This window comes from Azotobacter vinelandii CA (genome assembly GCF_000380335.1).
Lineage (GTDB): Bacteria > Pseudomonadota > Gammaproteobacteria > Pseudomonadales > Pseudomonadaceae > Azotobacter > Azotobacter vinelandii.
In genome coordinates this window covers 391,480-445,954 of the sequence record NC_021149.1, presented here as the reverse complement: position 1 = coordinate 445,954, position 54,475 = coordinate 391,480, and the positions used below count along the sequence as shown (strand labels likewise).

Here is a 54,475-nt window from a genome sequence, read left to right as displayed (position 1 = left end):
ACCTCGAGTCGGACCTCGACGTCAGCCTGTTTCAGCGCACCGGCAAGCGCCTGCTGCCGACCCTCGCCGCGCAGACCCTGTACACCCATGCGGTGCCGCTACTGGAAGGCCTGGAGCGCGCCCGCGACGCACTGCGCGCCTTCCGTGGGCAGGCGGCACGCAGCCTGGCGGTCGGTGTGCTACAAACGGTCAGCGCCAGCCTGGTGCCGCCGCTGCTGGAGCGTCTGCGCCAGGCCCAGCCGCACCTGGTGGTACAGCTCTACGAATTGTCCGGCACCGATATCGAACGACGCCTGCTGGCCGGTACCCTGGATATCGGCATCGGTTTTCTGCCGCCGCGTCAGCCCGGGCTGCACAGCCTGCCGTTGTACGAGGATGAATTGCAGCTGGTGATCCCGGAAAAGCATCCGCTCAAGGACTTCAAGAAGGTTTCCCTGGCCCAGGCGGCGGAGTTGCCGATGCTGCTGTTCGGCGAGGAATTCCGCGTGCGGCAGATCTGGCAGGAGCAGCTCGGCATGCTCGGCCGGCGTCCGCAGGTACAGGCCGAGCTGAACCACATGAACAGCATCCTCGACAGCCTGCCGCACACGACCCTGGCCACGGTGCTGCCGGGCTGTTCGCGGCCGCCGCACAGCCATCCGGGTCTGTTGTGGAAACCGCTCAGCGAACCGCGCATCCCCCTGAAGGTGGGACTGGTCTACCGCGATGCGCAGCGCCAGCAGGGCATGGTGAACCTGCTGCGCTCGCTGCTGGAGGGAATGCCCGGCCTCCATGAGGTCCGCGGCTGAGTCCAAAGCGCCGTTTCGCAGGCGCAAAAAAAGAAAACCCCGCAAAGCGGGGTCTTGCAGACTGATTCTGACATCCCTGACTACCTCCGCCATCCTGGCGGAACATCCCCGATCGTCCCTGAATCGTCCATGAGTCACATGGCGCATCCTGCGCGCATCGTCCCTGAACAATGCCATCCTGGCGATCGTCCCTGAGTTCCCCAATGCATCCTGCGCCAACCATCCCTGCGGCCTCACCCTCCCGGTGAATTCCCGACCCCATCCATGCCGGTCGATGCGCCTCCTGCGCGATCTCCCTATCATCCGCCATCCTGGCGGAACCTGCGACGCCGTCCGTGTTTTTCGATGCGCTTCCTGCGCGACGCCCTTGAGCAATAGACTAGGCATCCCCCCATCGACTAAACAGTGGCGATCGCCATCACACCATGTAAGCCTTTGCCTATATCCCCTGCCGGACCGATCCGTCTCTTCGGCCGAGCCCGAAAGCCCTGGCACACAGGATGCTTCGCCTCGGCACGGAACATCGGGAGCCCCGGTCGGCAACGCCGACATCCGGCTCGCCATCGCGGGACGGCGGCGCCCCGGCTACGGCAAGGGTGCGGCGACAGGATAGAATGCCGCCTCCCTGTCCGGAGCCGTGCATGTTTCACGTCATCCTCTTCCAACCGGAAATCCCACCGAACACCGGCAATATCATCAGGCTCTGCGCCAACACCGGCTGCAGCCTGCATCTGATCGATCCGCTGGGCTTCGAACTGGACGACAAGCGCCTGCGCCGCGCCGGCCTGGACTACCACGAATATGCCACCCTCAAGCGCCACGCCGACCTGCCCTCCTGCCTGGAGAGCCTCGGTCGGCCGCGCCTGTTCGCCTTCACCACCAAGGGATCGCAGCCCTATCACAGCGTGGCCTACCGGCGCGGCGACGCCTTCCTGTTCGGGCCGGAAAGCCGTGGGCTACCGCAGGAAGTCCGCGAGAGCCTGCCGCCGGAGCAGCGCCTGCGCCTGCCGATGCGCTCCGCCTGTCGCAGCCTGAACCTGTCGAACACGGTGGCGGTGGCGGTCTACGAGGCCTGGCGCCAGCTCGATTTCGCGATGGACTGAGCGGAAACGAAAAAGCGCCCCGCAGGGCGCTTTTCTCGGCAGGGCTGCGACCTTACTGCACCGTACCCGATGCCTGGCCCTCGGCCTGCATCCGCGCCAGTTCCTGGGCGTAGAGCACGTCGAAATTCACCGGCGCCAGCATCAGGGCCGGGAAGGAGCCACGCACGACCAGATTGTCCAGCGCCTCGCGGGCATAGGGGAAGAGCAGACTCGGGCAGAAGGCGCCCAGGGTGTGACCCATGGCTTCGGCGTCCAGGCCCTTGATCAGGAAGATGCCGGCCTGCTGCACCTCGGCGATGAAGGCCACTTCCTCGCCGGTCTTCACGGTGACCGAAAGGCTCAGCACCACTTCGTAGAAGTCGCCGCCGTCGAGCGCTTTCTGCCTGGTGTTCAGGTCCAGTTGGACACTCGGCTTCCAGTCCTGGCGGAAGATCTCCGGCGCCTTCGGTGCCTCGAAGGAAAGGTCGCGCACATAGATGCGCTGCAGGGAGAATTGGGCGTTCTGGCCGTCTTGTGCGGCGCCGTTGCTAGCTTGTTCAGTCATGGCAGAGCCTTGTCGATTTGCGGATTCAATCCTCGAGCAGCGCGTCCAGGCGGCCCGCGCGCTCCAGGGCATGGAGATCGTCACACCCACCCACGTGGGTATCGCCGATCCAGATTTGCGGAACCGAGGTGCGTCCGGCCTTGCGGGTCATCTCGGCGCGCAGCTCCGGTTTGCCGTCGACACCGATCTCCCGGTAGGCGACGCCTTTCCTGTCCAGCAGTTGCTTGGCCCGTATGCAGTAGGGGCACCAGGCGCTGGTATAGATGACGATGTGCGGCATGGCTCCCTCACTTGACCACGGGCAGGTTGTCCCCGCGCCAGGTGCTCATCCCGCCGGCCAGCCTGGCCACGTCGAAGCCGGCCTTCTGCAGGTCGCGGCAGACGGTTCCGGCGTGCTGGCCCATGGCGTCGACCACAATGAGGGTCTTGCTCCTGAACTTTTCCAGTTCGGCGATGCGGCCGGTCAGTTTGTCGTAGGGAATATTGAGTGCATCGACGATGTGCCCGCCGGAGAACTCCTTGTGGGCACGCACATCCAGCACCATGCCCTGACCACCGTTGAGCAGCGAGGTCAGCTCGCCGCTGCTGAGGCTGCGACCGCCGCGACGCAGCTCGGTCACCAGCAGCAGAACCAGCAGGACCAGCAGGAGGCCGACGAGGATATAGTGGTTGGAAGCGAATTCGATCAGCTTGGGGACCATCGGGAAGTTCCAGAACGGTAAAATCCCGGCAGTATACACAGCCCCCCGGACCGGCTGAACCCGCCAGCGCGGCGGCAGTCAATGGCAATGACGCTGCGCTTCGCGAAGCAGTAGACTGCCGCCCTTCGCACGCCTCGGGCTGCCGGGCACCCACCTCACCGCAATCAGAGTCGGAACCATGACTGCCACCCCCAAACCACTGGTTCTCATCATCCTCGATGGCTTCGGTCACAGTGACAGCCCTGCCTACAACGCCATTCACGCCGCCCGCACCCCGGTCTACGACCGCCTGCTCGCCACCTGCCCCCACGGCCTGATCTCCGGCTCCGGCATGGACGTCGGCCTGCCCGACGGCCAGATGGGCAACTCCGAGGTCGGCCACATGAACCTCGGCGCCGGCCGCGTGCTCTACCAGGACTTCACCCGGGTGACCAAGGCCATCCAGGACGGCGAGTTCTTCGACAACCCGGCCATCTGCGCCGCCGTCGACCATGCCGTCGCCGCCGGCAAGGCGGTGCATATCCTCGGCCTGCTCTCCGAAGGCGGCGTGCACAGCCACCAGGACCATATCGCCGCCATGGCCGAGCTGGCCGCGCGGCGCGGCGCCGAGAAGATCTACCTGCACGCCTTCCTCGACGGCCGCGACACCCCGCCCAGGAGCGCCCAGGGCCCCATCGAGGCGCTCGAAGCCACCTTCGAACGCCTCGGCAAGGGCCGCATCGCCACGCTGATCGGCCGCTACTTCGCGATGGACCGCGACAACCGCTGGGATCGTGTCGAACAGGCCTACCGGCTGATCGTCGACGGCAAGGCCGAATACGCCGCCGAAACCGCCGCGGCCGGCCTGCAGGCCGCCTACGCCCGCGACGAGAGCGACGAGTTCGTCAAGGCCACCGCCATCGGCGCGCCGGTGCGCGTGGAAGACGGCGACGCCGTGGTGTTCATGAACTTCCGCGCCGACCGCGCCCGCGAACTGAGCCGCACCTTCGTCGAGGCCGATTTCAAGGAGTTCGAGCGCCCGCACGTGCCGCGGCTGGCCGGCTTCGTCACCCTCACCCAGTATTCGGCGAGCATCCCGGCGCCCTGCGCCTTCCCGCCGACGGAACTGACCAACGTGCTCGGCGAGTACCTGGCGAACAACGGCAAGACCCAGTTGCGCATCGCCGAGACCGAGAAGTACGCCCACGTCACCTTCTTCTTCTCTGGCGGCCGCGAGGAGCCGTTCGCGGGCGAGGAACGCATCCTGATCCCCTCGCCGCAGGTCGCCACCTACGACCTCAAGCCGGAGATGAGCGCGCCGGAAGTCACCGAGCGCATGGTCGAGGCCATCGAAAACCGGCGCTACGACGTGATCATCGCCAACTACGCCAACGGCGACATGGTCGGCCACACCGGGGTATTCGAGGCGGCGGTCAAGGCAGTGGAATGCCTGGACGCCAGCCTCGGGCGCATCGTCGCGGCGCTGGAGAAGGTCGGCGGCGAGGCGCTGATCACCGCCGACCACGGCAACGTCGAGCAGATGCGCGACGAAAGCACCGGCCAGGCGCACACCGCGCACACCTGCGAGCCGGTGCCCTTCATCTACGTGGGCAAGCGCGCGCTGCGCATCCGCGCGGGCGGTGTGCTGGCCGACGTGGCGCCGACCATGCTGAAGCTGCTCGACCTGCCGCAGCCGCGGGAAATGACCGGCCGGCCGCTGGTCGAGCCGGCCTGAGGCGGCAAGACGCGGGCAGGTCCCGGGCCTGTCCGCCGGCCGTCCGGAGTCATTGCTGCGGCTTGCAGCCGGACGACACATTTTTAGGCATACTTATGCCGATCCACTCTCTCGACGCCGCACGCCCATGTCCCGCATCCTTCCCCCGCTGATCCTCGCCCTCGCGCTCAGCCCGGCATTCGCCGACGAGCGCAGCGAAACCCTCGAGCAACTGGAGCGGGCCCGCCAGGACATCGCCACGCTGAAGAAGCTGCAGGAGCAGTTGAACCGGGAAAGGAGCGGCGTGCAGCAGGAGCTGGGCAAGACCGAACGGGAGATGGGCGACCTGGAAAACCGGGTACGCGAGCTGCAGAACGAACTGGACGGGCGCGAACGGGAGATCCGTCGTCTCGACCGGGAAAAGCAGACGCTGCAAGAGACCCGCGACGAACAGCAGCGGCTGATCGCCGTGCAGACCCGCGCCACCTACCAGAGCGGTCGCCAGGAATACCTCAAGCTGCTGCTCAACCAGCAGCGGCCGGAGTTGCTGTCGCGTACCCTGGCCTATTACGGCTACTTCGACCAGGCGCGCCAGAGGCAGCTCGAAGCCCTCGACGCGACCCTGCGCCAGTTGGCCGCGGTCGAGCAGGACCTCGCCACCCAGCGGACTCGGCTCAGCGAGCGCAAGAGCGAGCTGGAAGAGCGCCGCGAGCGGCTCGCCGCCCTGCGCCAGGAGCGTCGCCGGATGCTGGTCCGCCTGAACCGGGAATACGCCAGCGGCGCCCGGAAACTCGAGGCCCGCGAGGAAGAGCGGGCCGAACTCGGCCGGGTGTTGCGGCGCATCGAGGAAGCCCTCGCCCGCCAGGCCCGCGAGGCCGAGGAGGCGCGCCAGCGCGCCCTCGCCGAACAGCGCCGCCAGCAGGAGCAGGAAAGGCAGCGCCAGCGCGCCAGCGCGCCCGCCGGCGAGGCCCCGCTCCTGTCCGGCCGGGGAACGGTTCCCGACGGCCCCTTCGCCCGTGCGCGCGGCAGCCTGCCCTGGCCGGTCGATGGCCGTCTGCTGGTGCCCTATGGCTCGCCACGCAGCGAAGATGCCCGCACTCGCTGGGACGGTGTCCTGATCAGCGCCAATGCCGGCACTCCGGTACGCGCCATCCATGCCGGGCGCGTGGTCTTCGCCGACTGGCTGCGCGGCTCGGGCCTGCTGGTCATTCTCGACCACGGCAATGGCTACCTGAGCCTCTACGGGCATAATGAGAGTTTGTTGAAAAGCGCCGGCGACATGGTCAAGGCCGGCGAACCGATCGCGACGGTCGGTACCAGTGGCGGGCAGGACATGCCTGCGCTTTACTTCGCCATCCGCCAGCAGGGCCACCCGAGCGATCCCGCCCTGTGGTGCCGCGCGCAGGGATAGCGCCGCTTTCACTCGAGGAGTCCGTTTTCATGCCGTACCTGCCCCGCCCCCTGTCGCTGGCCCTGGTCGCCGCCCTGGCGCTCGGCGCTCCCCTCCTGCGCGCCGAGGAGGCGCCCGCGCCAGCCGCCGAGACGCGAGGCAAGCCCCTCCTGCCCCTCGAAGAGCTGCGCACCTTCGCCGAGGTCATGGACCGCATCAAGGCCGCCTATGTCGAGCCGGTGGACGACAAGACCCTGCTGGAAAACGCCATCAAGGGCATGATCAGCAATCTCGATCCGCACTCGGCCTACCTCGAGCCCGAGGAATTCCTCGACCTGCAGGAGAGCACCAGCGGCGAGTTCGGCGGTCTCGGCGTCGAGGTCGGCATGGAGGACGACCAGCTCAAGGTGGTCGCGCCGATCGACGACACGCCGGCGGCCAAGGCCGGCATCGAGGCCGGCGACCTGATCGTCCGGATCGACGGCCAGCCGACCAAGGGCATGTCCATGCTCGAAGCCGTGGACAAGATGCGCGGCAAGCCCGGCAGCAAGATCGAGCTGACCCTGGTGCGCGAGGGCGGCAGGCCGTTCGATGTCAGCCTGACCAGGGCGGTGATCAAGGTCAAGAGCGTGAAGAGCCAGTCGCTCGAGTCCGGCTACGGCTACCTGCGCATCACCCAGTTCCAGGTCAACAGCGGCGAGGAAGTCGGCAAGGCGCTGGCGCGCCTGAAGCAGGAGAACGGCGGACAGAAGCTGAAGGGCCTGGTGCTGGACCTGCGCAACAACCCCGGCGGCGTGCTGCAGTCGGCCGTCGAGGTGACCGACCATTTCCTCACCAAGGGCCTGATCGTCTACACCAAGGGCCGCATCGCCAACTCCGAACTGCGCTTCTCCGCCGACCCGGCCGACGCCAGCGAAGGCGTGCCGATGGTGACGCTGATCAACGGCGGCAGCGCCTCGGCCGCGGAGATCGTCGCCGGCGCCCTGCAGGATCACAAGCGGGCGGTGCTGATGGGCACCGACAGCTTCGGCAAGGGCTCGGTGCAGACCGTGCTGCCGCTGAACAACGACCGCGCCCTGAAGCTGACCACCGCTCTCTACTTCACCCCCAACGGCCGTTCGATCCAGGCTCAGGGCATAGTGCCGGACATCGTGGTGGAGCGCGCCAAGCTGACCCAGGACGCCCAGCAGGAACACCTGCGCGAGGCCGATCTGGCCGGCCACCTGGGCAACGGCAACGGCGGGCCGGACAAGCCCAGCGGCAAGGCCGGGCAGGAAGGCAAGGCGCGTCCGCAGGACGACGACTACCAGTTGAGCCAGGCGCTCAACCTGCTCAAGGGCCTCAACCTGACCCGCGGACTGCAGCGGTAACAGGCCGGCGTCGAACGGGAGGAAGGCGCCTGCGCCCTCCTCGCCGATGTCAGCGCACCACTATGCCGCGACCGGCCAGGTAGGCCTTGGCCTCCGGCACCGTGTACTCGCCGAAGTGAAAGATGCTCGCCGCCAGCACCGCATCGGCCTTGCCCTCGAGGATGCCGGCCGCCAGGTGTTCGAGGTTGCCGACGCCGCCCGAGGCGATCACCGGGATGCCCACCGCCTCGCTGATGGCGCGGGTCACGCCCAGGTCGAAACCGCTCTTCATGCCGTCCTGGTCCATGCTGGTCAGCAGGATCTCGCCGGCGCCGTAGTCTTCCATCTTCTTCGCCCAGGCCACCGCGTCCAGCCCGGTGGGCTTGCGTCCGCCGTGGGTGAAGATTTCCCAGCGCGGCGCTTCGCCCGGCCCCGACACCTTCTTGGCGTCGATGGCGACCACGATGCACTGCGAGCCGAAGCGCCCGGCGGCCTCGCCGACGAACTCCGGGTTGAACACCGCGGCGGTGTTGATCGATACCTTGTCGGCACCGGCGTTCAGCAGGTTGCGGATATCCTGCACGGTGCGCACGCCGCCCCCGACGGTCAGCGGGATGAACACCTGGCTGGCCATGCGCTCGACGGTGTGCAGGGTGGTGTCGCGCCCCTCGTGGCTGGCGGTGATGTCGAGGAAGGTGATCTCGTCGGCGCCCTGCTCGTCGTAGCGCTGGGCGATCTCGACGGGGTCTCCGGCGTCGCGGATGTTCTCGAACCTGACGCCCTTGACCACGCGGCCGTTGTCCACGTCGAGGCAAGGGATGATGCGTTTGGCAAGGGCCATGGTGGTGTCCTCTCTGGGTAGGGTGGACAACGCTCTGCTTGTCCCCCGTCATTCGATGGAAAACGCTGCGCGGTTTTCCACCCTACGCGTTGTCAGCCCTTGAAGCCGTCGCACAGCGCCTGGGCTTCGGCCACGTCCAGGGTACCCTCGTAGATGGCGCGGCCGGTGATGGCGCCGACGATCCCCGGAGCGCGAGCATCCAGCAGCTTGCGGATGTCGCCGAGGTCGTGGATGCCGCCGGAGGCGATCACCGGGATGCGCGTGGCGGCGGCCAGGGCGGCGGTGGCCTCGACATTGCAGCCCTGCATCATGCCGTCCTTGGCGATATCCGTATAGACGATGGCGGACACGCCGTCGGCCTCGAAGCGCCTGGCCAGGTCGACGACCTGCACGCTGCTGACCTCGGCCCAGCCGTCGGTGGCGACGAAGCCGTCCCTGGCATCCAGGCCGACGATCACCTTGCCGGGAAAGGCTCGGCAGGCTTCGCCGACGAACTCCGGCTGCTTGACCGCCTTGGTGCCGATGATCACGTAGCCGACGCCCGCCTTCACGTAGTGCTCGATGGTCTCCAGCGAACGTATGCCGCCGCCGATCTGGATCGGCAGGTCCGGGTAGCGCCGGGCGATGGCGGTGACCACTTCGCCGTTGATCGGCTGGCCCTCGAAGGCGCCGTTGAGGTCGACCAGGTGCAGGCGGCGGCAGCCGGCTTCGACCCATCTGGCGGCCATGGCCACCGGGTCGTCGGAGAACACCGTGGAATCGTCCATGCGGCCCTGGCGCAGGCGCACGCAGGCGCCGTCCTTGAGGTCGATTGCGGGAATGATCAGCATCGGTTGAACCTGCTCAAGTCTCGGAATTCGAAAGGGTCAGCTCTTCTCGAGCGCCCACAAGTCGCTTTCGATGCTCTCGAACCTGTCCTTCAGGTGCGCCTGCACATCGAAGATCGCCTTGTTGTAGTAGTGGGGAGCGATTTCCCGGCCGAACAGATCCAGCAACTCCTGCACTTCGAACGAGCCCAGCTCGAGTTCGAAGCGATCGGCCAGGAAACGCTTGAGAATCAGCAACGCGGCCTGCTCCTGCGCGGCATCCAGGGAGAGAGCCGGGGTCTTGATCCGGCCCATCTACCAGCGCCCGTCCCAGGCGGCGAAGTTCTGCAGCAGTTGCAGGCCGTGGGTGTGGCTCTTTTCCGGGTGGAACTGCACGGCGAAGCGCGAGCCCTCGGCCAGCGCGGCGGCGAAGTCGACCCCGTAGTGGCCGCGACCGACCACCTGGCGCGGATTGCCGGCCTCGATGTAGTAGCTGTGCACGAAATAGAAGCGGCCACGGTCCGGGATGTTGTGCCAGAGCGGATGGTCGACGCTCTGCGCGACCTCGTTCCAGCCCATGTGCGGCACCTTGAGGTGCTCGCCGCCCTCGACCAGGTCCTTGCCGAAGAAGCGCACCCGGCCGGGGAACAGGCCGATGCAGTCGACCCCGCCGTTCTCCTCGCTGTGCTCCAGCAACGCCTGCATGCCGACGCAGATGCCGAGGAACGGCCGGTCGGCGCTCACCTCGCGGACCAGGGCGTCGAAGCCCAGGCGACGGATCTCGGCCATGCAGTCGCGGATCGCGCCGACACCGGGAAACACCACCCGGTCGGCCTCGCGGATCACTTGGGCGTCGCTGGTGATCAGCACCCTGCCGGCGCCGACGTGCTCCAGCGCCTTGGCCACCGAGTGCAGGTTGCCCATGCCATAGTCGATCACGGCTACCGTCTGCATCACAGGCACCCCTTGGTGGAGGGCGTCTGCCCGACCATGCGCGGGTCGGGCTCGACGGCCATGCGCAGGGCGCGGCCGAAGGCCTTGAACACCGTCTCGATCTGGTGATGGGTATTGCTGCCGCGCAGGTTGTCGATATGCAGGGTCACCTGGGCGTGATTGACGAAGCCCTGGAAGAACTCCTGGAACAGGTCCACGTCGAAGCTGCCGACCCGCGCGCGGGTGTAGGGCACCTGCATCGACAGGCCCGGGCGGCCGGAAAAGTCCACCACCACCCTCGACAGCGCCTCGTCCAGCGGCACGTAGGAATGGCCGTAGCGGACGATGCCCTTCTTGTCGCCGATGGCCCTGGCGAAGGCCTGGCCGAGCGTGATGCCGACATCTTCCACGGTATGGTGGTCGTCGATGTGCAGGTCGCCCTGGCACTCGATATCCAGGTCGATCAGGCCGTGGCGGGCGATCTGGTCGAGCATGTGCTCGAAAAAGGGCACGCCGGTGGCGAACCGGGTCTTGCCGGTGCCGTCCAGGTTGACCGAGACCTTGATCCGGGTCTCCAGGGTGTTGCGCTCGACGCAAGCCGTACGTTCGGCCATCCACAGCTCCGCTAGTCGTGGGACGAAAGGGCGTCATTATAGGCGCAAACCCCGGAACCGGATAAGCCGTCCAGCCCGCCAGTGGCCGTTTGCTCCGGCTCGACTCGAAGTACCCCGCCCAGCTTCGCGGTAGCGGGCCGATCCGCACGATGCCTCGCCCCACCGCGTCCCACGCAACAGATCCCCGGATCGCTCGCGCAGGCAGCCGCATTTCCGGGCCACAGGGCACCGAACAGCGTCGGTCGCGCCGCTGCGCGCCATGCCCGGCGCACCCAAAAAAGAACCCCCGCCGGTGTGGCGGGGGTTCGGTGTTCCGATCTGTCGATCGTCGCGGGAATCAGCGGCCGTTATAGGCGAAGGCTTCGGCGGTTTCCGGGGTCCAGCCGTAGGGACGTGGGCGGTTGCCGTGGATCACGACCTTATCGCCTTCGGCGAAGACGTAGTTCGGCGAGCGGTATTCCTTCAGTTCGCCGCTGTCGGTACGCACCAGGTAGATGCGCTCGCTGGCACCCAGGGCCTTCTGGCCGGAACCACCGAACAGCGCGCCGAGGCCCGCGCCGATCAGCGCACCGATCGGACCGCCGACGGAGCCGGCCATCATGCCACTCATGCCGCCCGTGGCCTGTCCGGAAGTCTCGCTCGTCACTTCCCGGACGATTTCCGCGGCGTTGACAGTACCGACGGTGAGCATGCCGATGGTCAGAGCCAGCATTCCGAATTTTTTCATGGCGGTTCCCCCAGAGCGAGACGAGCGGTCGTTACCAGTCGATTCAATCGAGACGAGATGTGGCGCCGTTATCGCCGTTGTTTCGTCTCCCTTGGGACAGAAGCTACCGCTTTCATTGACATGAATCAATAAAACGATCGCCTTCTTATGCTTAAGGAGGGGGAGGCCCCATGGGCCGGCAAACGATTCCTCCAGGCTGCGTGCTTCCACATCGCGCAGGGTCCGCGCCAACGACGCCCCGGAGATATTGGGCAGCGCCCGCCAGGCCCCACCTGTACGGCACTGGCCGCCCGGCCAGTAGTCGAGGCGTGCGCAGCGGCGTGCGGAGCCACTTCCCGGTAAACAGGGGTATGACCTGGCGCGGCGCGCAATTGAGCATGGGCTTGCGGGTGGCGGCCCGTGCCGGACAGTCCAAGTCGGCGGACTCCTCTCGATCCGCTCCCGAATGCAGCATCGACGTAAAAAGCTCTTTCATTTCTATAAGAATTTGGGAAATACTAAGCCGGGTTTCAAAGTATAGATGCCCTAAAAAATTTGCGTCCTAAAACAATTACTCTCCGAGGCAAATTCTAAATGAATAAAATGATGGTTAAGACTGCTCTCTGTGGCGCCCTATTACTTTGCTCTTCTGCTCCTTTAATAGCAGCAGATACCAATACCCCTAATGTGGAGGCCAAAGTAGGCTTTAGAATTTTTACCAAGGTCAACCGCCCCAGCCAAGAGCTGGTCGAAAGTTTCCGCGATCTGCCTGTGTCCAATATTTCTGATATGGTCAGTCGCACCAGGGTTGTGGATGCCCGCATCAAAAAAGTCAGTGAAAACAACCTACTGGGTGTGGCTTTCACGGTAAAAACCCGGCCGGACGATAACCTCATGGCCCATAAAGCCATACAAATGGCCCAACCCGGCGACATTATTGTGATTGATGCCCGGGGTGATTTAAACAACGCCATTATTGGCGAGCAGATGGTGCGCACCGCTATTCAGCGCAAACTGGGGGGCATTATTGTAGATGGGGCTGTCCGCGATTATGAATATCTAGCCGAACAAACGGATATTCCGGTTTATGCTGCCGGTGTAACTCCTGCCGGCCCCTATAAAGATGGCCCCGGTGAAATTAATACTCCAGTCAATATTGGCGGTATCGTTGTCAGACCCGGAGATATTTTAATTGGTGATGATGATGGCATTGTTGTTATTGAGCCCGCCACCGCCAAACAAGTAGCCGAACAATCGAAAAAGAAAAACGACGCCGAAGCCAGTGCCATCAGTAAGATTGTTAAAGGTGAACAGGATCACTCTTGGATTGACCGTAATCTGCAAGAAAAATCCGTGCAGATTATTGATGACTACTACCAATAAATCTTTTGTGCCTTGTTTGGATTCAGTCTTTATCTAAAAGGCACTCAATAAAATAACTAACAGCAATATCACTTGATACGAGGGCAGTGTGAGCAAAGCTAACACTGCCCTTTAAGCTCATCCGTGTTGAGCGTGAGCTATCAAGGCTTTCATTTCTTTTATAAAGGCAGGGCGAGGCTTCGGCCGGGACATTGGCGCTGCGGCCCTTGCGCCCCCCTTTTCCAACATCGCTGGCGGCGCTGCCTACCCGGATTGACGTCGAGTCGATTACCAGCCCGATAAAGCCGTTTTCGCGCAGACACCGGCGCGAATATCGCGGATATCAGCCGAAGATAGCGTCCGATGTCGAGTACGCCAAACGCAGGCGGGGCCGGCGCGGGCGTTTCCTCGCCGAGAAGGAACAGGTGGTACCATGGCCGGGCTTGCTGGCGTTGATCGAGCCGTTCTACCCGGGACCGGCGATGGTCGGCCGCCCTATCCGCCGGAAACCATGCTGCGCATCCATCCATTGCAGAACTGGTTCGTCTTGAGCGATCCAGCAAACGACAAGGCCTTCGAAAACCATGCCCGTCCACGTCGAAACGCTCACCGCCGCCAGCCCCCAGGACCGCCTCGATCTGGCGAAGATCTACGCCGACGCTCCCGGCTGGCTGCTGGCCCCGCATGCCGATGCCGAACGCCTGATCGCCGCCGGGCTCGAACGCGGCACGCTGATCGCCGGCCGCTTCAACGACCGTCTGCTCGGCGCCGCCCTGCTGGAAAGGAACGATGATTGCTGGCGGCTGTCGCACCTCTGCGTGCGGCGGATCACCCGCGGCCGTGGTGTCGCCCGCCGCCTGCTCGACGAGGCCAGGCGCCTCGCCGAAGCGGCCGGCAAGCCCCTGCGCCTGGCCGGCCCCGTCGACCAGTTGGAAAGCCAGGCCCTGGCCGCCCGCAGCCAATTGCCGCTGGACCCCATCTGAGCTTGCCGCCGGCGCCCGGCCGCCGGGCGCGCATGGCTCGTGCCGGCACGATGGGCCGTTATACTCGGCGGCCAACTCCATCGCGAACCACCCACAAGGACTCCGCCCATGAAAACGCTCGGCAAAATCCTTGGCCTGCTCGTCCTCGGGCTGCTGCTGGTCGTAGTCGCCCTCGGCTTCGCCCTTACTCAGTTGTTCGATCCCAACGACTACAAGGACGAAATCCGCCAGCTCGCCCGCGACAAGGCCAATCTGGAACTGACCCTGAACGGCGACATCGGCTGGAGTCTCTTCCCCTGGCTGGGCCTGCAGTTGCAGCAGACCAGCGTGGCCAGCGCCCGCACCCCCGACCAGCCGTTCGCCGACCTGGACATGATCGGCCTGTCGGTACGAGTGCTGCCGCTGCTGCGCCGGGAGATCCAGATGAGCGACATCCGCGTCGACGGCCTCGAACTGCACCTGCGCCGCGACAAGCAGGGCCGCGGCAACTGGGAGGACATCGGCCGTCCGGCACGGACGGCCGGGCAGCCGGAGCCGGAGGCCACCGCCGGGACAGACACGGCACCGGCCGAAGCGCCCGCCGCGGCCGATGCGGCCGATGCGGGCAGCGCCCGGGCGCTGCGCCTGGACATCGACAGCCTGGCGCTGAACAACGCCCGGGTGGACTACCTGGACGAGCGCAGCGGCCAGAAATTCAGTGCCGAGAGCATCCAGCTCAACAGCGGCGCGATACGCCCGGACAGCGACATCCCCCTCAAGCTGACCGCCTTCTTCGGCAGCAACCAGCCGGTCATGCGCGCGCGCACCGATCTCGAGGGCGTGCTGCGCTTCGACTCCGCGCTCCAGCGCTTCCAGTTGGGCAACGCCCGGCTGTCCGGCGAAGCCTCGGGCGAACCGCTCAAGGGCAAGAGCCTGAACTTCGCCGCCCAGGGCGAGTTGCTCGCCGACCTGGCCGCCCAGGTGGCCGAATGGAACGGCCTGAAGCTCAGCGCCAACCAGTTGCGCGCCATCGGTGAACTGAAGGTGCGCGAGCTGGACAAGATCCCGCAACTGAGCGGCGGCCTGTCCATCGCCCAGTTCAACCCGCGCGAATTCCTCGCCGGCCTCGGCCAGGAGCTGCCGGCGACGGCCGATCCCGCCAGCCTGACCCGCCTCGAACTGACCACCCAGTTGGGTGGCTCGCCGAGCGCCGTGGCCTTCGACAAGCTCGACCTGAAGCTGGACGACAGCCAGTTCACCGGCCGCATCGCCGTCGCCGACCTCGCCCGCCAGGCCCTGCGCGTACAGCTCAAGGGCGACAAGCTGGACCTCGACCGCTACCTGGCGCCGAAGAGCGAGAAGCGAGAGGCCGCCGGCGCCGCGCGCCAGGCCGAAGTCAAGGGCGCCGTGGCCAGCGCCATCCAGAACAGCGACACCCCGCTGCCCGATGCCCCCACCCAGCAGGCTTGGAGCGAAGACCCCGTGCTGCCGGTCGACACCCTGCGCAAACTGGACCTGCAGGCCAGCCTCGACATCGGCCAGTTGACCATCGAGCGCCTGCCGGTCGGCAACGCCCACCTGCAGGCCAGCGCCAAGGACGGCCTGCTGACCCTGCAGAGCCTGCGCGGCGAACTCTTCGGCGGCGGCTTCGAGACGCAGGCCCGCCTTGACGCCCGTCCGTCCACGCCCCTGCTGAGCCTGCAGCAGCGCCTCAGCCGGATTCCGGTGGAGAAATTCATCCGGACGGAAGGCAAGGAAACGCCTCCCATCAAGGGCCAGCTCGATCTGAACGCCGACCTGGAAACCCGCGGTAACAGCCAGAAGGCCTGGATCGAAGGACTCAACGGCACGGCCAGCTTCGCCCTCCACAAAGGCGTGCTGCCCGAAGCCAACCTCGAACAGCAGCTCTGCCTGGCCATCGCCACCCTCAACCGCAAGGGCCTGAACAATCCGCCCAAGGCCAAGGACACGCCCTTCGAGGAACTCAAGGGCAACCTGCGCTTCACCAACGGCGTCGCCAGCAACCCCGACCTCAAGGCGCGCATTCCCGGCCTGACGGTCAACGGCAACGGCGACCTGGACCTGCGCGTGCTCGGCATGAACTACCGCATCGGCGTGATCATTGAAGGCGACAGGCGCGCCATGCCCGATGCCGCCTGCCAGGTCAACGAGCGCTATGTCGGCCTGGAATGGCCGGTCCGCTGCCGCGGCCCGCTGGAACTGGGCGCCAAGGCCTGCCGCCTGGACCGCGACGGCCTGCGCCAGATCGCCGCCAAGCTGGCCGGCGAGAAGCTCAACGAGAAGCTCGAAGAAAAACTCGGCGACAAGGTCAGCCCGGAACTCAAGGATGCGCTGAAGGGGCTGTTCAACCGATGACTCCCGAGCAATTCGGCAGCGCCGTGCTCGCCTGGTACGACGACCACGGCCGCAAGGACCTGCCCTGGCAGCGGGACATCACCCCCTACCGGGTATGGGTCTCGGAAATCATGCTGCAGCAGACCCAGGTCGCCACCGTGCTCGGTTACTACGAGCGTTTCATGGCCGCCCTGCCGACGGTGCAGACCCTGGCCGCGGCACCCGAGGACGAGGTGCTGCACCTGTGGACCGGACTCGGCTACTACAGCCGCGCGCGCAACCTGCACAAGACCGCGAAGATCCTGGTCGCCGAGCATGCCGGCGAATTCCCCCGCTCGGTGGAGGCCCTCGCCGAACTGCCCGGAATCGGCCGCTCCACCGCCGGCGCCATCGCCAGCATCGGCATGGGGCTGCGCGCGCCGATCCTCGACGGCAACGTCAAGCGCGTGCTGGCCCGCTACCTGGCCGAGGACGGCCATCCCGGCGAGCCCAGGGCGGCGAAGCGCCTGTGGGAAGCCGCCGAACGCTTCACCCCCGAGGCACGGGTCAACCACTACACCCAGGCGATGATGGACCTCGGCGCCACCCTCTGCACCCGTACGCGCCCGAGCTGCCTGCTCTGCCCGCTGGCGAGCGGCTGCCGTGCCCACCTGCTCGGCCGCGAGACCGACTACCCGACGCCCAGGCCGCGCCGGGAACTGCCGCGCAAGCGCACCCTGATGCCGCTGCTGGCCAGCCGCGACGGCGCCATCCTGCTCTACCGGCGCCCGTCCAGCGGGCTCTGGGGCGGGCTCTGGAGCCTGCCGGAACTGGACGACCTGGCCGCCCTCGAAACCCTCGCCGCCCGCCATGCCCTGCGTCTCGGCGAGCGCCGCGCGCTGCCGGGCCTGACCCACACCTTCAGCCATTTCCAGTTGGCCATCGAACCCTGGCTGGTCACGGTGGAAAGCGCCGGCCCCGCCGTGGCCGAGGCCGACTGGCTCTGGTATAACCTCGCCGCGCCGCCGCGCCTGGGCCTCGCCGCCCCGGTGAAGAAGCTGCTCAAACGCGCCCAGGGCGAACTGCAGCCCCCGGCGGACCGGCCGATTTCGAGGAGAAGCCCATGACCCGCACCGTGCATTGCCGCAAGTACAAAGAGGAACTGCCCGGCCTCGACCGCCCGCCCTATCCGGGCCCCAAGGGCGAGGACATCTACAACAACGTTTCCAGGCAGGCCTGGGACGAATGGCAGAAGCACCAGACCATGCTGATCAACGAGCGCCGGCTGAACATGATGAACGCCGAGGACCGCAAGTTCCTGCAGGCGGAAATGGAGAAGTTCCTCTCCGGCGAGGAATACGCCCAGGCCGAGGGCTACGTGCAGCCGAAGGAGTGAAGCCCCGAGCCGCTCGCGGAGCCGCGCTAACCGCTTAAAAAAGCTAATTTTTTCGCCGGCCACAGTTGACGCTCCGGCGTCAAGAAGGTTTAATGCCGGCCGTTGTTGCCCAGGTAGCTCAGTTGGTAGAGCAGGGGATTGAAAATCCCCGTGTCGGCGGTTCGATTCCGTCCCTGGGCACCACTTCCCGCCAAGTGGTACTCCCACAGTCGCAACGCCCATTCGCCCAGGTAGCTCAGTTGGTAGAGCAGGGGATTGAAAATCCCCGTGTCGGCGGTTCGATTCCGTCCCTGGGCACCATATTCAACGAAGGCCCCTGTACATGGCGTACGGGGGCCTTCGTGCTTTCGGGCTCCCCACCCGGAGCGGGCCGCTCTCTCCCCCGTTCATCCCCGACTCCGGGCCAGTGTCGGCCAGCCGACAGACAGGCGCGGGCCGCTTCGCTATCGTCCTTCCGGAATTGCCTCGTCCGCGGCCGAGCCGCCGACCCGAGAGGAGCCTTACGTTGATAATCCACTGTCACTGCCGGACCCGCCAGGCCAGGGAAAGACCGGCGCCCCCCGTGGCACAGGAGTGATGCCGATGTCCAAGACCATCTTCACCGTGGCCGAGAAGTGCGTCGCCTGCAAATCGTGCGAAATCGCCTGCGCGGTCGAACACTCCCGGTCGAAAACCCTGGCCGGCGCCATCCTCGAGACGCCGCCGCCGCAGCGGCGGATCAACGTGGAAGGCGTCGGCGCCTACAGCTACCCGTCGCGCTGCCAGCATTGCAGCGATGCCGCCTGCGTCACCGCCTGCCCGACCGGGGCGATGCAGCGCGACGGCTGTGACGCGGTGTTTTCCGATGCCGACAAGTGCATCGGTTGCTGGATGTGCGTGGTCGTCTGCCCCTTCGGCGGGGTGAGCGCCGATCCGGTCGGCAAGAAGGCGCTGAAATGCGACCGCTGCCCCGAGCGCACGGCCAAGGGCGAGGCGCCGGCCTGCGTGGCGGCCTGCCCGACCGGCACCCTCCTCTATCTCACGCCGGAAGAATTCGCCGCGGAACGCCGCCAGGCGACGGCCAGGGCGGCCATCTGCGGCGGCCAGGCGGACGAACCCAACGGCATGGATATCCTGCGATCCCTGAAGAGAACCCACTGATATGGCCGACACCACGCTTCCCGTCATCGAAGGCGCCCTGCTCAAGGTCGCCCAGGACAAAGGTTTCGCCACCGCCCGCGACCGCCTGGAGGTCATGAGTCCGCAGTGCGGCTTCGGCGAACTGGGCACCTGCTGCCGCATCTGCTACATGGGCCCGTGCCGCATCGACCCCTTCGGCAACGGCCCGAAGACCGGCGTGTGCGGCCTGACCCCCGACGCCATGGTCGCCCGCAACCTGCTGCGCGACACCGTGGGCGGCACCGCCTCGCACGTCGGCCATGCCCGCCACGTGCTGCTGACCCTGCGCGACGCGCTGAACGGCAAGGCGCCCTACCAGATCAAGGGCGTATCCAAGGTGATGGCCCTGGCCAAGACCTTCGGCGTACCGACCGAGGGGCGCGAGGTCAACGACATCTGCCGCGACCTGGTGAACATCGCCCTGGAGGACTTCGGCCGCCAGGACGAGTTGCCCAACAACTGGATCAGCAAGCGCGCGCCGGCCGAGGAACAGGCGCTGTGGAGCGACCTGGGGCTGATGTACTCCAACCCGCACAACGAGATCGAGACGGCGATGCACGCCACCTCGATGGGCAACGACGCCGATCCGGTCTCACTGATGCTGCGCGTGCTGAAGATGAGCCTGATCGACGGCTGGACCGGCCTGACCCTGTGCGTCGACCTGCAGGACATCCTGTTCGGCGTGCCGGAGATCGCGGTGACCGAGGCCGCCGTCGGCGTGCTCGAAGAGAACAGCGTCAACGTCGCTGCCCACGGCCACAACCCGGTGCTCTCGGAAAAGATCCTCGAATGGGCCGAGAAACTGGAGGGCGACGCCATCGCCGCCGGCGCCGAGCGCATCAACGTGGTCGGCGTGTGCTGCACCGGCAACGAGCTGAGCATGCGCCACGGCGTCAAGCTGGCGGCGCACAACTCGCAGACCGAACTGATCCTCGCCACCGGCGCGGTCGACGCCATGGTGGTGGACATCCAGTGCATCTGGCCGCAGCTCGCGCAGGTCGCCAAGTGCTTCGACACGGCGTTCATCACCACCGATGCGATGGTGCGGATTCCCGATGCCATCCACATTCCCTTCGAGCCGCACCACGCCGACGAGAGCGCCCGCGAGATCGTGCAGAAGGCCATCGACGCCTTCCGCCGCCGGCGCGGCAAGCCGGTCGACATTCCCCGGCACAAGAGCACGGCGGTGGCCGGCCTGTCGGTGGAAGCCATCGTCGACCTGCTCGCCAAGCTGGATGCCGAGGACCCGCTCAAGCCGGTGATCGACAACGTGGCCAACGGCAACATCTTCGGCTTCGTCGGAGTGGTCGGCTGCTCGAGCATCAAGTTCCGCGACAACGCCATGACCGAGGAGATGGTCAAGCATCTGCTGCGCCAGAACGTGCTGGTGCTGACCACCGGCTGCACCGCGCACATCTGCGCCCAGGACGGCCTGATGACCAGCGAGGCCACCTACCGCTACTGCGGCGACGGTCTCAAGGCGGTGCTCGAGGTGCTGGGCAAGGCCGCCGGCCTCGACGGCCCGCTGCCGCCGGTCTGGCACATGGGCGCCTGCGTCGACAATTCGCGCATCGTCGACCTGATGGTGGCCCTGGCCGAGCGCCTCGGCGTCAAGGTCGGGCAGTTGCCCGCGGTGGGCTCGGCGCCGGAGCTGGTGCAGGAGAAGGCCGTGTCCATCGGCGGTTCCTTCCTGGCGCTCGGCGTGTCCTGCCACATCGCTCCGGCGCCGCGCATCCTCGGCGGCCCGATGGTCACCAAGCTGCTCACCGAGGACCTGCAGGAACTGACCGGCGCCGTGGTGCGGGTGGAGCTGGAGCCCAAGGGCGCCGCCGACTGGATGATCGCGCACATCGCCGGAAAACGCGCGGCGCTGGGGATCTGACGGGGGCGACATGAAGATCGTCATCATCGGCAACGGACCGGCGGCGATCTCCGCCGCCGAGACCCTCCGAGCCCGGGACCGGGGCTGCGAGATCGTCATGCTCTCCCGGGAAAGGGTGCCCTTCTACTCGCCCTGTCCGCTGGCCGAGTACGTGGAAGGCAGCGTCTCCCGGGAACGGCTGTTCCTGCGCGATGCGGATTTCTACGCCCGCAACGCCATCGACATCCGCTACGGCAGCCCGGTGCGACGGATCGAGCCATCGGCCCGCCGGGTCTGGAGCGGGGACGAGGCGGTCGCCTACGACCGCCTGCTGATCGCCTCCGGCTCGCGGGCCTTCGTCCCGCCGATCCCCGGCCTGGCCGGCGCCAGGGGCGTGTTCGAACTGAAGACCCTGGACGATGCCGAGGGTATCCTGCGGCGGCTCGCGGTCGCCCGCCGCGCGGTGGTCGTCGGCTCCGGCTTCATCGGCCTGGAGGCCACACAGGCGCTGGTCCGCCACGGGCTCGAAGTGACCCTGCTGGAGGCCCGCGAGCATGTGCTGCCGGCCATGCTGGACAGCGAAATGGCCGCCCTCGTCGAGCGGCGGCTGGTCGAGCACGGCGTACGGGTGCGCACCGGTTGCGCCGTCGAGCGCGTCCTCGAAGGCGCGGACGGCGTGCGCGCGGTGATCGCCGACGGCGACGAGATCCCCTGCGAACTGCTCGTCTGCGCCGCCGGGGTACGCGCCGACCTGTCGATCCTCGAAGGCAGCGGCATCGCCAGCGAGCGGGGCATCCTGGTCGATGCGCGGATGCGCACCAACGTCGAGCACATCTTCGCCGCCGGCGACATCATCGAACGCCCGGACGCGCCGGAAAAAAACCGGGTCGCGCCCAACTGGCCGAACGCGGTTTCCAGCGGGCGGATCGCGGCATGCAACATGCTGGGTATCGACAGGCGCCATCCGGGACTGGAAGCGGTCAACGTCGTGCGCGTCTTCGACATGCCCATCGCCTCGTTCGGCGTGCAGACGGGCGAAACCTGCCTGCGCTGGCAGGACGGCGCGGGTGCGGTGCGCAAGGTCCTGCTCGAGTCGGGCCGGGTGGCCGGCGGTCAGTTGATCGGCGAGATCAATGGCGCCGGCGTGCTGCACGAGATGATGAAGAAAGGCACCGCCGTCGAGCGCTTCGGTACGCATCTGGTCCATCCCGGCTTCGGCTATATCCACACCATGGAACCCCTGAGGGCTGTCAAATGGGCCTGAAAATCGCCATCAGCGGCAAGGGCGGCGTCGGCAAGACGACGCTGACCTCCCTGCTCGCGCATCACTACGCCCGCCAGGGCCGCCGCGTCCTGGCCATCGACGCCGACCCCTCGCCCTGCCTGGGGCCGGCGCTGGGTTTTTCCGACACCGCCCTGCTCGATCTGCTGCCGATCTCCGAGATGGCCGAACTGATCGCCGAGCGCACCGGCAGCGATCCGCGCGGCGGCAGCGGCGGGATGTTCAAGCTCAACCCCAGGGTCGCGGACATCCCCGAGCGTTTCTCCGCGAAGCTCGGCGACATCCGCCTGCTGCTGCTCGGCGCCGTGCAGAAGGGCGGCTCGGGTTGCATCTGCCCGGCCAGCACCCTGCTCAAGCAACTGGTCAGGCACGTGCTGCTGGAGCGCGACGAGGTGGTCCTGCTCGACCTCTACGCCGGCGTCGAGCACCTCGGCCGCGGTACCGCCGAAGCCGTCGACGTCATGCTGGCGGTGGCCGAACCGACCAACCGCAGCATGCGCACCGTACGCCAGGTACAGGTGCTGGCCCGCGACATCGGCATCGACAGGCTGCTGCTGGTCGGCAACAAGGCAGCCGGCGCCGAGGACCGGGCGTTCTTCGAAGGCACGGCCGGCAGCCTGCCGCTGGCCGGCTGCCTGGAGATGTCGCCGGCGGCCATGACCGCCGACCGCTCCGGCGCGCCGCTGTACGAGCTGTCGCCCGAGTTGGCCCGGCAAGTCGCCGCCATCGCCGAGGCCATCGAGCGGCTGGCCCGATCCGGCGAACCGGCATAGCGCATAGATAAGAGGAGCGAACGACCATGTGCGAGAACTGCAACTGCGGCAGCGCATCCCCGTCCATCGGCCATGTCCATGCCGTGCCGGGACAGCTCATCGAACACGAGCACGAACACATCCATGCCGACGGCACGGTGCATACTCACCTCCATGTCCATCTGGCAGCGCACGGGCCGGGGGCCGTACACCACCACTCCCATGCCAACCTCCAGGGCCCGAAGCGCCCCATCGACGGACGGGACTGAGCCCGTCGGAACCGATCCAGGAACCATCGACATGAAGAAACGCCACCTCCTGCCCCTGCTCGTCCTGGCCTTCCTCCCGGCAGCCGCTTTCGCCCATCCCGGACACCAGGGGAACGGCCTGGTCGCCGGCCTGCTGCATCCCTTCGGCGGCGCCGACCACCTGCTGGCGATGCTGGCCATCGGCATCTGGGCCGCCCTGCAGCCGCGCACGCTGAAATTCGCCGTGCCGGCCGCCTTCCTAGCCGCCCTGCTCGGCGGTTTCCTGCTCGGCGCCAACGGCATCGGCCTGCCGCTGGTGGAAACCGGCATCGCCCTCTCGGTGCTGCTGCTCGGCCTGCTGATCGCCGCCACCGCACGCCTGCCGGCCGCAGCCTCTCTGGCCCTGGCCGCGCTCTTCGCCCTGTTCCATGGCCACGCCCACGGCGCCGAGGCCAGCGGCGATCCGGCCGCCTTCGCCGCTGGCTTCCTCGCCGCCAGCCTGGCCCTGCACCTGGCCGGCGGCCTGCTCGCCACCACCGTCCAGCGCCGCCTGCCCCTGCTGACCCGCGGCGTCGGCGCGCTCATCGCCGCCGGCGGCGCGCTGATGATGGTCTGAACGACGTATCCCGCATGTGGCCGGCCAACGGCTGCAAACGGTGGACGGCTACCCGCTGTAAGCCATCGCCTACAGCAGATCGGGCATTCTCCCGATATGCCCGGAGCGGCTACCAGAGTAGATTTGCTTCCACCGAGACGTCGAAGGAACGACGCAGGCCGACCAGGGATGGCGGCCAGGGAAAGTCGCAGGATAGCGACCTCCTCAGGACGAGGAACCAGGGATGCGGTTGAACGACGCGAAACGGCGAGGTTGATCACCTCGCCGTTTTCGCATGCGCCGGAAAAAGGCGGCCGCCGGGCATCGTCCCCATGCGGCGCGACAGCCTCGCATGGCGGCGGCGTCCTCGCCGACGCCGACCTCTTCGGCTCGCGCCTCGCGAGACCGGCGGACCGACAGGAGGAGACGGAACATGGCTTTCTTCGCTCGACGTGCCGATGGATTCAGGCTCGAACGCATGCAGGCATCCAGGCAGTATGCCGATGGCGGTTTCGTGAACACCTACCCATCCAGCACAGGGCGCGAGCCCGCGGATCGGCCGACGCTGGTCGACTTCCTGTTTCGCGGCGAAGGCCGCACGCCGGAACGCCCACTCCCCGCCAGCGACCCGCGCGCCACCTGGAGGCGGCCGGTCGAAACCGGGCTGCGGGCCACCTGGCTCGGCCATTCGACCGTATTGCTGGAAATCGACGGCCAGCGAATCCTGACCGATCCGGTGTGGGGAATGCGCGCCTCGCCGTTGCCGTTCGCCGGCCCCAGGCGCTTCCAGCCGGTGCCGGTCGACATCGACGCCTTGCCGCCGCTCGACGCGGTGCTGATCTCGCACGACCACTACGACCATCTGGACTATCCCAGCATCCGGGCGCTGGCCGCGCGGCGGGTGCCCTTCGTCACCTCGCTCGGCGTCGGAGTGCACCTGGAAGCCTGGGGCGTGCCGGCCGGGCGCATCGTCGAGCTCGACTGGTGGGAACACAGCGTGCTGCCGGGCGGCCTGACGATCAGCGCCGCGCCGTCGCATCACTTCTCGGGACGCGGGCTGCGCGATCGCAACGCGACGCTCTGGTCGTCGTTCGCCCTGCGCGGCGAACGCCATGCCGTGTTCTTCAGTGGCGATACCGGGCTCTCGCCGGCCTTCGCCGAGATCGGCCGGCGGCTCGGTCCCTTCGATCTGGTGATGATCGAGGTCGGCGCCTTCCATCCGTCCTGGGGAAATGTGCACCTGGGGCCGGACAACGCCCTGCGGGCCTGGGCGCAACTGGGCAGCGGACGTTTCCTGCCGGTGCACTGGGGCACTTTCAACCTGGCGATGCATCCCTGGGCCCAGCCGGCGGACGTGCTGCTGGCGAAAGCGCCGGAGGGGCTGCTGATGCCTCGCCTGGGCGAACCGGTCGAGCCGGCCCGGCTCGAAACGCCGGAACCGTGGTGGCGCGAACCGACGGCCGCCCCGCGGGAGTCCGGGTTCCCGGTCCTTCCCGTGAAGGACATCTGAGGCTCGCGCCAGCCAGGAGCGGACGCGGGAACGCTGGGCGAACCCGGCGGCGACGGAAGCGTCCGCTCCGGCGGAGGCGGACGGTGGCAGAACCTACAGCGGCCGCTCCTTGCCCTCGCGCTCCCGCTGGGCGAACTCGCTGCTCGGATCGGCGGGCTTCTTCGGCTTGATCAGGCTGAAGTCGATCAGGTTCTTCGGCTGCTGCGGATTGCCGATCAGCAGGGGGCGCCGCTTGAAGTCGGCGCTCACCAGGCTCTTGTCCGGCTCGAACCCGTCGAAGCGCAGGCCGGCCAGGTCCGCCCAGGTGTGGATGAAGTGCGAACTGCTGTAGGGGCGGTGCAGCGCGGTGGCGAAGTCGCGCGGTTGCTGCGCCCGCCACTTCGGCGAGTTCCACAGGATGAAGGGCACGGTGTACATCGGGCTGGTCGGCGCGCCTTCGTTGCGGCCCAGCACCTCGGGGTCGGGTGCGTCGAACACCGCCTCGCCGTGGTCGGCCAGGTACAGCAGAAAGCCGTTGGGGTCGGTGGCGCGGAAGCGCTCGATCAGCGAGGACACCACGTGGTCGTTGTACAGCACGGCATTGTCGTAGCTGTTGTAGGTCGGCAACTGGTCGTCGGTGACGCTGTCCGGCACGCCGGTGCGGTCGGTGAAGCGCTCGAACTCCTGCGGATAGCGGTACTGGTAACGCATGTGGGTGCCCAGCAGGTGCACCACCACGAACTTGCGCGGCGCGTCGTCGGCCAGCACCCTGGAAAACGGTTCGAGCACGCCGCCGTCGTACTGGCGGGCGTTCTGGTCGCGGTTGTTGTTCAGGTAGAACTGCTCGTCCGCCTGCTCGGAGAAGGTGGTGAGCATGGTGTTGCGCTTGGTGATGGTCTGCTGGTTGGTGATCCAGTAGGTCTTGTAGCCGGCCTGTTTCATCACGCTGACCAGCGACGGCGTGGTCAGGTACAGGTCCGGGTGCTCTTGGTCGGCGAAGGTCAGCACCTGCTGCAGCGCCTCGATGGTGTAGGGACGCGGGGTGACCACATTGTCGAACACCTGCAGTTCGTCGCGCAGCCGGTCGAGGTTGGGCGTGGTCGGCCGCGGATAGCCGTAGAGGCTCAGGCGCTGGCGGTTGGTCGACTCGCCGATGACCAGCACCAGGGTCACGGGCTGCCCGGCGTGGACGTCGGCCAGGTTCTTCAGCGGCGGAATCCGTTCGCTGCTGGCCAGCAAGGCTTCCATGTTGGCCAGTTGCTGCAGGTAATGGCGGTAGCCGATCACCAGTTGCCAGGGCGAGGCCGCCTCGATGCGCTTCTCGAAGTCGTCCAGCGCCACCTGGAACTCCTCGTGCTTGAGGAGCTGGCGCACGCCCTGGTAGCCGACCGAGGTGGTGAACAGCAGCAGGCTGGCGAGCAGCGCCGCCCGGCGCGGCAGGTACACCGGACGCACCTTGCGCCACAGCAGCCAGCCGCCCAGGCCGTAGGCGACGACGACCAGCACGATGCTCCAGGAGAAGTAATGTCCCAGGTACTCGCTCGCCTCGTTCACGTTCGACTCGAACATGATGAAGATGACGCTCTGCGAGAACTCCTGGCCGTACACCAGGAAATAGGCGAAGCCGGCCAGCGAGCACAGCCAGAGCAGAGCGCCGATCGCGCCCGCCAGCAACCGGGTGCGGCCGGGAAACAGCAACGGCGGGATCAGCCACAGGACGCTGGCCAGCAGGGCCTGGCGGGAACCGGTGGAGCCGGCGATGCCCGAGGCCCAGATCAGCGCCTGGGTCACCCCGGAGAAATACCAGAAGAACAGGAACATCCAGCCCAGCCCGGCCCAGTCGATGCCGCCGCGCCCGGCGGGTGCGGATTTCGTCGTCGCCATGAAGTTCCTCGATCGCTGCGTGCGGATGCCGGGCTCGCCCGGCCTTGGCGAGGACTATGCCGCAGCGGCGGTGAAAACTTCGTCAAACTGAAATATGGCCGGATGCCATGAATTTCCGTCGCAAGTGACGGGCCGCCCGGCGACCTCAGGAACGCGCCGGCGCTTTCGCCGCCAGGCGGACGAGTTCGTCGAGAAGGCGTGCGGCGAGCCCGTCCAGGGCAGCGGCGACCGCGCCGCTCAAGGGCGCGCCGGGCGTGAAGCGGCTGCCCTCCAGCGCATAGACGACCACCCGCGGCGGCGCCAGGCCGAGGGTGCGGGCCAGTCCCAGCGCCTCGGCCAGGCCGAAGCCATGGCTGGAAGTGAGCGAAATATCCCGAAACAGACCGTCCGCGCCCGGATCGAGACGACGGATGCGCCCTGGCTCGCCTTGCGGCGCCGAGGCATCGACGCAGACCAGCGCTTCCAGATCGCGCCATGTCTCGATCTGCCCCAGCAGGTCGCCATCGCACAGCCGCAACGCAACGCCCGCCGGTAGCCGGCCACGCAACCGGGCGGCGACCGCCGGGCCGGCGCCGTCGTCGCCGCGCTCCGGGTTGCCCAACGCGAGCAGCACTATCCGAGCGTTCATGCGCGGTGCACGGACAGCTTGAGAAAGTGGGTCGCGCAGGAGATGCAGGGGTCGTGGTTGCGGATGCTCAGCTCGCAGCGCCGACGGATGACCTCCTCCGGCTGGTCGAGCAGCGACGTGGCGACCGCCTCCAGGTCCGCCTCGATGCTCGGCTGGTTCTGCGCGGTGGGCGGGACGATGCGCGCGGCCTCGACGGAACCGTCGGCGGACAGTTCATAACGGTGCCAGAGGGTGCCGCGCGGCGCCTCGGTGCAGCCAAAACCTGTCGCGGCGCGTGGCTCCAGCGGCACGCAGGCCATGTCCGGCGGCCGGTAGGCGGCGATGATGGCCAGCGCCTCCTCGCAGGCGTAGAGGATTTCCAGGGCGCGCACGACGATGCTCTGGAACGGATTGCGGCACAGCGGACCGAGGCCGACCTCGCCGGCGAGCGCCCGGATATGTTCCGGCAATCGGTCGAAGTTCAGCGCGTAGCGCGCCAACGGCCCGACCAGATAGGCGCCACGGCGCTTGAGATGCGAGTGCAGCGCCGTCGAGTGCGGCACTTGGCGCTCCTCGAACTCCGTCTCGTAATCGGCGATGTCGATATCGAGGCCGCGGCTGGATACCAGCCGTCCCTCGTTGAGCGGGTATTCGTGCGGATGGCGCAGGGCGACGAACTCGTAGTCCCGTTCGATGTGCGGAAAGGGAAAGCCCGCCACCCAGCGCACCAGCCCGACGGCGATGTCGCGGGCCCGATCCAGTTCCTCGGCCAGCGGCGCCAGCTCGGCGCGGCTCGGCACGCGGTAGAAGCCGCCGACCCGGACGTTGACCGGGTGGATCTCGCGCCCGCCGAGCAGGCGGATTATCGAGTTGCCGGCCTTCTTCAGCGCCAGGGCGTCGCGCACCCGGTCGCCGTGCCCGGCCGCCATGCGGATCGCGTCCGGATAGCCGAGAAAGTCCGGGGCGTGCAGCATCACCACATGCAGCGCGTGGCTTTCGATCCACTCGCCGCAGTAGAGCAACCGGCGCAGCGCGCGCAATTGCCCCTCGACCCGCACGCCGAAGGCGTTTTCCAGGGCGTGCACCGCGCTCATCTGGTAGGCCACCGGGCAGATGCCACAGATCCGCGCCACCATGTCCGCCACCTCGGCATGGCCGCGCCCGCGCAGGAAGGCCTCGAAGAAGCGCGGCGGCTCGAAGATGCCGAGCCGCGCCGCGACGACCCGGTCGCCTTCGATGTGCAGGTCGAGGGAGCCCTCGCCCTCGACGCGGGCCATGTAGTCGACCCGAATCCGCTTAGTCGTCATGGGCCTCGCCCTCCTCGCGGAACGCCGGCGCCCAGGCATTGAAGCTGTGGAAGGCGCGGCGGATGTCGCGCGACGCGACGCCCATGGCGCTCCACTGGCGCGCCAGCATGGCGGTGTCGGGGGTTTCCATCGGCCCGTAGCAGCCGTAGCAGCCGCGCCGGCAGCCCGGACAGAGCGCGCCGCAGCCGGCCTGGGTCACCGGCCCCAGGCAGGGCGTGCCCTGCACCATCACGCAGAGGTTGCCGCGCCGCTTGCACTCGATGCACACGCTGTAGGTGGGGATCGCCGGCTTGCGCCCGGCGAGGAAAGCCGCGATCACCTCCAGGAGCTGCACCTTGTTGATCGGGCAGCCGCGCAACTCGAAGTCCACCGGCACGTGGGCGGCGATCGGCGTCGAGGTGGCCAGAGTCTCGATGTAGCGCGGCGAGGCGTAGACGACCGCGAGATAGTCGTTCACGTCGGCGAAGTTGCGCAGCGCCTGGATGCCTCCGGCGGTGGCGCAGGCGCCGATGGTGACGAGGAGCTTCGATTGCCGGCGCACCTCGCGGATGCGCTCGGCGTCATGGGCCGTGGTGACCGAGCCCTCCACCAGCGAGAGGTCGTAGGGGCCGTCCTCCATGGCGCTGGAGGCCTCGGCGAAGTAGGCGATCTCCACGGCCCCGGCGAGCGACAGCAACTCGTCCTCGCAGTCGAGCAACGACAGTTGACAGCCGTCGCAGGAGGCGAACTTCCAGACCGCCAGGCGTGGCTTGGTGCGCATGTCAGATCTCCGGCACGGCGAGGATGCCGCCGATGCGATCGAGGCCCAGCACCGGCCCGTCCTTGCAGACGAAGAACGGCCCGAACTGGCAGTGGCCGCACTGGCCGACGGCGCACTTCATGTTGCGCTCCATGGACAGGTGGATGCGCCCGGGCCCGATCCCGGCGGCGAGCAGGGCATTGGCGGCGAAGCGCATCATCACCTCCGGCCCGCAGACCAGCGCCAGCGTCCGGGCGGGGTCGAGGCCGGCATGCGGGATCAGCGCCGGCACCACGCCGACATGGCCGTGCCAGTCGGCGTCGGCATGGTCGACGGTCAGCAGCACTTCCAGGTCCGGACGCCTGCGCCAATGCTCCAGTTCGCGCCGGTAGAGGATGTCCTCGGGGCTGCGGCTGCCGACCATGATCAGCACCCGGCCGTAGCGTTCGCGCCGGGCGAGGATCGCGTAGAGCGCCGGGCGCAGCGGCGCGAGGCCGAGCCCGCCGGCGACCAGCAGCAGGTCCGCGCCCTCGGCCCCGGTCAGCGGCCAGCCGCGGCCGAAGGGGCCGCGTACGCCGACGCTCGCACCGACTTCCAGCCGGGTCAGCGCGCCGCTGACCGCGCCGACGTTGCGCACCGTGTGCACGAAGGTCGTGCCGCGCTCGGCGTCGCCGCTCAGGCTGATGGCCACCTCGCCGACGCCGAACACGTAGAGCATGTTGAACTGGCCGGGCGCGAAGTCCGGACGGGCGCCGACCAGCGGAGCGAGCTCCAGGGTCACCGCGCCGACCAGCTCGCGGCGGCGCCGCTCGACCCGGTAGGGCTGCGGCAGGAAAGGATCTGGCGCAACCATCTCAATGCTTTCCATAGACATCGAGCAGTTGCAGGCGGGTGGCCTGCAGCCGCTCGACCAGGATCGGCAGGAAGCGCTTCATCATCTCGTAGCCGAGATGGTGGTCCGCCTCGCATTTGCCACGCAGGCAGGCGGCGTCGATGCCGATCGCCCGGGTCGGCTCCACCGCGCGGGCGGCGAGGCGCCAGCGGTATGGCGGCAGCAGCCAGGACGCACCGACGATCTCGCCCGCGCCGAGGGTGGCGAAGACCACCGGCGGCCGTCCCGGCTCGACCAGTTCCAAGGCCACCTTGCCATGGCGGATGAGGAAGAACTCGTCGGCCGGATCGCCCTCGCGGAACAGGTACTGCCCGGCGGCGAAGCGCAGGTTGCGCGCGCAGCCGGCGACCAGCCGGCCGTGCCCGGCCTCGAATCCGGCGAAGAAGGGATGCCGGCCGAGGATTTCCTCGAGGCTATCCATGGTCCCCTCCCTGGATATGCGGTGTGGCGCGGATGGCCGCCGCCTCTTCGGTAATATCGATGCCCACCGGGCACCAGGTGATGCAGCGCCCGCAGCCGACGCAACCGGAACTGCCGAACTGGTCGAACCAGGTGGCCAGCTTGTGGGTCATCCACTGGCGGTAGCGGCCCTTGTCGGTCTGCCGCACGCTGCCGCCGTGGATGTAGGAGAAGTCCAGGGTGAAGCAGGAGTCCCACAGCCGCACCCGCTCGGCGGAGCCGCCCGACAGGTCGCTGTGATCCTCCAGCGTGGTGCAGAAGCAGGTCGGACAGACCATGGTGCAGTTGGCGCAGGCCAGGCAGCGTTCGGCGACCTCGTCCCAGCGCGGATGCTCCGGATTGCTCTCCAGGAGCTCCTGCAGGCCGGCGGTTTCCAGGCTGCGGCCCATGCGACCGGCAGTGCGTGCGACGACCGACGCGGCCGCGGCCCGGTCGGGCTCGGTGGCCGTTCGCCGAGGCAGGCCGGCCAGCAGTTCCTCGCCCGCCGCGCTGCCGACCTCGACCAGGAATTCGTGGCGGCTCGCGTCGAGCAGCTCGGTCAGCGCCAGATCGAAGGCACCCTCGGCCCTGGGCCCGGTGCCCATGGACACGCAGAAGCAGGTGTCGCCGGCCTCGGAGCAGTTCAGCGCAACGATGAAGGCGTCGCGCCGCCGGCGCTCGTAGGCGTCATCGCGGCAGTCGTCCGCGCAGAACACCCGGTCCTGGATGGCGATGGCCCTGAGATCGCAGGCACGCACACCGAGAAAGGCGTACCGGGGCGCCGTCTCGACGGCGCTGCTGAACAGCATGCCGTCCTCGCCCTGGCGCACCCGCCAGAGGGTTTCGACCGGCGGATGCAGGAAGCGCTTCCACGCCTGCGGCACGGCGGCGAAGCCGAACAGCGCCTGGTCGGCACGCCGCTCCAGGCGATACCGGCCGGGCGCCTGACGGTCGGTCCAGCCGGCCGGCAGGTCGGCCACCCCGGAAATCTCGTCGTAGACGATCGCCGCGTCGCGCACGACCGGTCCGCACACCCGGAAGCCGCGGGCGGCGAGGGCTTCGATCAGGGCCTGCAGGCCGTCGCGGTCGAGAACGGCGGCGGTCGCGGTCGGCAGAGCATCCATTTCTCCCGCCTCCTCGTGGTATCCGGGTCGGCGCCTTTCGCCCCGGCTGGCTAGCGTTTCTCCTGGCCGGGCTTGAGCCCGCCGCAGTCGCCGTCCACCCAGCGGGCATGGGACTCCATGTGGGTGACGCCCTTGCCGGTGGCGACGATGTTCACCACCGTGGTGAACTCGCGCTCGCTGACGAAGCGGGTCTCGCCCTCGCCCTGGGAGTCCGGGCAGTGGAAGCGGAACCGCCAGAGCTGGTCGCTGCGTTCGGTCACTTCCTGCTCGCAGCCGGGGCGGTCGTTCTGGAACGGCAACGCCTGGGCCCTGACCTGCTCCTCGCTCAGACAGGCGCGTACCCCCTTGTCGCCCATCTCGACGCCCTGCCGGGCCAGCATCTCCTCCATCGACTTGCGTTGCTCGGGCGGCAGCTTCTGCATCTGCGCCCGGATCTCCTGCATGTCGGGCAGCGGCTTGCCGCCCGCCACCACGCCCCTGGAGTCGAACTCCCAGAGACCGGGGAGAATGTCCAGCGCCTGCGCCGGCAGCGCGGACACCGCCAGGGCGGTCGTGAGCAACAAGAATAGCGGGGATTTCATGAAAGACTCCTGTTCGAAGGATGTGGCGGCTTCAAAGCGCGTGCCGCTCGGCCTCGGCCAGGGGCATGACGGTGACGCTCACCTCCGGATCGTGGCTGCCGCCGCCGAGAATCACCCCGCGCAGCGGCGAAACGTCGGCGAAGTCGCGGCCCCAGGCCAGGGTGATGTGTTCCAGGGCCGGGCGCATGTTGTTGGTCGGGTCGAAGTCGACCCAGCCCTGGCGCGGACAGTAGACCGAGATCCAGGCATGCGAGGCGTCGGCGCCGATCAGCCGCGGCTGGCCGGGCGGCGGCGTGGTCAGCAGGTAGCCGCTGACGTAGCGCGCCGCCAGGCCGCGCGAGCGCAGGCAGGCGAGCATCAGGTGGGCGAAGTCCTGGCAGACCCCGCGACGCTCCTCGAGCACCTGCGCCAGAGGCGTGGCCACCTGGGTGGCGGAGGCATCGAAGGTGAACTCCCCGAAGATCTTTTCCATCAGCGCCTGCACCGCCAGCAGCAGCGGCCGCCCGGCGACGAAGCAGTCGTCGGCGTAGGCGGCGAAGTTCTGTTCGAGCAGCACATAGGGCGAGTCGAAGCGAAAGCGCGCCGCCTCCAGTTGCTCGGCGCCCAGCGGCCGGCCGCTGTAGGCCAGGTCCAGGCAGACCCGTTCCCAGGCCGGCGAATCGTCCAGTTCGAAGGCCGGGCGCGGCAGCACCTCCACCTGCAGCCGGGCGCGCACCTCCAGTTCGTGGTGCGGGCACTCGAAGGCCAGGCGGGTCAGCGGGTTGCCGAAGGCGTCGAGGTCGTCGATCCGCCAGGTCGGCGGCGGGCCGATGTGCAGCTCGCGACTGCGGCAGCGCTGCCAGGGACAGTCGCGCGGCCACAGGTGGGCCAGTTGCTTGGCCAGGGAGACCGGCGCCGAGTAGCGATAGTGGGTGGCGTGGACGATGCGGTAATGGGCAGAGGTCATCGCGACTGGGTCCGTTGGCTGGCGTCGACGTGAACGAAGAAGCGCAGGCCGAGGTGGTCGGAAAGCCGTCCCGTCTCCGCGGCGACCTCGCACAGCAGATCGGCCAGTTCGTTCGGCGCGGCGGAATTGTCGAGGTGGGCGAAGGGGTTGAACTCCAGACGCCCGAGGTCGAAGGCGGCCAGGCGGTCGTGCAGGGCCTGCAGGTCCACTTCCAGGGCCATCCCGAAGCTCTCGCCGAGGCGGCGCAGCGAGCTGCGCAGCACGTGCAACTGGTAGAGCACGGCATGCGGGTTCTGTTCGTCGAGCAGGAGCAGGTCGAGCACCGGGATCAGTTGCGCGGTGGCCAGGTAGCGGGTGCGGTAGGTGATGCCGCTGTTGCCCAGTTCGAGCAGCCAGGCCAGCGCCGACTGGTCGTGCACGGCCTGGCCGCGCAGGAAGCCGGCGATGCTCTCGGCGAGAAACTGCAGGCGCTCGATACGGCAACCGATCAACAGGAACAGCCAGCCGTGGTCGCGGGTCATGTCGTCGAGGACGAAACCGGCGAGGGCCGCCATGGACACCAGTTGGCTGTCGAGGAAGTCGAGCAGTTCGCCCAGGTCCGCCTGTTCGTTCTCCAGGCACTGCGCCGCCCGCTGCAATTCCAGCAGGGCCTGCCAGTTCTGCTGGGACAGCTTGCCGCGCACGCTGGCCGCGGCCATGTGCAGGTAGTGTAGGTTGTTACGCAGGCTGGACGGCCAGTCCTTGCCCAGCACGGCCCGGCGCAGCCGGCTTTCCAGGTCGCAGTCGCAGGTGGGCGGAGGCAGCAGGCCGAGGCCCTCGGCAACGGCCAGCGCGGCCTGCTGGGCCTGCGGATCGTTGCCGTTGTCGACGTAGCCGGCCAGCATGATGCGCAACAGGCGTGCGCCTTCCTCGCAGCGTTCGCTGTAGCGGCCGAACCAGTAGAGGTTCTCCACCACCCGCGACGGCAGGTAGGGGTCGCTGCGCACGATGTCGCCCACCCCCAGCGGACGCACCCATTGCCAGGGCTCGCTGGCGGCGTGACGTCCGCCGAGCACCCAGGTGTCCTTGCTCGCGCCGCCGCGCTGCATCGACAGCATCTCGGCATTGGCATGCGCGGCGACCCGGGTCAGGCCGCCGGGCATCACCCGGTAGCCGTCGGCGCTGGCCACGGCGAACACCCGCATGCCGATCGGCCGCGCCTCCAGCTTGCCGTGCTCGCCCTGCCAGACCGGCGCCCGCGACAACTGCGGGCGCTCCAGGCCGACATAGGCGTAGGGCCGCTGGCGCAGGCGCTCGGCCAGAGCCGCGCGCTGCCTGGCGTCCAGCTCGGGCCCGAACAGCGGATTGAAGTGGCGCGACGGATAGGCCGAGCGGATCAGCAGTTGCGGCAGCTTCTTCATCACTTCCTGCAGCACCGGCGGCTCGCCGCACCACCAACTGGCGATGGACGGCAACAGCAGTTCCTCGTCGAACAGCGCGCGGCTGATCGCCGGCAGGAAGCCCGGCAGCCCGGGAGACTCCAGCACGCCGCTGCCGAGGGCGTTGGCCACCAGCACCCGGCCGGCGCGGACCGCCTCGAGCAGGCCGGGCACGCCGAGGGCGGAGTCGGTGCGCAGTTCCAGCGGATCGCAGTAGTCGTCGTCGAGGCGGCGCAGCAGGGCGTGGACCCGCTTCAGGCCGCCCAGGGTCTTCAGGTAGACGGTGGCGTCGCGCACCGTCAGGTCGCTGCCCTCGACCAGCGGATAGCCCAGGTGGCGGGCCAGGTAGAGGTGCTCGAAATAACTCTCGTTGAAGCGCCCCGGGGTCAGCAGCACCACCAGCGGCGTCTCGCCGCCGGTCGGCGCCTCGCGCGCCAGGGTCTCGCGCAGGGTATGGAAATAGCCGGCCACGTACTGCACGCGCAGGTCGCGGTACAGGTCGGGGAAGGCGCGCGAGACGAACTGGCGGTTCTCCAGCGCGTAGCCGGCGCCGGAGGGCGCCTGGGTGCGGTCGGCGGTGACCCACCAGCGGCCGTCCGGCGCCCGCGCCAGGTCCACCGCGTAGACATGCAGCCAGGTGCCGCCCGGCGGCTCGATGCCTTGGCAGGGCCAGAGGAAATTGCTGTGGCCGAACACCAGGTCGGTGGGCAGCAGGCCCTCGGCGAGCAGCCGCTGCGGACCGTAGATGTCGGCCAGCACCGCGTTCAGCAGGGTCGCGCGCTGCGCCACGCCCTCGGCGAGCTGCCGCCACTCCTCGGCGGGAATGATGTTGGGCAGCAGGTCCAGCTCCCAGGGCCGGTCGGCACCGTCGGGATCGGCGTAGACGTTGTAGGTCACCCCGTTTTCCTGGATCTGCCGGGTCAGCAGGGCCTGGCGCTGGCGCAGTTGCGCCGGCGTGCAGCGGCGCAGGAGATCGAACATCGCGCGCCAGTGCGGACGAACCCTGCCGCTGGCGTCGAAGACTTCGTGGTAGGTCGCGCCGTCGCGCGGATGGTTGGCAAACAGATCGGACATGGGTGACTCGGAATCAGGGGATTGCGCCTTGCGCCTCCTCCCCGGCGGACGGCGCCGGGAAGGAAATCCGCGCGGATCGGTCCCTCCGGGCCGTCCTGCCCGGACGGGAGGACGCTCAGCAGCGGCGCAGGTCCAGGGTCATCGGCATCTCCCTGTTCTCGACCGGCTCGGCGGGCACCAGTTTGCCCGGTGTGTGGCCGATACGGAAGAAGCGCGACAGACGGCGGCTTTCCGCTTCGTAGGCGTTGACCGGCAGGGTCTCGTAGCTGAGCCCGCCCGGATGGCTGACATGGTACTGGCAACCGCCTAGGGAACGCTGCATCCAGGTATCCACCAAGTCGAACACCAGCGGCGCGTGCACGCCGATGGTCGGGTGCAGGCTGGAAGCCGGCTGCCAGGCGCGATAGCGCACGCCGCCGACGAACTCGCCGACCGTGCCGGTCGGGCGCAGCGGCACCGGCTGGCCGTTGCAGGTCAACACGTAGCGGTCCTGGGCCATGCCGCTCACGCTCACCTGCAGGCGCTCCAGGGAAGAGTCCACGTAGCGCGCGGTGCCGCCGACGGCGCCTTCCTCGCCCATCACATGCCAGGGCTCCAGCGCCTGACGCAGCTCCAGCGCCATGCCCTGCACGGCGAAGTCGCCGAGTTTCGGGAAGCGGAACTCGAAATGCGGGGCGAACCACTCCGGCCGCAACGGATAGCCGTGCCGGTCCATCTCGTAGAGCACGTCGTGGAAGTCCTGGGCGACGAAGTGCGGCAGCATGAAGCGGTCGTGCAGTTCGGTGCCCCAGCGCACCAGGCGCTGCGGCCGGTACGGCTCGTCCCAGAAGCGCGCGATCAAGGAGCGCAGCAGCACCTGCTGGGCCAGGCTCATCTGCGCGTGCGGCGGCATCTCGAAGGCGCGGAATTCGAGCAGGCCGAGGCGGCCGCTGGCGCTGTCCGGCGAATACAGCTTGTCGATGCAGAACTCGGCGCGGTGGGTGTTGCCGGTGATATCCACCAAGAGGTTGCGCAGCAGACGGTCGACCAGCCACGGCGGGCAGTCGGTGCCCGGCTCGGGCATCTGCCGGAAGGCGATCTCCAGTTCGTAGAGCGAGTCGTTGCGCGCCTCGTCCACCCGCGGCGCCTGCGAGGTCGGGCCGATGAACAGGCCGGAGAACAGGTAGGACAGCGACGGGTGGTTGTGCCAGTAGCCGATCAGGCTGCGCAACAGATCCGGCCGGCGCAGGAACGGCGAGTCGGCCGGGGTCGCGCCGCCGAGGACGAAGTGGTTGCCGCCGCCGGTGCCGACGTGGCGGCCATCGATCATGAACTTCTCGCTGGTCAGTCGCGACTGGCGCGCCGCCTCGTAGAGGAACTCGGTGCGCTCGACCAGTTCGTCCCAGTTCTCCGCCGGGTGGATGTTCACCTCGATCACGCCCGGATCGGGGGTGACGCGGAAATGCCGCAGGCGCGGGTCGGCCGGCGGCTCGTAGCCCTCCAGCAGCACCGGGCAGTCCAGCTCGCGGGACGTGGTCTCGATGGCCGCGACCAGCTCCAAATAGTCCTCCAGCCGCTCCAGCGGCGGCATGAAGAGGTACAGACGGCCGTTGCGCGGCTCGACGCAGAGCGCGGTGCGGACGATGCCGGCGGCCGACTCGAAGGGCGCCGGCGCCGTCGCCTGGCGCAAGCCTTCGCCCGTAGCGCCGAGGCTCCGCGGGGAAGCGCCGGAGCCCGGCCCTTCGCCCGTCGCGGCCGGCCGGGCGGGCGGCGTGCCGCGCAGTTGCCGGAGGATCTGCTGACGGCTCGGCAACGGCGGGAAGGACTGGTTGGGATCCGGCGCATGCACGTAGGGCTGATCCATGTCGCGGGCCCAGGGCAGCGAATCCAGCGGCAGGCGCCAGCCCAGGGGCGAATCGCCGGGGGTCAGCCGGCAGTATTCGTCGCGCAGGAACCAGGCGCCGGTCAGCCAGTGGCTGCCGTCGAGGCTGCGCATCAGCGGCAGGACGTGTCCGACCGCATGCTCCAGGCCCTGCCGGAAGACCCGGCGCAGACGCTCGCGCTCCAGTGGATCGGCCAGCCGCGCGTCCTCGGGGGTGACGTTCTCCGGCAGGCGACGTTCGCGCCAGAGGTAGTACAGCCAGTCCTCGTAGGCCGGGAAGAAATGCTCGCCGGAAATTCCGAGATAGCCGCAGAGGATGTCGAGGAAGCGCGCGCCCAACTGCGCGTCGGCCCCGTAGTGACGGGTCTCGTCGGCATACAGCGCCGGGTCCTGCCAGACCGGCTCGCCGTCCTTGCGCCAGAAGCAATTGAGCGACCAGCGCGGCAGTTGCTCGCCCGGATACCACTTGCCCTGGCCGAAGTGCGCCAGGCCCTGCGGCGCGTAATGCGCGCGCAGGCGATGGAACAGGTCGGCGGCCAGGCGGCGCTTGTTCGGCCCCATGGCCTCGGTGTTCCACTCGGGGTCGTCCGGGTAGTCGAGGGCGATGAAGGTCGGCTCGCCGCCCATGGTCAGGCGCACGTCGCCGCGCAGCAGGTCGGCGTCGACCCGGTGGCCGAGGTCGAGGATCGCCCGCCACTGTTCCTCGCTGTAGGGCCGGGTGACCCGCGGCGCCTCCCAGATACGCTCGATGCGCATGTCGTGGGAGAACTCGCATTCGCAGTCGTCGACCAGCCCGCTGATCGGCGCCGCCGAGGACGGCTCGGGGCTGCACGCCAGCGGGATGTGCCCCTCGCCGGCGAACAGCCCGGAGGTCGGGTCGAGGCCGATCCAGCCGGCGCCCGGCAGGTACACCTCGCACCAGGCGTGCAGGTCGGTGAAGTCCACCTCGGCGCCGCCGGGACCGTCGAGCGACTTCACGTCGGGCTTGAGCTGGATCAGGTAGCCGGAAACGAAGCGCGCCGCCAGGCCCAGGTGGCGCAGCAGTTGCACCAGCAGCCAGGCCGAGTCGCGGCAGGAGCCGGAGGCCTTCTCCAGGGTCTCCTCGGGGCTCTGCACGCCGGGCTCCAGGCGGATCAGGTAGCGCACGTCGCGCGCCACGCGCTGGTTCAGGTCGACCAGGAAATCGACGCTGCGGGTCGGCTTCCGCTCGATGCCGGCCAGATAGCGGGCGAACAGCGGCGTCGCCGGCAGCGTCACCCGGTAGGGCGCCAGCTCGCGCCGCTCGCCCTCGGTGTAATCGAAGGGAATGGTTTCGGCGTAGGGCTCGAGGAAGAAGTCAAAGGGGTTGAACACCGCCATCTCGGCGACCAGGTCGACCTCGACCTTCAGCTCGCGGGTCTTCTCCAGGAACACCAGACGCGCCAGGTAATTGCCCTGCGGGTCCTGCTGCCAGTTGATGAAATGCTCGCCCGGCGCCACCTTCAGCGCATACGAAAGGATGCGGGTGCGGCTATGCGGTGCCGGACGCAGCCGGACGATCTGCGGCCCCACGTTGACCAGCCGGTCGTAACGATAGTGGGTGACATGGTGCAAAGCGACATGGATCGACAAGGCGGGCCTCCTGCGTGGCCAGAGCGATGACAGTGCGGAAGATGTTAGCAACTAACATACCTACATCTTTATGTCAGCGCAGGGGACTTTACGCCCCCGTTTTGGATCTGCGAACGGCGAGGCGAAGCCTCATGCGAGCCAAAAGCGTGCATGGCTCCGCCTTCTGCCCGCCTGCCGGGAAACCGGCCGAATTCTAGCAGGCACCCCGCACCCCGCATCGGCGTCCCGACAAAGCCGCCCGCCTCCCGTGCCGTCCGCCGCAATCGTCCCGCTATAATCGCCGCCGCCCCAGCCGAACCACACCCACGAACCATGCCAGTTCCCCTTCCCCTCAGCGGCCCGCGACTGCTCGAGCGCTTCCGCGCCCTCGACGACTTCCTGCTCGAACATCAGGCGTTCTGGCGGCCACGGCCGTTCAACCTGCCGCGACTGCCCTGGGAAGAACGGCATCCCGAACTGGCCGCTTGGCTGCGCCGACGCTCTCTGGAAGACGCCGAGGCCGCCCACAACCATCCCGAGCGCCTGGATGCGCCCGCACCCTTCGCCATGCTGGCCGCCGCCTCGCTCGCCCTCGGCGAGACCGGCGAGTTGCCCGCCACGGCCGAGGATGCGGCCCCGGAGCGCTTCGCGGTCGACGTGCCGGGGCGCAAATGGCAGCAGATCCGCCACTTCGCCAGCCGCCTGCGGTTCGCCAGCCAGCCCCGCCACTGGCTCGACTGGTGCGCCGGCAAGGGCCACCTCGGCCGCGCCCTGGCCCACGACGGCACGCCCCTGACCTGCCTGGAACACGACGTCGAACTGGTCGCATCCGGCCAGGCGCTCAGCGACCGCCTGGAACTGGCGGCCCGGCACCGGCTGCAGGACGTGCTCGCCGACGATGCCGCCGCCCGGCTCGACGCCAGCCACACCCCGGTGGCGCTGCATGCCTGTGGCGAACTCCACACGCGCCTGCTGCAACTGGCCAGCGCCGTCGGCTGCCGGCAACTGGCGGTGGCGCCCTGCTGCTACAACCGTATCGACAGCGCCGATTACCGGCCGCTGTCCGATGCCGCCCGCGCCTCGCGGCTGCAACTGTCCCGCGACGACCTGCGCCTGCCGCTCAGCGAAACCGTCACCGCCAGCGCCAGGGCCCGGCGCCAGCGCGATCAGTCGATGGCCCGCCGCCTGGCCTTCGACCTGCTGCAGCGGGAATTGCGCGGCGTCGACGCCTACCTGCCGACCCCCTCGCTGCCCGTCGCCTGGCTGCAGAAAGACTTCGCCGACTACTGCCGCGACCTCGCCGCCCTCAAGGACCTCCCCGTTCCCGCGGCGCGCGACTGGCAGGCCCTGGAAGCCCGTGGCTGGCAGCGCCTGGCCGAAGTGCGCAACCTCGAACTGCCGCGCGCCCTGTTCCGCCGCCCTCTGGAACTCTGGCTGCTGCTCGACCGCGCCCTCTACCTGGAGGAACAGGGCTACCAGGTCCGCCTGGGCCGCTTCTGCCCCACCCAACTGACCCCGCGCAACCACCTGCTGCTGGCCGAACGGGTTACCCACATTACCTGTGGATAACTATGTTGATGATTTCCGGAAAACCCCACCCGAAGCCCACCGATAGTGCCATCCGGATCGCTGCGCGCTTTTCGACCTAAAGATGAAAAACCAATAAAAACAAGCGTTTGCAAAAGCGACCAAAAGTCGCACGATATGGCGGGCCAAGAGACTTGCCAAGCCCCGCCGATGTGAATAAACGCAACGGCAAAGCCCATCGACCCCGCACGGACGCAGCCAATCATTTACTCGGCAAATCAAAAGGCTATAATGGCCGCCCTTCCCCGCCGGTATAGCTCAGCAGGTAGAGCAACTGACTTGTAATCAGTAGGTCCCGGGTTCGATTCCTGGTGCCGGCACCAAGACTATGATTTCCAGTGTCTCCACATAACTCTGAAATCAACGCCAGACCCCGCCTAGAGCGGGGTTTGTTGTTTCTGGATGCGCACGAGTGCATCTGTACAGCTCCATCGTTTAGGGATACGCCGGTTCGATTTGGAAACGTACCCCCTATGGCGCGCACCGTTACCCCGCTGACAGACCCCAAATGCGAGGCTGCCAGGCCCCGAGACAAGGATTACAAGCTGTTCGATGGGCAGGGGCTTTACCTGCTGGTAAAGCCGCCCGGGGTGAAAACCTGGCGCTTGAAGTTCACCCGTCCCGATGGACGGGAAGGGCTGGCCACCTTCAGCAATTACCCGGCGCTTGGCCTGAAAGCCGCCCGCGAACGTCGCGCTGAAGCCCTGGAGTTGCTGACCTGCGGGCAAGACCCCACCGAGGCTGCCAAGGTCGCCAAGCTGGAAGCGGCGAACGCCCGCACCAACACATTCGAGGCGCTGGCGCGGGAATGGCACGCGGCCTGCTCCCGCAAGTGGTCGCCCGGCCATGCGGAAACCGTGCTGCGCCGCATGGAGCTTCACCTGTTCCCGACGCTTGGCGCTCGCCCCGTGGCCGACCTGAAAGCCTGCGACCTGCAGGGCCGCTCAAGGCCGCCGAGAAGCGCGATACCCTGGAGCTTGCCAGCCGCCTGCGCCAGCACATCACCGGCATCATGCGCGAGGCGGTAGAGGCCGGGCACATTGACAGCAATCCGGCCAACGACCTGCAAGGCGCGACAGCGACGGGGAAAGTCCAGCACCGCCCGGCGTTACCCCTGGAGCGCCTGCCCGAGCTGCCAGGGCGCATCGAGGCCGATGGCGGGCGCTCTCTCACCCACCTGGCCATACAGCTCATCCGGCCTGTCACAATTGCTGACCTTCGCCGAAGTGTTGCAGCCTGCTGCGCAAGTCGCGTTCCGGCGTCTACAAGCTGATGGCCAGCGACCCTACCTTTCCACGCAGCATCAAGGACGGCGAGGCCCGGTCGGCCCGTGCGTTCTTCGTGGCGCAGGAAGTTGCTGCTTGGCAACAATCGAAACTTGCCGCGAGGGATGCTGCCTGATGACGGACAAAAAGAAGGCCGACCAACAGGCCAGCCCCAAGAAATCGCATCGCCATGATACCAACGCCGATGCCCAGCGCGCTCGACTGCTGGCGTGTCTGCAAGCCGGCCCAGTGGACACGATCACCGCCCGGCGTGAGCTGAACATCATGATGCCGGCAGCCCGCGTGAAGGAGCTGCGTGAGCTGGGGCACGCGATCAAGACCCACCGCATCACCCTGACCGACGATCACGGACGCATCCACCGAGGCGTGGCGCTGTACTACATCGGCACCTTGCCGGAAGAACGCCAGGAGTCCGCCGCATGAGCAACGCCATTACCCTGATCCAGTTCAAGGGCGAAGCGCGGGTGGATAGCCGCCTGCTGGCCAAGCGGTTGGGCAACCAGCACAAGGCCATAATGGCCCTGATAGAGCGCTATATCGCCAAGTTCAAGCGCTTCGGGGCTCTTCCATTTCAAATGGAGAAACCCACCGCAGGCTCGGCAGGAGGCCGGCCGGAGCGCTATGCCCTGCTGAACGAGGACCAGAGCTACTACCTGCTGTCGCTGTCGCGGAATATCGAAATCGTGGTGGACCTGAAGGCTGACCTGATCGCTGCGACCGTTCCCGCGTGACGGACGCGCAGTACCTGCCGCTCCACCACGCTATGCACGACGAGGTAGCGGCCCTGGCCCGGCGCGCCAAGGAGTGCGGCAGCAACACGCCGGAGCGCATGTTTCACATCCAACGCCAACAAGGCTCTGAACACCGTCATGGGGATCGCCAGCGGCGAGCGCGACACGCTGACCATCGAGCAGTACCTGCTGCTGACGACGCTTCAGGCGGTCTGGCGAAACCATCTGCATACCAGCCTTGAGCGCGGCGACGATCACCACGAAGCATTCCGTAAGGCAAAGGCAGCAGTACTGGCCTACATGACAGGCGCAGGGGCTCTGCTGCTGGGAGGGCGTGCGGCATGACGACTTAACACCGGACATCGCGTCGAGGATCACGAGGAGTTCATCCTCGACCAGCTTCTGCTGCTGATCGTCAGCCATGCTGGCGCCAGCCCCCCCCGTAGGCGGCTCCGATCAACACGCAGGCAATCACACCACTTGCAGGTCGCGCAGCGCTTCGGGGTGTTTGACAGCTACGCGCAACAGGGTTTTGGCCGCCCCGGAAGGGGATCGCCGCCCTTGCTCCCAATCCTGCAAAGTTCGCAGGCTCACCCCCAGCAGCTCGGCGAACTCTGCCTGCGAAACGCCAACTTTGGCACGCGCCTCGGCTACGGGCGTGAGTTCCACTTTCGTGGCTCGCGCCGCCCTGCCGGCCTTCATCTGCCGGACGGATTCCAGCAGATCGGCCTGGAACTGCTCCATTTCCTTACCCATGTTCGATTGCCTCTTTCAGCTGATTCAGGAAGGCCACCGGCAGGTTGTCGAGCTTGGCCTTGGTATAGGCGATCAACAGCCAGATATGGCCATCGGCGAGCGCGTTGTAATAGATCACGCGCGTTCCGCCACGCTTGCCCATCCCGGCCCGCGACCAGCGCACCTTGCGCAACCCGCCGGTGCCGGGAATCACGTCGCCGGCCAGAGGATTGGCAGCCAGCCAGGTGATGAACGCCTCACGCTCACCATCGGCCCAAATAGCGCTCGCATAGCGCTGGAATACTCCGGTTTCGAAGACGGTATACATGGCGAGGATGATACGGCTATGCCGTACACGCGGCAAGCAAGCGATATTCCCACTGGCCTGAAACCGGGGGTGGCGCGCGCCAGCAACAGCACGCGCACCGTCGCCGATATCGCCGATGACGCACCGATTGCCGCGCTTTGTGGAGATGAACGCGTTCGCTGGCTGAGCGCCCTGATGACCGCCATTGGCCTCGATCTGGAGCACAACGAGGGCCGACGGGTGGAAAGCCTCGAGGAGGACCGCCCATGACCAACATCATCATCGTCGAGACGGGCGGCGGCGGCGGCGGCGGCGGCGGCGGCGGCGGCGGCGGCGGCGGCGGCGGCGGAAATGCTACGGCAGGTTGAAGGCCCACCTGGCGCGCGCTTCCGACTCACGGAGCAAACTTGCGAAAAGCCAGGAATGACGCAGCCTACAGCGATTCAGCAGCCGGCAGATGCCGGCCTAATCGAGCCTAAGATTCGCGGCTAAGCCAGACTAAGGTTCACTGCACTTTTCTGCACCGCAGCCACATGTTCACGATGGTCATTCCGGAATGGTGAGGCGGACTCCTGGCCAACCATGCCCTCAATATCCGTAAACCGAGTCCCGGATCTGGGCGAGAACGCCGAACTCGTAGGCGATGAAGAAGGCCGCCTGCTTGCCGCCGTCGATGCCCACAATATGCGATACCTGGCTGGACCGTACGCATCGCCATCGAGAGGCATGCGTTCTGGGATTACATATGCGCCAGGTCGATCCGAAGCGACGCATCGTGCACCTCGCGGAGACCAAGAATGGTATCTCCCGGACCGTGCCGCTATCGCTCGCAGTAACTGAGACGTTCCGAGCCGCCCTCGATCATCCAGTTCGCCCCAAGGACTGTTCGTTGATCTTTTTCGGGGAGCCAGGGAAAGATGATCAACGCCAGCCACAAGCGTTCGACAAGGCGAGACAAGCCCCCATATGACAGCTCCATGCTCGAAGAGAGCGCATCTTGATTTCGGCTCGAGTCGAAAACTATTGGTCATCTTATTCTGGTTAACTCTATTCATCATTGAAGCCTTATTCCCCTTTCGCCTCTCCTTATAACTCCCATATGAAAAGAGTGAGCATGAAGAAAATCATTATTACCAGAAATGCATTACAAACCCGGATTTCCAATCATTTAAAGTCATGCGGCTATGGTTTGCACCTCGATAAACGCAGGAAGGTTTACTACATCATCGAGGGTGAGCGAATCATCGACTCGTGTCTTACCTTGGAGGCCCTGGGACAATCGACTGGACTGCTTAGGCCCTTTGAGCAAGTGGAAAGTGAGCCGCTCAGGATAAAACTGACCAGAAGTCAGCACTAAGTTAGAACATTAGTCATATTTGACGTGGAATAGTCATAGGCTCAACCCTTGTAAGCCATAGCTTACAAAAAATCGAGAGCCCTCCCAATTTGCTCGAGGCGGCTACTCCGGTAGATTTACTTCCACCAAGGCGTCGAAGGATCGACGCCGGCCGACCAAGGATGGCGGCTAGGGACAGTCGCAGGATAGCGACTTCATCAGGATGATGGGCCCAAGGATGTGGCGAATGACGTTAAGCGGCGAGGCTAATCCCTCGCCGTTTTTGTTCGTGCTGAAGAAAGGTGCTTCAGCAACGCTTGGCAGCAGCTATTGTCCCCGAAGGGCAATATCCGAAGACACGATCTTACCCAGGCAACCGTGGGGCCGACCACATCGGGCAAACACCCCGCATCAGGGAAGTTGTCTGACTGACCGGCATTACCCGAGCTGTCCTTTCTACATACCTGGAAAGTCGGGCATGATCGCTGGCCAATCCGGAGCGGATGCTGCCTTTGTGCCCGCCTACGCAAGCCACCTGAAAAGCTCATTTACAGGCCTGCCCCAGCTTTTGGGGGCCAACCCCATGATAGGCCAACGTCCAATCCCTGGAAGGCCACATGGCAAGCAGCAGTCGATGGCTTGGCCCTGTTCACATCTGGTGCTGATCGGAGAGGATGCAGAACTCCAGAAGGTGCACAACCCGGAAATCGCACCTGACCGCACGCGCGGGCTTTCGTCTGAAACCGCTGCGCTCGGAACCCGAGCCGCACTGAAGACGAAAGCCCGCGCGAGGTCTACATCGAACGCAGTAGCCGGCCGGACCTGATCAGCGCACTTAAGCTCTTTACTGCATGGATTAATCCGGCAAGCCCCACGTGTGATCCTTACTGATCATGGGAATAAACTGCCAATCCGTCCTTTTCGTAACGGTCATATGTAGATTTATCCACTGATCGAACTCATGCTCGGCCTTGCGCACTACTTCAGAGTCATCACTCTCAACGGTGGCCTTCACTTTTTCCAGCTTGGTGCTTTGACGTCGATACTCATCAACATGCTCGGTTGGAATTATGCTGGGCTTTCCGTAAGGACTGGAGAGCGAAATGAGCCCCTTGGGCGCTTTTATCCAAACCGATGGAAAAGCTCCCGTCTTCTCCATAAAACTTATTTCGCTTGGCATGCAATTCCATTGCCACCATTTCATTATTTCATCATAGAATTGCTCGGCGTAGCTTGGGCCACTCAAGCGCACGCCGGCATTACAAGAGACCAAGACAATCCTTAAATCGCGCGTCAAGTCCAATCCCCGACTGATCAAGTGATTCAATAGCTCCTTCGGAGTCTTACCGGATAACGTATTGGCTTGCGACTCCCCATGACCAAGGATATAGAGTCGCTCTTCTGGCTGCAGCTTGGCGAGTGGTTCCCCCTCATCATGAACCAACATTCCCCGTGTCGGAGTTTGCAATCCAAAGCCATATTTCTGGCGAATTTCATATGGGTATTTTTTGGCGGAGAGCGTCTGGACGCCAATTTGCATGGTTATGTCTTTATCCAGACTACCATTCGGATTGGTTTTATCTGTAATAGCGATGATCATTCATTATCCTTAATAATTGAGTCCTACCTTTATTGATACCGATAATTTTGACATACCCCAGAGGCGAATTCAGCCCAGGCCTGAAGGAGTGACATCATCATGTCCATCAAGGCCTACCTCGACCAGAGCAATACCCTCAACGCCCCCGGAGCGAGGAGAGCCGCCCGCAACGCGGCACGGCGGTGCTCGGCTATCCCTGCCGGCCAAAGGCCAACATGACCAGTTCCCCGAGCTGACCTACACCCCGACCGGTGTCGAGGACGAGATCGCCGCAATCACCTGGCTGGGCTCGCATGTCGCGAACAGCGTCACGGCCGAGGTCTACACCACCGGCTTGAAGCGGGAATCCAAGCTGCCGAATGGCCAGGAGGAGTTCTCGCCCCCGCGGAGGAGACCAGCAACCAGACCCGCCCCAGGCGCCCGACGCGCCTCCATGCCAGCAAGGGCAGGATTCCGGGCTTGCGTTCGGCAGCCATGATTCCCGTTCGGCCGTATTTCCCATTTCGTCATGAACGAAACCGGACTGTTCGCCGGAATGAATGGAGGTTCGCAAAGCCACCCCCCCGCCGCAGCGGTGGAGGCAAGGCGAGACGGCGAGGCCCCTTTCATCGGCAACATGCCCGATCGACTTGGCCGGATAGCCGATAAAGGCCGGCGGAACCTGTCCAGCAAGACGATCCATTCGCCCATCGGCACTCTACGAACCGACCAGCGGCACTAAAACTAAAACCGGGACGGCCAGTCCATAAGCCCATGCTGAAAGGCTTGGGAAGGCCCGCTGGCGCCGTCTCGATGAGGCACCGGGCGACTCACCGACGACCGGTAGGGCTGGCGGGGTGCTACTCCCCGAGCGACGCCGATAAGCTGCCGCCCTGTTTCAAACCAATTCCAGAATTTATAGAGAGCCCGATGATTCAGTCCTTTACCACCATCCCCAACACCAATCAGAACCTGGTGCTTGTCGAGATCACTTACTTAGGCGACGGCACGGACGACAGCCATGAAATCAGTGAACTGGATATCGTCGGATGGCGCATTTCCACGGATGAAACCATGGCCTCATCTCCGGAGCCGATCGTTGTGGGCTGGAGCGACGCCGTGTCGAACTGCATGTGGGGCGTACTCAACAAGATCAAGGGCACGGTATCCGCCGATGCCTTCGAACATCCGGTACCGTTGGACAGGTGGGTCGCCGAAAGCCTGGGCAGGCTTCGCGGACGGGAGGCGAAACATCGGGCGCAGCAGCAGAAAGTGCAATGCGGTGAGCATTGATCCACCAAGTGTTCTAGCGCAGCGGCTGGCGTGCGGTCCGATCCGTTCGGCCCACCCCGACCGTGATCGCAGCAATGGGGATTGGCAGTAGACATACGGCTGCTCGCGACGAGCATGTATCCGGCCGGCTGGATTCGAACGACGTCAGCCAACAGGCCTGGCGTATCCCTGTAAGCCATCGCTTACAGAAGATCGGGAATTCTCCCAATTTGCCCGAGACGGCGATCCCGGTAGATTCATTTCCACACCGACGTCGAAGGATCGACGAAGGCTGCCAGGGATGGAAGCTAGGGACTGTCGCAGGATCGCGGCATCATCAGGACGATGGCCCACGGAAGAAGGGAAAAACGAAAAGCGCCAAGGTAGCCCCTTGGCGCTTTTCGTTCGTGCAGAAGAAAGTGGCCCCTACCGGAAGCGGAAAGGGTTCCGCCCAGACAGTGCCTCCCCCTTATGCGAACGCACCAATCGGATCGCCTTCTGGCGTCGTCCCATCGAGCCGGTGCCAACCCGCAACCATGTTCCCGAGACTTCGAGCCGCCGACTGCCGCCGCGCCTCGGCCGCCGCTCAATCGCCCGGAAAAACGCCGGTTGCGCGCCGGGACATTCCCAGCAGTACCCGGACGGCACTCCATACGGCGACAAGCCCGGAGCCACGGCGGATCGTTCCGGTTGCGGCCCGGAAACAGGCCGGCGCAGCCGGCTAGTGAAACGATTCATCAATAGCTGGACCTCAGCACTTGTCAAAGAAGAATCCAGCCACTAAGGTAGCGCTGTCTTAGCGATCTTCCCTTATTCCCCCAGGAGCCCGCGGACCGCTCCGCAGTGAAATCCAGGCGGCAATCGACAAAAACAACAAGCCGGACGGCAGCAAGACTCTCCGCTCGACAATGGGCTTCAAGCCCGCGAGACAGCGCCGTCCACGCATCGAGGTATCTTATGCGTTCATCCAGCGCCATGTGGATCGACTCAGGAGCTGCCCACCACGGCCAGTTCCGCCTTGCCTGGCCATTCCAACGGCACAGGGCGGCCACTCTCGGACGGCGAAGACACAATCCCCCCCTGCGGCCTCAGCGTACCGATATCCGTCATTGAGGCCGGGCCGAAGCCGGCTGAACGCCTCCTGCCGCGAGCGGCGAAGGCGGCTACCACCGGCCTCGCCATTCCGGCAAGACACAAACCCCGGATCGCCACCGGAACCGCCTCAAGGTATCCCGAAACGGCAAGCGAGCATTCCGACACGATCGGATGCCTCCTCTCGACAAACCTTCACCGGCTAGAGACAGCGCCGTCCTGCCCACGGCAGGGGCCTCTCCTTGAAGCAACAATCACAACAAGAGGAAATGCACGATGACGACGGTAGAAACGACCTTCAACAATGCCGGCACGGACAATCCGGCGCCTCCCCAGGCGCAGCGATTGAGCCTGTACGTTTTCGCCCTGTTCTTCATTTTCGGAGGGCTGACCAGCCTCAACGACGTCCTCGTTCCGAAGCTGAAGGACCTGTTCAGCCTCAGTTACACCGAGGCCATGCTCGTGCAGTCGGCGTTCTTCTTCGCCTATTTCGTCGCCTCCATTCCGGCGGGCCTGCTGATTTCGCGCATCGGCTACATGAAGGCCGCCGTCGTCGGCCTGTTGACCATGGCCGCCGGCTGCCTGATGTTCATCCCGGCGACCCTGTCGACGCTGTTCCCGGCCTTCCTCGGCGCCCTGTTCATCCTGGCGGTGGGCGTCACCACCGTCCAGGTGGTCGCCAATCCCCTGCTGTCGCTGCTCGGGCCGGGCTCCACCGCCCATAGCCGCCTGACCCTGGGCCAGGGCTTCAACTCGCTGGGCACCACCGTGGCCCCCTACATCGGCGCCATCCTGATTCTCGGCGCCCTGAACGAAGTGGACCCGTCGACGCTATCGGGAGCCGAGCTCTCGGCCTTCCTGGCCCACGAAGCCAGCGTCATCAGCAATACCTACGTCGGCATCGCGCTGATCATCTGCCTCATCGCCGCTATCGTCTGGCTGCAGCGCAACGCGCTGAAGTCCTCGAAAAGGCCCGAGCGTCTCAATCCGTTTTCCGCCCTCGACCTGCTGAAGCAGCCGCGCTTCGCCTTCGGCGCCGCCTGCATCTTCCTGTACGTGGGCGCCGAAGTGGCCATCGGCAGCCTGCTCACCGACTACCTGATGCTGCCGACCACCCTGCATCTGGTCGCGGAGGAAGCCGGCAAGCACGTGGCCTTCTACTGGGGTGGCGCCATGGTCGGCCGCTTCGTCGGCGCGGCCCTGATGCGCCGCTATGCGCCCGGCAAGCTGCTCGCCTTCGCCGCCGGTACCGCCATCGTCCTGATCAGCCTCTCCAGCCTCTCGACCGGCAGCATCTCCGGCTGGTCGCTACTGGCCGTGGGATTGTTCAACTCCATCATGTTTCCGACCATCTTCAGCCTGGCCTCCGAAGGGCTCGGCGAACGGGCCGCCGAGGGCTCGGGCCTGATCTGCTGCGCCATCGTCGGCGGCGCGATCGTTCCGCCGCTCACCGGGTTCGCCGCCGATCTGTCGACGCTCTCCCTGGCGCTGGCCGTTCCGGCCATCTGCTACGCCGGCATCGCCTCCTACGGCTGGTACGCACGCCGTCCGCACCTGGCGAGCTGATCGCGAAGCCACCGTTCTCTCCCTGCCGTTCCGGGCCGCACAGGCCCGGAATGCTGCTCCGGTCGACGTCCCCTCCGCAGCCAGCGACGATGCACGGTATCTTCCGTATCGTCCCGCCCCGACGTCGGACCGCCCGCCAGGTCCAAATCCCGTCATTCACCCGATACGAGCCATCACGCCATGCGCCTTCGCTGCATACACCATGCCGCCATCATCTGTTCGAACTACGAGGTTTCGAAGCGCTTCTATACCGAATGCCTGGGGCTGCGCATCCTGGCCGAGCACTACCGGGCCGCGCGCCAGTCCTACAAGCTCGACCTGGCGCTGCCCGACGGCTCGCAGATCGAACTCTTCTCCTTTCCCGCCCCGCCAGCGCGCCCTTCCTATCCGGAGGCCTGCGGCCTCCGCCACCTGGCCTTCGAGGTCGAGGACGTGGCCGCCTGCAAGGCGGAACTCGAGCGCCAGGGAATAGCCGTCGAGCCCATCCGGACCGACGGGTACACGCACAGGCGCTTCGTTTTCTTCGCGGACCCCGACGGTCTGCCGCTGGAGCTGTACGAGTCGGGGGATCGACAGGACGACCGGGAACCTAACGGCCCTGGCGGATACGGTTCCGTCCACGCCAGCGAGGGTGGATGACCGGCCTCGCCGGAAAGGGGAATACGCCGCGTCCGGGCGCCAGGGACAACGCCCCGACGCCCGGACTCGGACTCAGGCGGCGGCGGGCTCCAGCGCCTGCTGCAGGGCCACGCCGGCACCCTCCAGGCCGGGATATTCGGCGGTCACCAGCCAGACCGGCACGCCGTTGAGGTAATGGCTCATGCAACCCTTGCTGCACAGGCTGCTGGCGAAGCCGCTGGACTGGAAGAAGGCGGCGAAGCGCGGAATCACCCCACCGACGATATACACACCGCCACGCGCCCCCGTGGTCAGCACGCCGTTGCCGGCGACCCGGCCGAGCCAGATGCAGAACAGGCTCAGGACCTCCACCGCGACCGGATCGCCGGCCAGGGCGGCCGTGCTGATCTCCGCGGGAGTGCCGAGGTGCGGCGCATGGCCGTCCAGGGTGCAGACCGCCCGGTAGAGTCGCACCAGACCGCTGCCGCTGAGCACATCCTCGGCGCGTACATGGCCCAGGTCGGCGAACAGTTGCTGCCACAGCGCCGCCTCGCGCAGGCTGCCGACCGGCAGATCGACATGCCCGCCCTCGCCCGGCAGCACCCGCCAACGGTCGCCGCCGTCGGGCACCAGGGTGCTGACGCCCAGGCCGGTGCCCGGCCCTATCACCAGAGACGGGTTGCCGGGCTCCGACGCGCCGGGACAGATCTGGATGCGTCCGTCCTCGCGCAGACGCGTCATGCCCAGCGCCATGGCGGTGAAGTCGTTGATCAGCAGGAGGTTGTCCAGTCCCAGCGCCCGACGGAAGGCGCTGCGGTTCAGGGTCCAATGGTTGTTGGTGAAGCGGAAATCCTCGCCGGACACCGGCCCGGCGCAACCCAGGCACAGGCTGGAGAGATCGCCCGACGACAGTCCGAGGGAGGACAGGTAATGCTCGATCGCCAGTTCCGGCGTGGCGAAGTCGGCCGCGGGCAGCGTCCGCACCGATTCGATCCGCTCATCGCGCCACAAGGCGAAACGCGCGTTGGTACCCCCGATATCACCGACCATTGTCAGAGTCATTTCAGTCGCTCCTGCAGTCCGGGGCACATCCTGTGCGAGGTGGCCAAGATAGAACGGAACGCGGAGAGGTGGGTTTCGACAGTCATAGGCTTCACACTTTGTTGTATTTTGTAGATAAAGTCCGGAAAACCCCGGCAAGACCCTGAAACTGGCCGCGATCGCACGACAAGGCAGCGGCCAGCGGCGGGGACGGCCGCCCTTTGGGCCCCTGAAAGCGCGTCATCCCGGAAGAAAAGATCGCTCCCAGGCACGCCACGAAGACTGCGCTATCCGCGCAGTTGGCGCACAGACAGGCCCGGGTCTGCCATCCCTTCGCCCATGCCGCGCATGCCTCCCGGCCCTCTTCGGCACAGACCGGAAGCAGGCCACGGCACAGCAGGCATACAGCCGATAGATAGCGCTACCTTAGCCTTTGGCTTTTCGCTTAACAAGCCCGTTTCATTCCCGCCTGCCAAGCCGGGACGCCGGCAGTTCTCCCGTCGATCGCGAATGCCCCGGAGCCCTCGGAACGCGTACGGGAAAAGTGCGGCCGCAACGACGGCCGCGACCATGGGAATGATGGAAAGAGCGGAGCCCCGGCGACGTTCCGGCCGACCCGCCCGACCGGCGATGGCCGGGCGCGCGGCGGATCTCGACGCTCAGACGGGCCGCTTGATGGCGGCGACCGCCGCAGCCAGTTCCTCGAGGCGCTGCTCGATGCGGATCAGGCGCCTCTTCTCCGAGGCGACATGCCGGATCTCCTGGCGGTCGCCCTCGCCGAGCGAACGGAGCAGTTCGAGCAACGCCTGCTCGCCGGGGCTGATGTCGTAGACGGCCGCCGATTCCCGGGCCGCCGCCCCCTCCACCTCACCCCGGCTCATCGCCCCTTCGCCGACCAGCAACCAGTCGAGCGAGACACCGTGTTCGTCGGCCACCTCTACGCACAGCGCATAGGGAATGGTATCCCTGGACTTCCAACTGCTCAGGGTCTGGGGGCTTATGCCCAGCGTGGAGGCCAGGGCCGTATCGGTCGCGCAGCCCGTCAGCATTTTAAGGCGCGCCAGAACAGCCGTCGCACTTTTCTTACGCATTTGGAGTATTACCATTTGACATATGCGTTTGGAGTAGATACCGTTACGCGCAATGAGTACATCTTAACCAAATGAGAACACCCGAGCCATGAACAAGCGTCAGATCCAGGCCCGGCTGATCGAAAAAGGCAGCAACTTCCGCCGGTTCGCCCTGACCCACGGCTACGAACCGCGCACGGTGACCCAGGCCGTCCAGCGCTGGGCCGGTGCCAGCACCCTGCCCAACGGGAGGCTGACCTTTTCCATCCTGCGCGACCTGTCGCTGGCGATCGGCGCCGAAGTGCTGCCGGGCATCCTGGCGGATGCGGATGCGGAGGGATTGCGACAGCCCACGACGACGGAGGAGCCCTGACCGAAGGCGGACAAACCGCGCCGGGGAACCTGGCCGTGTGTCGTCGCGGCAAGCGGCACCCCGTCACGCCGGCGCGTGCCGGAACGGGCACTCCTCTGCCAGGCACGGGGCGCACGGCCGGACCAGGCCGCAGCCGCGACCGGCACGGCCACTGCCTGGGAAAACAACGCCACTAGCCGAGAAATGCCATGGAAAAGGCCGTTTTCATCGAATTGAAACTGGAACCGAAACTGGCGGAAGCCCTGCTGCTGCATCTGCGCCAGGAGTTGCGCAGCGCCATCCAGCAGCAATGGCATGCCGCCCGCTACCTGTCGATCCCCGAAACCAGCCGCTGTGGCGCCATCCTTCGGGACGCCCCGCATCTCGCCGCGCAGAAAAAAACCCTTGGCGCCCTCAAGGCAGCCATCGACCGGCCGCGCCGGGAAGCCTCCCTCTCAAGGTCCTGCACTTTTCCCTGGACGGAATTCCAGAGGAACGAGGTCGATAGCGCCTCGGTGGACGGATTCGCGCACGA

At 66.6% G+C, this 54,475-nt stretch carries 54 protein-coding genes, 3 tRNA genes and 1 pseudogene (2 of these 58 running past the window's edge); 33 read left to right on the top strand and 25 right to left on the bottom strand.

Annotation, left to right across the window (positions count from 1 at the left end):
- Together AVCA_RS02190 and trmL are read left to right on the top strand one after the other, a co-directional pair.
- Window positions 1-788, top strand: the 3' portion of a protein-coding gene (locus AVCA_RS02190) for a LysR family transcriptional regulator (protein ID WP_012699154.1). The gene continues 112 nt to the left of window position 1, outside the view; only the last 788 of its 900 coding nucleotides appear in the window; the start codon falls outside the window, past its left edge; it ends in the stop codon at window positions 786-788.
- Between the two features lie 641 nt (window positions 789-1,429).
- On the top strand, window positions 1,430-1,891 hold the full coding sequence (gene trmL / locus AVCA_RS02185) for a tRNA (uridine(34)/cytosine(34)/5-carboxymethylaminomethyluridine(34)-2'-O)-methyltransferase TrmL (RefSeq protein ID WP_012699153.1): 462 nt from the start codon (window positions 1,430-1,432) through the stop codon (window positions 1,889-1,891).
- A 52-nt stretch (window positions 1,892-1,943) separates the two neighbouring features.
- Here the strand turns inward: trmL and secB are convergent, their stop codons facing one another.
- Genes secB through AVCA_RS02170 form a run of 3 tightly spaced genes read right to left on the bottom strand, consistent with a single transcriptional unit; the run spans window position 1,944 to window position 3,136 of the window.
- Complete coding sequence (secB, locus tag AVCA_RS02180; RefSeq protein WP_012699152.1) at window positions 1,944-2,435, bottom strand: protein-export chaperone SecB; 492 nt, start codon at window positions 2,433-2,435, stop codon at window positions 1,944-1,946.
- Between the two features lie 25 nt (window positions 2,436-2,460).
- The gene (gene grxC, locus AVCA_RS02175) at window positions 2,461-2,715 is read right to left on the bottom strand and encodes a glutaredoxin 3 (protein WP_012699151.1); all 255 of its coding nucleotides are present in this window, start codon (window positions 2,713-2,715) and stop codon (window positions 2,461-2,463) included.
- Between the two features lie 7 nt (window positions 2,716-2,722).
- Window positions 2,723-3,136, bottom strand: coding sequence for a rhodanese-like domain-containing protein (locus AVCA_RS02170; protein ID WP_012699150.1), 414 nt, complete (start codon window positions 3,134-3,136; stop codon window positions 2,723-2,725).
- A gap of 178 nt (window positions 3,137-3,314) precedes the next feature.
- Between AVCA_RS02170 and gpmI the strand changes: the two genes are divergently transcribed.
- From gpmI to AVCA_RS02155, 3 genes are all read left to right on the top strand, one after another.
- Window positions 3,315-4,850 carry a 2,3-bisphosphoglycerate-independent phosphoglycerate mutase gene (gpmI, locus tag AVCA_RS02165; protein ID WP_012699149.1) on the top strand — a complete coding sequence of 512 codons (1,536 nt, stop codon included), beginning with the start codon at window positions 3,315-3,317 and terminating at the stop codon, window positions 4,848-4,850.
- 127 nt (window positions 4,851-4,977) lie between these two features.
- A complete protein-coding gene (locus AVCA_RS02160) occupies window positions 4,978-6,240 on the top strand; it encodes a murein hydrolase activator EnvC family protein (RefSeq protein WP_012699148.1) in 1,263 nt (420 codons plus the stop codon).
- Between the two features lie 29 nt (window positions 6,241-6,269).
- Complete coding sequence (locus AVCA_RS02155) at window positions 6,270-7,589, top strand: S41 family peptidase (RefSeq protein ID WP_012699147.1); 1,320 nt, start codon at window positions 6,270-6,272, stop codon at window positions 7,587-7,589.
- A 49-nt stretch (window positions 7,590-7,638) separates the two neighbouring features.
- On the opposite strand, the gene hisF is transcribed toward AVCA_RS02155, so the two are convergent.
- The 6 genes from hisF to AVCA_RS02125 all read right to left on the bottom strand — a co-directional run bounded on the left by hisF (window position 7,639) and on the right by AVCA_RS02125 (window position 11,489).
- Window positions 7,639-8,409, bottom strand: coding sequence for an imidazole glycerol phosphate synthase subunit HisF (gene hisF / locus AVCA_RS02150; RefSeq protein WP_012699146.1), 771 nt, complete (start codon window positions 8,407-8,409; stop codon window positions 7,639-7,641).
- Between the two features lie 92 nt (window positions 8,410-8,501).
- Window positions 8,502-9,239, bottom strand: coding sequence for a 1-(5-phosphoribosyl)-5-[(5-phosphoribosylamino)methylideneamino]imidazole-4-carboxamide isomerase (hisA, locus tag AVCA_RS02145; RefSeq protein ID WP_012699145.1), 738 nt, complete (start codon window positions 9,237-9,239; stop codon window positions 8,502-8,504).
- A gap of 36 nt (window positions 9,240-9,275) precedes the next feature.
- Window positions 9,276-9,530, bottom strand: a complete 255-nt coding sequence (locus AVCA_RS02140) for a DUF2164 domain-containing protein (RefSeq protein WP_012699144.1) — start codon at window positions 9,528-9,530, stop codon at window positions 9,276-9,278.
- Window positions 9,531-10,169, bottom strand: coding sequence for an imidazole glycerol phosphate synthase subunit HisH (gene hisH / locus AVCA_RS02135; RefSeq protein WP_012699143.1), 639 nt, complete (start codon window positions 10,167-10,169; stop codon window positions 9,531-9,533).
- The gene (hisB, locus tag AVCA_RS02130; protein WP_012699142.1) at window positions 10,169-10,762 is read right to left on the bottom strand and encodes an imidazoleglycerol-phosphate dehydratase HisB; all 594 of its coding nucleotides are present in this window, start codon (window positions 10,760-10,762) and stop codon (window positions 10,169-10,171) included. The genes hisH and hisB overlap by 1 nt, the downstream gene beginning before the upstream one ends.
- 337 nt (window positions 10,763-11,099) lie before the next feature.
- Entirely contained in the window at window positions 11,100-11,489 is a 390-nt protein-coding gene (locus AVCA_RS02125; RefSeq protein ID WP_012699141.1) for a hypothetical protein, read from the bottom strand.
- Window positions 11,490-12,062: 573 nt separating this feature from the next.
- On the opposite strand from AVCA_RS02125, the gene AVCA_RS02120 reads away from it, so the two are divergent.
- From AVCA_RS02120 to AVCA_RS02055, 15 genes and pseudogenes are all read left to right on the top strand, one after another.
- Window positions 12,063-12,851: an RraA family protein gene (locus AVCA_RS02120; protein ID WP_231876399.1), complete on the top strand. Its 789-nt coding sequence runs from the start codon at window positions 12,063-12,065 to the stop codon at window positions 12,849-12,851.
- Between the two features lie 332 nt (window positions 12,852-13,183).
- Window positions 13,184-13,404, top strand: a pseudogene (locus AVCA_RS24230) (transposase); the annotation flags it as partial.
- A 10-nt stretch (window positions 13,405-13,414) separates the two neighbouring features.
- Window positions 13,415-13,813: an acetyl-CoA sensor PanZ family protein gene (locus AVCA_RS02115; protein ID WP_012699138.1), complete on the top strand. Its 399-nt coding sequence runs from the start codon at window positions 13,415-13,417 to the stop codon at window positions 13,811-13,813.
- Window positions 13,814-13,921: 108 nt separating this feature from the next.
- Window positions 13,922-16,168: an AsmA family protein gene (locus AVCA_RS02110; protein WP_012699137.1), complete on the top strand. Its 2,247-nt coding sequence runs from the start codon at window positions 13,922-13,924 to the stop codon at window positions 16,166-16,168.
- Window positions 16,165-17,253 (top strand): A/G-specific adenine glycosylase, encoded by a 1,089-nt coding sequence (gene mutY, locus AVCA_RS02105; RefSeq protein ID WP_012699136.1) that lies wholly within the window; start codon window positions 16,165-16,167, stop codon window positions 17,251-17,253. Before AVCA_RS02110 ends, mutY begins: the two co-directional genes overlap by 4 nt.
- Complete coding sequence (locus tag AVCA_RS02100; RefSeq protein ID WP_012699135.1) at window positions 17,250-17,522, top strand: oxidative damage protection protein; 273 nt, start codon at window positions 17,250-17,252, stop codon at window positions 17,520-17,522. Before mutY ends, AVCA_RS02100 begins: the two co-directional genes overlap by 4 nt.
- A gap of 107 nt (window positions 17,523-17,629) precedes the next feature.
- Window positions 17,630-17,705 (top strand) — tRNA-Phe (locus AVCA_RS02095).
- 41 nt (window positions 17,706-17,746) lie between these two features.
- Window positions 17,747-17,822: transfer RNA gene (locus AVCA_RS02090), tRNA-Phe, on the top strand.
- 282 nt (window positions 17,823-18,104) lie between these two features.
- On the top strand, window positions 18,105-18,662 hold the full coding sequence (locus tag AVCA_RS02085) for a 4Fe-4S dicluster domain-containing protein (protein WP_012699134.1): 558 nt from the start codon (window positions 18,105-18,107) through the stop codon (window positions 18,660-18,662).
- Between the two features lies 1 nt (window position 18,663).
- Entirely contained in the window at window positions 18,664-20,562 is a 1,899-nt protein-coding gene (gene cooS, locus AVCA_RS02080; RefSeq protein ID WP_012699133.1) for an anaerobic carbon-monoxide dehydrogenase catalytic subunit, read from the top strand.
- 10 nt (window positions 20,563-20,572) lie between these two features.
- Window positions 20,573-21,805, top strand: a complete 1,233-nt coding sequence (locus tag AVCA_RS02075) for an NAD(P)/FAD-dependent oxidoreductase (protein WP_012699132.1) — start codon at window positions 20,573-20,575, stop codon at window positions 21,803-21,805.
- Window positions 21,796-22,596 (top strand): ATP-binding protein, encoded by an 801-nt coding sequence (locus tag AVCA_RS02070; protein ID WP_012699131.1) that lies wholly within the window; start codon window positions 21,796-21,798, stop codon window positions 22,594-22,596. Before AVCA_RS02075 ends, AVCA_RS02070 begins: the two co-directional genes overlap by 10 nt.
- Window positions 22,597-22,622: 26 nt before the next feature.
- A complete protein-coding gene (locus AVCA_RS02065) occupies window positions 22,623-22,844 on the top strand; it encodes a hypothetical protein (protein ID WP_012699130.1) in 222 nt (73 codons plus the stop codon).
- A 31-nt stretch (window positions 22,845-22,875) separates the two neighbouring features.
- A complete protein-coding gene (locus tag AVCA_RS02060; RefSeq protein ID WP_012699129.1) occupies window positions 22,876-23,439 on the top strand; it encodes a HupE/UreJ family protein in 564 nt (187 codons plus the stop codon).
- A 412-nt stretch (window positions 23,440-23,851) separates the two neighbouring features.
- Window positions 23,852-24,928, top strand: a complete 1,077-nt coding sequence (locus tag AVCA_RS02055; protein ID WP_012699128.1) for an MBL fold metallo-hydrolase — start codon at window positions 23,852-23,854, stop codon at window positions 24,926-24,928.
- 93 nt (window positions 24,929-25,021) lie between these two features.
- On the opposite strand, the gene cptA is transcribed toward AVCA_RS02055, so the two are convergent.
- From cptA to AVCA_RS02000, 11 genes are all read right to left on the bottom strand, one after another.
- Window positions 25,022-26,791, bottom strand: a complete 1,770-nt coding sequence (gene cptA / locus AVCA_RS02050) for a phosphoethanolamine transferase CptA (protein ID WP_012699127.1) — start codon at window positions 26,789-26,791, stop codon at window positions 25,022-25,024.
- 145 nt (window positions 26,792-26,936) lie between these two features.
- Window positions 26,937-27,419, bottom strand: a complete 483-nt coding sequence (locus AVCA_RS02045; protein WP_012699125.1) for a hydrogenase maturation protease — start codon at window positions 27,417-27,419, stop codon at window positions 26,937-26,939.
- Window positions 27,416-28,705, bottom strand: a complete 1,290-nt coding sequence (locus AVCA_RS02040) for a Ni/Fe hydrogenase subunit alpha (protein ID WP_041806874.1) — start codon at window positions 28,703-28,705, stop codon at window positions 27,416-27,418. Before AVCA_RS02040 ends, AVCA_RS02045 begins: the two co-directional genes overlap by 4 nt.
- On the bottom strand, window positions 28,695-29,465 hold the full coding sequence (locus AVCA_RS02035; RefSeq protein ID WP_012699123.1) for an NADH-quinone oxidoreductase subunit B family protein: 771 nt from the start codon (window positions 29,463-29,465) through the stop codon (window positions 28,695-28,697). The genes AVCA_RS02040 and AVCA_RS02035 overlap by 11 nt, the downstream gene beginning before the upstream one ends.
- A 1-nt stretch (window position 29,466) precedes the next feature.
- Window positions 29,467-30,297 (bottom strand): FAD/NAD(P)-binding protein, encoded by an 831-nt coding sequence (locus AVCA_RS02030; protein WP_012699122.1) that lies wholly within the window; start codon window positions 30,295-30,297, stop codon window positions 29,467-29,469.
- A 1-nt stretch (window position 30,298) separates the two neighbouring features.
- Complete coding sequence (locus AVCA_RS02025) at window positions 30,299-30,757, bottom strand: cyclic nucleotide-binding domain-containing protein (RefSeq protein WP_012699121.1); 459 nt, start codon at window positions 30,755-30,757, stop codon at window positions 30,299-30,301.
- On the bottom strand, window positions 30,750-31,898 hold the full coding sequence (locus tag AVCA_RS02020; protein WP_012699120.1) for a 4Fe-4S dicluster domain-containing protein: 1,149 nt from the start codon (window positions 31,896-31,898) through the stop codon (window positions 30,750-30,752). Before AVCA_RS02020 ends, AVCA_RS02025 begins: the two co-directional genes overlap by 8 nt.
- A 50-nt stretch (window positions 31,899-31,948) precedes the next feature.
- Window positions 31,949-32,479 (bottom strand): DUF3617 domain-containing protein, encoded by a 531-nt coding sequence (locus AVCA_RS02015; RefSeq protein WP_012699119.1) that lies wholly within the window; start codon window positions 32,477-32,479, stop codon window positions 31,949-31,951.
- Between the two features lie 31 nt (window positions 32,480-32,510).
- Complete coding sequence (locus AVCA_RS02010) at window positions 32,511-33,425, bottom strand: transglutaminase family protein (protein ID WP_012699118.1); 915 nt, start codon at window positions 33,423-33,425, stop codon at window positions 32,511-32,513.
- Window positions 33,422-35,917: a circularly permuted type 2 ATP-grasp protein gene (locus AVCA_RS02005; protein WP_012699117.1), complete on the bottom strand. Its 2,496-nt coding sequence runs from the start codon at window positions 35,915-35,917 to the stop codon at window positions 33,422-33,424. Before AVCA_RS02005 ends, AVCA_RS02010 begins: the two co-directional genes overlap by 4 nt.
- Before the next feature lie 115 nt (window positions 35,918-36,032).
- A complete protein-coding gene (locus AVCA_RS02000; RefSeq protein WP_012699116.1) occupies window positions 36,033-39,389 on the bottom strand; it encodes a transglutaminase family protein in 3,357 nt (1,118 codons plus the stop codon).
- Between the two features lie 312 nt (window positions 39,390-39,701).
- On the opposite strand from AVCA_RS02000, the gene AVCA_RS01995 reads away from it, so the two are divergent.
- The 7 genes from AVCA_RS01995 to AVCA_RS26635 all read left to right on the top strand — a co-directional run bounded on the left by AVCA_RS01995 (window position 39,702) and on the right by AVCA_RS26635 (window position 43,317).
- A complete protein-coding gene (locus AVCA_RS01995) occupies window positions 39,702-40,937 on the top strand; it encodes a methyltransferase (RefSeq protein WP_012699114.1) in 1,236 nt (411 codons plus the stop codon).
- Between the two features lie 265 nt (window positions 40,938-41,202).
- Window positions 41,203-41,278, top strand: a tRNA-Thr gene (locus tag AVCA_RS01990).
- Between the two features lie 150 nt (window positions 41,279-41,428).
- Window positions 41,429-41,983 carry a tyrosine-type recombinase/integrase gene (locus tag AVCA_RS01985; RefSeq protein ID WP_307189414.1) on the top strand — a complete coding sequence of 185 codons (555 nt, stop codon included), beginning with the start codon at window positions 41,429-41,431 and terminating at the stop codon, window positions 41,981-41,983.
- Entirely contained in the window at window positions 41,881-42,228 is a 348-nt protein-coding gene (locus AVCA_RS27200; RefSeq protein WP_373878212.1) for a phage integrase central domain-containing protein, read from the top strand. Before AVCA_RS01985 ends, AVCA_RS27200 begins: the two co-directional genes overlap by 103 nt.
- A 127-nt stretch (window positions 42,229-42,355) precedes the next feature.
- A complete protein-coding gene (locus AVCA_RS01980; RefSeq protein ID WP_012699112.1) occupies window positions 42,356-42,664 on the top strand; it encodes a helix-turn-helix domain-containing protein in 309 nt (102 codons plus the stop codon).
- Window positions 42,661-42,972 (top strand): Rha family transcriptional regulator, encoded by a 312-nt coding sequence (locus AVCA_RS26640; protein WP_012699111.1) that lies wholly within the window; start codon window positions 42,661-42,663, stop codon window positions 42,970-42,972. Before AVCA_RS01980 ends, AVCA_RS26640 begins: the two co-directional genes overlap by 4 nt.
- Before the next feature lie 138 nt (window positions 42,973-43,110).
- Complete coding sequence (locus AVCA_RS26635; protein WP_012699110.1) at window positions 43,111-43,317, top strand: hypothetical protein; 207 nt, start codon at window positions 43,111-43,113, stop codon at window positions 43,315-43,317.
- 126 nt (window positions 43,318-43,443) lie between these two features.
- Here the strand turns inward: AVCA_RS26635 and AVCA_RS01965 are convergent, their stop codons facing one another.
- Both AVCA_RS01965 and AVCA_RS01960 read right to left on the bottom strand, forming a co-directional pair.
- On the bottom strand, window positions 43,444-43,728 hold the full coding sequence (locus tag AVCA_RS01965) for a helix-turn-helix domain-containing protein (RefSeq protein ID WP_012699109.1): 285 nt from the start codon (window positions 43,726-43,728) through the stop codon (window positions 43,444-43,446).
- Window positions 43,721-44,035, bottom strand: coding sequence for a hypothetical protein (locus tag AVCA_RS01960; protein WP_012699108.1), 315 nt, complete (start codon window positions 44,033-44,035; stop codon window positions 43,721-43,723). Before AVCA_RS01960 ends, AVCA_RS01965 begins: the two co-directional genes overlap by 8 nt.
- Before the next feature lie 18 nt (window positions 44,036-44,053).
- Between AVCA_RS01960 and AVCA_RS01955 the strand changes: the two genes are divergently transcribed.
- Complete coding sequence (locus AVCA_RS01955; protein WP_012699107.1) at window positions 44,054-44,284, top strand: hypothetical protein; 231 nt, start codon at window positions 44,054-44,056, stop codon at window positions 44,282-44,284.
- Window positions 44,285-46,206: 1,922 nt separating this feature from the next.
- On the opposite strand, the gene AVCA_RS26630 is transcribed toward AVCA_RS01955, so the two are convergent.
- Window positions 46,207-46,950 (bottom strand): C80 family cysteine peptidase, encoded by a 744-nt coding sequence (locus AVCA_RS26630; RefSeq protein WP_231876242.1) that lies wholly within the window; start codon window positions 46,948-46,950, stop codon window positions 46,207-46,209.
- A 909-nt stretch (window positions 46,951-47,859) separates the two neighbouring features.
- Here AVCA_RS26630 and AVCA_RS01940 point away from each other — a divergent pair.
- The 3 genes from AVCA_RS01940 to gloA2 all read left to right on the top strand — a co-directional run bounded on the left by AVCA_RS01940 (window position 47,860) and on the right by gloA2 (window position 51,498).
- Window positions 47,860-48,222 (top strand): hypothetical protein, encoded by a 363-nt coding sequence (locus tag AVCA_RS01940; protein ID WP_012699102.1) that lies wholly within the window; start codon window positions 47,860-47,862, stop codon window positions 48,220-48,222.
- A gap of 1,347 nt (window positions 48,223-49,569) precedes the next feature.
- Window positions 49,570-50,859, top strand: coding sequence for a sugar MFS transporter (locus AVCA_RS01935; protein WP_012699101.1), 1,290 nt, complete (start codon window positions 49,570-49,572; stop codon window positions 50,857-50,859).
- A gap of 180 nt (window positions 50,860-51,039) precedes the next feature.
- Window positions 51,040-51,498, top strand: coding sequence for an SMU1112c/YaeR family gloxylase I-like metalloprotein (gene gloA2, locus AVCA_RS01930; protein WP_012699100.1), 459 nt, complete (start codon window positions 51,040-51,042; stop codon window positions 51,496-51,498).
- 72 nt (window positions 51,499-51,570) lie between these two features.
- Here gloA2 and AVCA_RS01925 read toward each other — a convergent pair whose 3' ends face one another.
- Both AVCA_RS01925 and AVCA_RS01920 read right to left on the bottom strand, forming a co-directional pair.
- Window positions 51,571-52,539 carry a glucokinase gene (locus AVCA_RS01925; RefSeq protein WP_012699099.1) on the bottom strand — a complete coding sequence of 323 codons (969 nt, stop codon included), beginning with the start codon at window positions 52,537-52,539 and terminating at the stop codon, window positions 51,571-51,573.
- Between the two features lie 638 nt (window positions 52,540-53,177).
- The gene (locus AVCA_RS01920; RefSeq protein ID WP_072432476.1) at window positions 53,178-53,609 is read right to left on the bottom strand and encodes a helix-turn-helix transcriptional regulator; all 432 of its coding nucleotides are present in this window, start codon (window positions 53,607-53,609) and stop codon (window positions 53,178-53,180) included.
- An 88-nt stretch (window positions 53,610-53,697) separates the two neighbouring features.
- Here AVCA_RS01920 and AVCA_RS01915 point away from each other — a divergent pair, with 88 nt between their 5' ends.
- A complete protein-coding gene (locus tag AVCA_RS01915; protein WP_012699097.1) occupies window positions 53,698-53,961 on the top strand; it encodes a hypothetical protein in 264 nt (87 codons plus the stop codon).
- A gap of 188 nt (window positions 53,962-54,149) precedes the next feature.
- Window positions 54,150-54,475, top strand: partial view of a hypothetical protein gene (locus AVCA_RS01910; RefSeq protein WP_012699096.1) — the 5' portion only. The gene runs 31 nt beyond the window's last position; the window shows 326 of its 357 coding nt (coding positions 1-326); the start codon lies at window positions 54,150-54,152; its stop codon lies beyond the right edge, outside the window.

Excerpts from the sequence above, each read along its gene's own strand:
- AVCA_RS01980 (WP_012699112.1), top strand. The coding sequence starts at position 42,356 with ATGACGGACAAAAAGAAGGCCGACCAACAGGCCAGCCCCAAGAAATCG.
- AVCA_RS02040 (WP_041806874.1), bottom strand. The coding sequence starts at position 28,705 with ATGACGACTAAGCGGATTCGGGTCGACTACATGGCCCGCGTCGAGGGC.
- AVCA_RS02120 (WP_231876399.1), top strand. The coding sequence starts at position 12,063 with ATGAATAAAATGATGGTTAAGACTGCTCTCTGTGGCGCCCTATTACTT.
- AVCA_RS02115 (WP_012699138.1), top strand. The coding sequence starts at position 13,415 with ATGCCCGTCCACGTCGAAACGCTCACCGCCGCCAGCCCCCAGGACCGC.
- AVCA_RS02060 (WP_012699129.1), top strand. The coding sequence starts at position 22,876 with ATGAAGAAACGCCACCTCCTGCCCCTGCTCGTCCTGGCCTTCCTCCCG.
- AVCA_RS02015 (WP_012699119.1), bottom strand. The coding sequence starts at position 32,479 with ATGAAATCCCCGCTATTCTTGTTGCTCACGACCGCCCTGGCGGTGTCC.
- AVCA_RS01960 (WP_012699108.1), bottom strand. The coding sequence starts at position 44,035 with ATGTATACCGTCTTCGAAACCGGAGTATTCCAGCGCTATGCGAGCGCT.
- AVCA_RS01935 (WP_012699101.1), top strand. The coding sequence starts at position 49,570 with ATGACGACGGTAGAAACGACCTTCAACAATGCCGGCACGGACAATCCG.
- gloA2 (WP_012699100.1), top strand. The coding sequence starts at position 51,040 with ATGCGCCTTCGCTGCATACACCATGCCGCCATCATCTGTTCGAACTAC.
- AVCA_RS01995 (WP_012699114.1), top strand. The coding sequence starts at position 39,702 with ATGCCAGTTCCCCTTCCCCTCAGCGGCCCGCGACTGCTCGAGCGCTTC.
- gpmI (WP_012699149.1), top strand. The coding sequence starts at position 3,315 with ATGACTGCCACCCCCAAACCACTGGTTCTCATCATCCTCGATGGCTTC.
- AVCA_RS02110 (WP_012699137.1), top strand. The coding sequence starts at position 13,922 with ATGAAAACGCTCGGCAAAATCCTTGGCCTGCTCGTCCTCGGGCTGCTG.
- cptA (WP_012699127.1), bottom strand. The coding sequence starts at position 26,791 with ATGGCGACGACGAAATCCGCACCCGCCGGGCGCGGCGGCATCGACTGG.
- AVCA_RS01955 (WP_012699107.1), top strand. The coding sequence starts at position 44,054 with ATGCCGTACACGCGGCAAGCAAGCGATATTCCCACTGGCCTGAAACCG.
- trmL (WP_012699153.1), top strand. The coding sequence starts at position 1,430 with ATGTTTCACGTCATCCTCTTCCAACCGGAAATCCCACCGAACACCGGC.
- hisB (WP_012699142.1), bottom strand. The coding sequence starts at position 10,762 with ATGGCCGAACGTACGGCTTGCGTCGAGCGCAACACCCTGGAGACCCGG.
- AVCA_RS02140 (WP_012699144.1), bottom strand. The coding sequence starts at position 9,530 with ATGGGCCGGATCAAGACCCCGGCTCTCTCCCTGGATGCCGCGCAGGAG.
- AVCA_RS02100 (WP_012699135.1), top strand. The coding sequence starts at position 17,250 with ATGACCCGCACCGTGCATTGCCGCAAGTACAAAGAGGAACTGCCCGGC.
- AVCA_RS01920 (WP_072432476.1), bottom strand. The coding sequence starts at position 53,609 with ATGCGTAAGAAAAGTGCGACGGCTGTTCTGGCGCGCCTTAAAATGCTG.
- AVCA_RS02020 (WP_012699120.1), bottom strand. The coding sequence starts at position 31,898 with ATGGATGCTCTGCCGACCGCGACCGCCGCCGTTCTCGACCGCGACGGC.
- AVCA_RS02155 (WP_012699147.1), top strand. The coding sequence starts at position 6,270 with ATGCCGTACCTGCCCCGCCCCCTGTCGCTGGCCCTGGTCGCCGCCCTG.
- AVCA_RS02170 (WP_012699150.1), bottom strand. The coding sequence starts at position 3,136 with ATGGTCCCCAAGCTGATCGAATTCGCTTCCAACCACTATATCCTCGTC.
- AVCA_RS02160 (WP_012699148.1), top strand. The coding sequence starts at position 4,978 with ATGTCCCGCATCCTTCCCCCGCTGATCCTCGCCCTCGCGCTCAGCCCG.
- AVCA_RS26640 (WP_012699111.1), top strand. The coding sequence starts at position 42,661 with ATGAGCAACGCCATTACCCTGATCCAGTTCAAGGGCGAAGCGCGGGTG.
- hisF (WP_012699146.1), bottom strand. The coding sequence starts at position 8,409 with ATGGCCCTTGCCAAACGCATCATCCCTTGCCTCGACGTGGACAACGGC.
- AVCA_RS01925 (WP_012699099.1), bottom strand. The coding sequence starts at position 52,539 with ATGACTCTGACAATGGTCGGTGATATCGGGGGTACCAACGCGCGTTTC.
- cooS (WP_012699133.1), top strand. The coding sequence starts at position 18,664 with ATGGCCGACACCACGCTTCCCGTCATCGAAGGCGCCCTGCTCAAGGTC.
- AVCA_RS02045 (WP_012699125.1), bottom strand. The coding sequence starts at position 27,419 with ATGAACGCTCGGATAGTGCTGCTCGCGTTGGGCAACCCGGAGCGCGGC.
- secB (WP_012699152.1), bottom strand. The coding sequence starts at position 2,435 with ATGACTGAACAAGCTAGCAACGGCGCCGCACAAGACGGCCAGAACGCC.
- AVCA_RS02065 (WP_012699130.1), top strand. The coding sequence starts at position 22,623 with ATGTGCGAGAACTGCAACTGCGGCAGCGCATCCCCGTCCATCGGCCAT.
- grxC (WP_012699151.1), bottom strand. The coding sequence starts at position 2,715 with ATGCCGCACATCGTCATCTATACCAGCGCCTGGTGCCCCTACTGCATA.
- AVCA_RS02075 (WP_012699132.1), top strand. The coding sequence starts at position 20,573 with ATGAAGATCGTCATCATCGGCAACGGACCGGCGGCGATCTCCGCCGCC.
- AVCA_RS26635 (WP_012699110.1), top strand. The coding sequence starts at position 43,111 with ATGGGGATCGCCAGCGGCGAGCGCGACACGCTGACCATCGAGCAGTAC.
- hisH (WP_012699143.1), bottom strand. The coding sequence starts at position 10,169 with ATGCAGACGGTAGCCGTGATCGACTATGGCATGGGCAACCTGCACTCG.
- AVCA_RS02010 (WP_012699118.1), bottom strand. The coding sequence starts at position 33,425 with ATGACCTCTGCCCATTACCGCATCGTCCACGCCACCCACTATCGCTAC.
- AVCA_RS26630 (WP_231876242.1), bottom strand. The coding sequence starts at position 46,950 with ATGATCATCGCTATTACAGATAAAACCAATCCGAATGGTAGTCTGGAT.
- AVCA_RS02035 (WP_012699123.1), bottom strand. The coding sequence starts at position 29,465 with ATGCGCACCAAGCCACGCCTGGCGGTCTGGAAGTTCGCCTCCTGCGAC.
- AVCA_RS01985 (WP_307189414.1), top strand. The coding sequence starts at position 41,429 with ATGGCGCGCACCGTTACCCCGCTGACAGACCCCAAATGCGAGGCTGCC.
- AVCA_RS02025 (WP_012699121.1), bottom strand. The coding sequence starts at position 30,757 with ATGGATAGCCTCGAGGAAATCCTCGGCCGGCATCCCTTCTTCGCCGGA.
- AVCA_RS02125 (WP_012699141.1), bottom strand. The coding sequence starts at position 11,489 with ATGAAAAAATTCGGAATGCTGGCTCTGACCATCGGCATGCTCACCGTC.
- AVCA_RS02085 (WP_012699134.1), top strand. The coding sequence starts at position 18,105 with ATGTCCAAGACCATCTTCACCGTGGCCGAGAAGTGCGTCGCCTGCAAA.
- hisA (WP_012699145.1), bottom strand. The coding sequence starts at position 9,239 with ATGCTGATCATTCCCGCAATCGACCTCAAGGACGGCGCCTGCGTGCGC.
- AVCA_RS01915 (WP_012699097.1), top strand. The coding sequence starts at position 53,698 with ATGAACAAGCGTCAGATCCAGGCCCGGCTGATCGAAAAAGGCAGCAAC.
- AVCA_RS02005 (WP_012699117.1), bottom strand. The coding sequence starts at position 35,917 with ATGTCCGATCTGTTTGCCAACCATCCGCGCGACGGCGCGACCTACCAC.
- AVCA_RS02070 (WP_012699131.1), top strand. The coding sequence starts at position 21,796 with ATGGGCCTGAAAATCGCCATCAGCGGCAAGGGCGGCGTCGGCAAGACG.
- AVCA_RS02030 (WP_012699122.1), bottom strand. The coding sequence starts at position 30,297 with ATGGTTGCGCCAGATCCTTTCCTGCCGCAGCCCTACCGGGTCGAGCGG.
- mutY (WP_012699136.1), top strand. The coding sequence starts at position 16,165 with ATGACTCCCGAGCAATTCGGCAGCGCCGTGCTCGCCTGGTACGACGAC.
- AVCA_RS01965 (WP_012699109.1), bottom strand. The coding sequence starts at position 43,728 with ATGGGTAAGGAAATGGAGCAGTTCCAGGCCGATCTGCTGGAATCCGTC.
- AVCA_RS02055 (WP_012699128.1), top strand. The coding sequence starts at position 23,852 with ATGGCTTTCTTCGCTCGACGTGCCGATGGATTCAGGCTCGAACGCATG.
- AVCA_RS01940 (WP_012699102.1), top strand. The coding sequence starts at position 47,860 with ATGATTCAGTCCTTTACCACCATCCCCAACACCAATCAGAACCTGGTG.